Raw genomic sequence first — 56,934 nt, 5'->3', positions numbered from 1 at the left:
CCTCCAGGTCCAGTTGCCGATCGCCGTGCCCGCGATCATCGCCGGACTGCGGGTGGCCACCGTGTCCAGCATCAGCCTCGTCAGCGTCGGCACCCTCATCGGCAACCAGGGCGCCCTCGGCAACCTCCTGCACGACGCCACCATCTACAACCGTCCCGAACTCGCCTGGAACGCCGTCATCACCATGGCCGTCCTGGCGATGCTCGCCGACGCCGCGCTGGTCGGCGTACGCATCCTGCTCACCCCGTGGATGCCGAGCGGCGCCGGACGCCGCACGACGCCCGGATCCGCCGGGACCCGGCCCGTGCCGGCCGAACCCGCCATCGAGGACGCAGCCCGGTGAACGTACTCCACTTCGTCAGCGCCTTCTTCGGCGACAGCGCCCACTGGCAGGGCTACGACGGCATCCCCACCCGCCTGGGCGAGCACCTCGGATACACCCTGGAAGCGCTCTGCCTGGCCGCCCTGATCGGACTGCCGGTCGGCCTGCTCACCGGTCACTACGGCCGCGGCGGCAACGCCCTCTCCCTGATCGCCACCGCCGGACGGGCCCTGCCCACCTTCGGTCTGCTGGTGCTGATGACGATGCTGATCGGCTTCGGCATGCTGCCCGTGATGATCCCGCTGGTCGTCCTCGCCGTCCCGCCGGTGCTGGTCACCACCTACGAGGCGATGCGCTCCGTCGACCCGTCCCCGGTGGACGCCGCGCGGGGCATGGGCATGGCCGAGACCCGGATCCTGCTCCAGGTGGAGCTCCCCGTGGCCCTCCCGCTGATCCTGGGCGGCCTGCGCTCGGCCGCCATCCAGATCGTCTCCACCGCCACCATCGCCGCCTACGTCAGCCTCGGCGGCCTCGGCCGCTACATCATCGACGGCCTCTACCAGCGCGACTACGAGAAGGTCGTCGGCGGCGCCACCCTCACCGCCGGCATGGCCCTGGCCACCCTGGCGGTGTTCTGGGCGGTCGCCAGGGCGACGGTGTCACCGGGGGTGCGCAGAAGCGCGTAGCGCCCGGCCGGTTCCCGCTCCCCGGCCGGTTCCCGCTGCCCGGCCGGGGAACGGGAACCGGCCGGCCCCGGGGGCGGCCGTCACCCCTGCGACCGGGCCAGCGCCTGCTCCAGGACCACCAGCAGCGCGTCCCGCACCGAGCCGCGCTCGCGGGCGTCGAAGACCAGGACCGGGACGCCCTCGGACACGTCGAGGGCCCAGCGGACCTCGTCCAGGCCGTGCTCGACCCGACCGTCGAAGGCGTTCACCGCCACGGCGAACGGGATCTGCTTGTGCTCGAAGTAGTCGACGGCGGCGTAGCAGTCGTCGAGGCGGCGGGTGTCGACGATGACGAGACCGCCGACCGCGCCCTCCACGATGTCGTCCCACATGAAGCCGAACCGCTCCTGTCCCGGCGTGCCGAACAGGTACAGCTTCAGGGTCGGGTCGATGGTGATGCAGCCGAAGTCCATCGCGACCGTGGTGGTGGTCTTGCGCGGGGTGTGGCTGAGGTCGTCCACCCCCGCCGCCACCTCGGTGATGGCCGCCTCGGTGGTCAGCGGCTCGATCTCGGAGATCGCGCCGACGGCGGTGGTCTTGCCCACGCCGAAGCCGCCCGCGATCACCAGTTTCACCGGCAGCGGCGGCCGTACGGCGGCCTGACCGGCGAAACGGCCGACAAGCGGTTCAGTCGGAGTCACGGAGTACCCCCCGGGAGTCGGGGATGGCCCGCAGGCCATCGATAACCCTGCGCAGGACGGACGCGTCATGGGTGACGCCGGAGTCGGGCACGTGCACCGACAGCTGCCCGGCCGCGCGCAGATCCTCGGCGAGGACCCGCACCACGTTCAGGTGCAGCCGCAGCCGGGCCGCGATCTCCGCGATCGACTGCGGCTGCCTGCACGCGGCGACGATGTCGTGCTGTTCGAAGGAGAGCCGGTCGAGCTCGGCGAGCCCGGCGGCGGTGGCCACCAGCTGGGTCTCCACCGGCATCGGCCGGCCGGCCGCGGCCTCGCCCGAGCCCGCGACCCGGCCGGCGGTGACCAGGAAGGGCCGGACGGCGGACGCCGGGCCGACGGGTGCGACGCCGTCCTCGCCGGCGCCGCGCGGTGTGCGGCCGTCCGCCATCGGTGGTGGGTTTCCTCTCTGGACCGGCGGCGGACGCTCAGCGCGACCTGGTGGCGCCGACGCTGTTCTTCAGCTCCAGCACCAGCTGCGGGCTGAGCGCGGCACCGGCACGGTTGGCGAACACGGTCATCTCGTAGGCGATGTTGCCCAGCTTGGCCTCCTTGTCGGTGACCACGCCGAGCACGGCGCCGCTGCCGATCGCGGAGACCAGCACATGGCCGCCCTCCAGATCGATGATGACCTTGTTCAGGCCGCCCAGACCGTAGTTGCCGGAGGCGCCGGCGGCCAGGCTGGTGATGCCGGAGACGATCGCGGCCAGCCGCTCGGAGTCGGCGTGCTCGCGCAGCTCCGACACGGCGATCAGCAGGCCGTCGGTGGACACCGCGATGGCGTCCACGACCCCGGCCGTCTCGTTGGCGAAACGGTTGAGCAGCCAGGTGAAGTCGGCTGCGGCCGCCCGCAGGTCGGTCGGCGTGGCGTCTCCCGCGGGAGTGCCTCCTGTCGACGTGCTCACTGCTCGGCTCCTTCCGGAAGGTGGTTCTGGCGGTGCATGGTGTTCCGGTCGTCGGTGGGGCGGTCGGTCGTACGGTCGTCGCGCTCGGCGTCACCGGGCGGTGCGCAACCGTCGTCGGGGAGGGGATGCTCGCCGGTGTCGCGGTGGGCGCGTTCCACGGCCGCCTCGAACTCCTCCAGCGCGCTGCGGACGGCGTCCGCGTCGGCGGGCGGGGGCGCCGACCGCCGCGCGGCCTGCGAGGCGGCGGCCTCCGCGGTGGTCCGCAGCGTGGCCCCGCGGACCCGGCGCCGGAGGGGGCGGGCGCCGTCGTGCGCGGGATCCGCCGCCGGGCGGGGCGCGTCCTCGCCGTCGTGGGTGCGGGCCGCGGGCTCCTCGGCGCCCGGCGCGGTGTCCCCGGCACGGGGCGCCGGGCGTACGGCACCGTCGGCCGGCCCGGCGGCGGAGGGCTGGGCGACGGCGTGCGGCGCGGGCTCCGCCGTACGGTCGTGGACCGTCGGCTCCTCGGTACGGGGTTCGGGGACGAGCGGGGACCTGGCCTCCGTCTCCGCTTCTGCCTCGGTCCCGGCCGGCTCGCGCCGGGGGACCCGGCGGGGGAGCGGTGCCGGGTCCTCGCTGTCCGTCGCCGCCCAGGCCGGCACGGAGGCCGCCCGGGAGGGGCCGCCCGCAGGGACCGGCGCGGCTGGGGAGTCCGGCGTACCCGGCCGGGCGGCGGCCGTCGTACCGGGCGCCGTACCCGTCGTCCTGCCGGACGGGAGCGCCACCGTCGCGGGCGCCGCCCCCTGGAGGGCCGTGCCGATCGGTGTCAGGAGCAGACCGGAGGGGATGGCGACCTCCGCCGTCACGCCGCCGCCCGGGGTGCGGGTCAGGGTGACGTCGATCTCCCAACGGCGGGCCAGCGCGCCGACCACGAACAGGCCGAGCACCTTGGTCGGGACGAGGTCGAGGCGTTCGCGGCGCACCAGGCGGGCGTTCTCCTCGGCGAGCCGTTCGGCGCTCATGCCCAGCCCGTGGTCGGCGACGGTGATCGTCGCGCCGTCGTCGCCGGGCCGGACCCGGACCTCGACGGGGCTGCCCTCGGGGGAGAACGACACGGCGTTCTCGACGAGTTCGGCGATCATCAGGGTCAGGTCGCCGATGATGTCGGGCTCGACCATGACCTCGGTGCCGGCGTACAGCTGCACCCGCTGGAAGCCCTCGATCTGGCCGAGGGCGGCGCGGACCACGTTGGTGAGCGCGGCCGGGCCGGAGTCGAGCACGGTCTCGCGGATGCCGGCCAGCAGCATCAGGCTGTCGGCGTTGCGGCGCAGCCGGACCGCGATGTGGTCGATGGAGTAGAGGCGTTCGAGCAGCGCCGGGTCGGTCTCGCCGCGTTCCACGGCGTCGATCAGCGCGAGCTGGCGGGTCGTGAGGTTGCTGACGCGGCGTCCCACGTTGCCGAACATCTCGGCCACGTTGCGCCGGCTGAGCACCTGGCGCTCCAGCAGCGCGGCCGCGGTCTTCTGGACGTCGTTGAAGGCCTCGGCGAGCGCGCCGATCTCGTCGTCGGCGGTGACCGGCAGCTCGCGCAGCCGCGGCGGCCCGCTCTCCTCGGCGTCGTCGTCGGCCACCCGGGCCAGTTCGCGCCCGGCGACGTCGGCGACCTCCTGCGCGGCCCCGGTCAGGGCCAGCACCGGGCGGATCACGGAGCGGCGCACCAGCGCGGCCAGCGCGATCCAGGTGACGAAGCCCAGGAGCGCCAGGGTCAGCAGCAGGGCCGCGCGCCACTCGGCGGCGGCGTCGGCGTCGTCGGCGCGGTCGGCGATCTGGTCGATGAGCGAGCCGGTGATCCGCAGCCGGGTCTCGGCCTGCTCGTTGTAGCGGTGGTAGGAGTCCAGCGCCTCGCGGAACGCGACGCGGATCTCGCTCTTGGACTCGGCCTGCAACGCGCTCGGGTCGACGGCGAGTTCGGCGTAGTGCTGACCGATGACCGCCTGCGCCGAGTTGTGCTCGATGTCCCCGAGCAGCTCCGTCTGCGCCTCGGTGGCGAAGCGGGCGAAACGTTCTGCCTGGTAGGTGTACAACTCGTGGGAGCCGACCGCGCCGGTGAACTCGATGAGGGCGTTGCTGTCGCCGGTCCGCGCGGAGAACACGCCGGTCTCGTAGGCGCCGTGGGCGGCGTCGGCCCGCAGCAGCGAGTCGAGCAGGTTGCCGGTGAAGGTGGTGGCGAGGGCGGTGTTGCGGTCCAGGCCGAGGCCGTCGATGAGGCCGTCGGCGGCGCCCGAGTACGCCGGGTCGATGTTGTCGGCGGGCAGGTACCCCTGTTCGATGGTGTCCCGCAGGCCGGCCAGGCCCTCGATCTCGCGCAGCGCCTGCGCCTCGGTGTCCGGCAGCCGGTCGCCGAAGGTGTCGCGCACCGTCTGGACCTGCGCGTCGACGGCGAGCTGGGCGACCCGGTAGGCGGAGGTGGAGGGCGTGCCCCCGTCGAAGGACGCCTCGTACCGCACGGACAGCAGGACGGCCTGCTGGTGCTCGGCCTGCACGTCGGCGACCAGCTGGGCCACCTCGGCGCTGTCCCGGACCAGTTGGGCGGCCGACTCGGCGTGGTCGGACTCCTCCACCAGGTCGGTGATGACCCACGTCAGCAGCAGGGCGATCACCGCCAGCGGGACGCCGACGAGGATGTTGAGCTTGCGCTGGAAGGGCCACCGGTCGGCGAAACCCCGCAGACCCCGGCGTACGGACGAGACCGCCGGCCGTCGGGGTCCCCCCTGCCCGTGCCGCTCGTGCGAAGCCGGGCGACGGGGGGAGGACGCGTCCACCTCGGTCGTGGACACCAGGCGGCCCCCTTCATGAGGTCGTGCGCACCGCGCGACGCACGCTTCTGTCCGATTCTGATCGACGTTCCCGGCAACCCGGCCGGGCGCGTGACCGCACCACGCATGGTGCGCCACGGCACCGGAAGCGGCCCCCGCACACCGCTGTGACCGACGCCGACTTCGGCGAGACTATCGCCTCCGCGATCGATCAAGTGCGTGGCCCTACGTCAAGAATCCATTACAAAGCGCCGTCCCCAGGGTGTCGTACTGGCCTTTTCTCCTTCACGAACCATCACAACCGGTCGCGCATCGAAGCCAATCGGTGACCCGGCGGCACTTGACTCACCGAGAACGCGCTGGATTGGATCAGACGGAGCGTTCGTTCTCTCCACCAACCTCCGAGCCCGGAACGGCAGACGTGACTTCCAACGCCCACAGCAGCAGGTCCCTCAGGAACCACCCAGGCGCGGCGGCCCTCGCGCTCGCCGCGATGACGGCCCTGCTGGCGGGTTGTTCCTCCTCCGACGACACCGACCCGCTCTCCGAGGACAAGGCGGCCGGCGACACCGTCGTCGTCGGCTCCAACAACTTCGCCGAGAGCATCCTGCTGGCCGACATCTACGGCGAAGCCCTCAAGGCCAAGGACATCAAGGTGTCCTACAAGCCCAACATCGGCAGCCGTGAGACCACGTACGGCCTGCTCAAGAACGGTTCCATCACCGTTCTGCCCGAGTACAACGGCTCGCTGCTCGCCTACCTCGACGCCAAGGCCGAGCAGAAGTCGCTCGAGGCCGTCAACGCGGCGGCCAAGGCCAAGCTCGACCCCAAGCTGACCCTGCTGGAGTCCTCGCCCGCCGAGGACAAGGACTCCGTCACGGTCAACGCGGACACCGCGAAGAAGTACGACCTCACCGCGCAGTCCACCCTCGCCGACCTCAAGGACGTCGCTCCCGACCTGGTCCTCGGCGGCTCGCCCGAGTTCCAGACCCGGCAGCAGGGCATGGTCGGCCTGGAAGCGGTGTACGGACTGAAGTTCAAGTCCTTCAAGGCACTGGACGCCGGCGGTCCGCTGACCCAGGCCGCGCTGAAGAAGAACACCGTGCAGGCCGCGGACATCTTCACCACCGACCCGACCATCACCAAGGAGAAGTTCGTCGTCCTCCAGGACCCGGAGAACCTCTTCGGTTTCGCGAACGTGACCCCGCTGGTCTACAAGAGCGGGCTCTCCCAGGAGGGCGTCGACGCGCTCAACGCGGTCTCCGCCAAGCTCGACACCAAGACCCTGCTGGACCTGGACTCCCAGGTGCAGCTGGAGAGCAAGGACCCGCTGGACGTGGCGAAGGCCTGGCTGAAGTCCGTCGGCCTGGGCTGATCCGCCCGCGTTGGACACGACAGCACACCGGGTCGTCCTGGACGGCACCACCCTCACCGTCGGCGGGCTGATCGCGCTCGCCGACGGCGCGGCCGTACCCGTCCTGGCCCCCGAGGCACGCGACCGGGCCGTACGGTCCTTCCGCGCCGGCCGCCGACTGGCCGCCGCCGGGCGGCTGTACGGCCGCGGCACCGGCGTCGGCGCACACCGCGCGGTGCCCGTCGACGCGGACGACGAGACCGCGCACGGGCTGCGCCTGCTGCGCAGCCACGCGGGCGGCGCGGGCACGCTGCTGCCCGCCCGCCAGATCCGCGCGATGCTCGCGATCCGCGCCAACCAGCTCCTCGCCGGCGGCTCCGGCATCCACCCCTCCTTCATCGACGCCCTCGTCGAGGCCCTCCGTCTCGGTGTCCACCCGGCCGTCAACGAGTACGGCGCCGTCGGCACCGGGGACCTGACCGCCCTCGCCCAGACGGGCCTGACCCTCCTGGGCGAACGGCCCTGGCTGGACAGCGGGTCGGACGAGGCGCGGGAGGCGGACGGTTCGGCCCGGACGGGCGGCGCACCCGAGGGCCGCACCGGCGGCGGGGACGGGGCGACCGCCCGTGGCGGGGGCGAGGGCGTCCCCGGTGGTCCGGTGCCGGACGGTGGTCCCGTTCCCGCCGGTCCGGTGTCGGACGGCGTTCCCGTTTCCGCCGGTCCGGTGCTCGACGGTGGTTCCGCTCTCGCGCGTCCGGTGCTCGACGGTGGTTCCGTGCCCGTCGGTCCGGCGGGCTTCGGCATTCCCGCGTGGACCGGTTCCGCGTCCCGAGCCCTGCCCGCTCCCGTGGTCCTCCGTGCCGGTGACGCGCTCGCGCTGCTCAGCAGCAACGCGCTCGCGCTGGCGCAGGCCTCGCTCGGCCGCCACGAGGTGGACCGGCTGCTGCGGGCCACCCATGCCGTGGCGGCACTGTCGCTGGCCGCCGTCTCCGGTTCGGCCGAGGCCTACGCCGCGCCCGTGCACGCCCTGCGCCCCTACCCCGGCGCGGCCCGTGCGGCCGCGGAGGTGCGGCGGCTGCTCGGGCTGCCGGACCGGCCGCGGGGCGAGGGGCGCCGGGTCCAGGACCCCTACGGCTTCCGCGCCTTCCCCCAGGTCCACGGCTGTGCCCTCGACGCGGCGGAGCGACTGCGCGAGGTCGTCGAGGTCGAGATCAACTCCGCTTCCGAGAACCCCCTCCTGTCCCCCGACGGCACCGCGGCCCACCACCACGGCGGCTTCTTCGCCGCAGCCCTGGGACACGCCCTGGAAGCGGTGAACCTCACCCTGCTCCAGACCGCCCAGCTCTCGGCGGCCCGCCTGACCGCGCTCGGCGACCCCGGTCTCACCGGCCTGCCCGCCTTCCTCGCCGCCGGCCCCGCCAGCAGCTCCGGCACGATGATCCTGGAGTACACCGCCAACTCGGCCCTGGCGGAACTGCGTTCCTGCGCCGCCCCCGCCTCCGTCGGCCACGCGGTCCTCTCGCACGGCCTGGAGGAGGCCGCCAGTTTCGCCGGCCAGGCCGCCCGTCAGACGCTGCGCGCGGCGCAGGCGTACCGGACGGTCCTGGGCTGCGAACTGGTCGCCGCCGTAAGGGCGTTGCGGATGCACCCGGCGCCCCCGGCGGTCGACGCCTTCACCGTGGCGGCCGGCGCCCTGCCCGGCGGCACCGAGGACCGCCCGCTGACCGGCGATGTGACCGCGGCCACCGAACTGCTGCCCCTGCTCGCGCAATTGTGAGCGCCGGTTCCCGGACACGGCTAACCTCGGCGGACATGAACAGGCGGCGCCAGAAGAAACTGGCCACGGAGCTGGTCACCGCGGCGTTGCTGGACGAGGGCGCCCGGGTCGACGCACTGCTGCGGGCCGGTGCCGATCCGGCGGCGGCCGACCGCGACGGCACCACCGCGCTGTACGTCGCCTCCGTCCAGGGCTCGGCCGGCATCGTCCGCCGGCTCCTCGAGGCGGGCGCACCGCCCGACGCGGAGAGCGCCGGACCCGGCTCGGAGGGCACGCCGCTGTGCGCGGCTGCCTGCTGGGGGCACACCGAGACGGTCCGCACCCTGCTCGCCCACGGCGCCGATCCCGGCCTGCGCGAGGACCGGGGCACGGGCTGGACGCCGCTGGAATGGGCGCGGCGGGGGCCGCACCCCGAGACGATCGCCGTGCTGCGCGGGGCGGGGGCGGCCGCTTCCCCGCGCTGACGGGTCGGTGGCGACGCCGTCCGTCGGTGCCGACGGGAAGGGCGGGCGGCGTCGACGGGAAGGGGCCGGGGCGATCCCCGTCGACGGTGGATCGCCCCCGGCCCCTGCGGTGAGCCCGGCGGAGTTCCGCTCAGGCGGGCTCACCGGCCTGCAACGGCGGCTGACCGGCCGCCCGTGCCGCCTTGCGCCGCTGTCTGCGGACCTTGCGCGGCTCCTGGTCCGGGACCCATCCGAAGGCCAGGCAGCTGCCCACGACCCCGAGGAGCAGGCCGATGAGGAAGCCGCCCAGGTTCGAGGTGGGCCACGTCCCGAGGGACAGCAGGACGCCGATGATCGAGTAGAACAGCCGCTGGGCCGGGTTGAACAGGAGCAGCAGCCCGATCAGCACCATGAGGGTCGGCAGGAGGTAGCCGGCCAGGCCCTGCATGCCGATGTGCAGGATCACCGGAAGCGGCGCCTTCATGGTCACCAGGATCTCCGCACCGCCCAGGACGAGCAGCAGACCGCCCGGGAAGGGCCGGCGCGCGGTCCACCGTCGGAAGCCGTTCACCGCGGGCAGCCTTCGCCCCCGAACCGCATGTGCAGGTCGGGCAGCTTGAACACGGCGGCGGTGGCGGCGTAGTTGTGCTGGTACAGGTCGGTGATGACGACCTTGTCCGCCTGCTGGCCGTAGACGCCCGGCAGGCCGCGGGTGTCGACCTTGTCGAAGGTGCTGGCGTCGCGGCCGATCTCGATGTTGTTGAAGGCGGCGTTGCCGGTGATGTCGTCCGAGTCGATGGCCAGGTTCTCCACGCTCACCTTGGTGCCCTTGTCGCCGGCGGTGAGGACGAGCTGGATGCCGCCGAGGTCGACGCTCTGGCACATGCTGGTCAGCTTGCCCGACTTCACCACCGAGGTGACGACCAGGACCTGGCCGCCGGTGTCGCCCTCGTTGGGGCTGTTCTCGATCATGTGGTCCAGCGAGCCGAACTGCGCGAAACCTTCTCCCTCCAGCTTGTCGGCGGTCACCACGAACGGCATGCCGGAGATCGCGAACTGCACGCCCAGGGCTCCCTGAGCGGTGAGCACCGCGAGACCGGCGGTGACGAGGGTCGCGGGCACGGCCATCACGGCGGCCCGGCGCAGCCGGACCCGGCCGCGTCTGTCTGCGGAACCGCTTTCCGGGTTCCCGGGGGTGTTCTCGGCGGACGACGTGACGTCCGAGGACGAGGCCATGTCTGCTCCCATGGGCATAGGCATGCGGGTTGGGCTTCAGTGGCGTGTTGTCCTGGCGCGGACAGCGGCTGCCGCGTACGTCTCCTCGCAACTCCCGGAAGCCGCAAGGGCTTTCTCGTTACGCATCAGTAGCCAACCGGGAAGTTACCGATGGTTACACCACAGGGTCAAGGGAGATGTGGAAAAAGGGTGAGCGAAATGTGCCACCTGCGGGCCGGTGTGTCCGGCGCTCCCGCATATATCTGTGTAGCCATCAACTTCTGCGCGGTGTATTGACGTTGACGAAGCATCAGGTCTACAACTCTCGGTGACTCAGCCCGGATCCGTGGCGCCGGATCCGCAGCGCGGCGAGCCGCTCTCCGCGCTCCCGGACCCGGACCGGCCGTCCCTCGAAACCGACGGCCGGACCTCCCGTCAGAACGGGTACGACCGCCCGGGCAGCCAGCACGGGCCCCCTCGCGTCCCGAGTCCGATTCCCGTCCGGCGCCGCCACGACCGCTCCCCCCTGCCGGCCGTGTCCGCCGCCACCTGCGCTGCCGGCCCGTCACGTACGGAGAAGGCGTTCCGGGCCGGCACCGGTCGGGCGTCGACTCGCGTCCTCGCACCTCCCTCGAGCGCACCTCTCGGAACACCCTCTGAGAACACCCCCACCTGAGAAACGAGGCACCCGCATGCGCACTCGCCCTCTCCTCGCCCTCGCCGGCACCGTCGCCGCCCTCTCGCTGACGGCGGTCACCCCGGCCTCCGCCGCCGACCCGGCCGTCCTCACCACGGCCAACGGCGACGTCGCGGTCGGTGACGTCCTCAACGCCTCCCTCGCGAGCGGCACCAACGCCACCCTCTACTCCTCCGCCACCGGCACCAGCGGCGTCTCCTGCGCCTCGTCGGGCTTCAACGCCACCGTCACCGCCAACCCCACCGCCCCCGGCACGGCCGGCGAGTCGCTCACCGCGCACACCTTCGGCAACTGCTCCGCGAACGTCGCCGGCGTGCTCGGCGTCACCAGCATCACGGTCAACAACCTGCCGTACAACGCGGCCGTGTCCTCCGCCGGCACCCTCACCGTGACCCCGGCGGCCGGCTCCACCATCCAGACGACGGTCGTGCTGCGCACGCTCCTCGGCAGCATCAACTGCGTCTACAGGGCGCCCAGCCTGACCGGCGTCGCGAGCAACGCCGACAACAGCATCACCTTCACCGCCCAGCCCTTCGCCAAGGCGTCCGGCTCGTCGCTGTGCTTCGCGAACGGCTACTTCACCGCCAAGTACGCCCCGGTGACCGACGCGGGCGCCGTCGTCACCGTCAACTGACCACCACGGAAAGGACGAACGAACCTCCTCGGAGAACCGCTTCGGGGCGAGCTGAAGAACCGGTTCAGCGCCGTCGCAGGCGCAGGACCAGGGTGGCGCCGCCGGTGAGCACCAGCACCGCGGCGGCGCCACCCGCCAGCAGCGGCGCGGACGGCCCGGAACCGGCCCCGGAGGCGGACGCCACCGGGGTGCTCGCCGACGTGGCGGCCGCCGGCGCGCCGGAAACCGCCACCGTCCCCCGGGCGGGGGCGGCGGACGTCGTCGTACCGGTCGCCTCGCCCGCCGGGGCCGACGCGGCGGCGGACGGGGACTCCGGCGCGTCGGCGGACGTGGCCTTCGCGGACGGCGAGGGCGCGGCCGCGCCCTTCTCCGGGAACAGCACGTCCGAACACGAGTAATAGGTGTCGGGCGTGCTGCTGTTCTGCCAGACGGTGTACAGCACCTGGCGTCCGGTGCGGTCGGCGGGCAGCTTCGCCGTGAGCCGGTAGGCGCCGTCCCGCAGCGCCGGGTCCTTGACCTCGGCGAACGGCCGCTCCGGCAGATCGTCCCAGGTGAGGGGCCGCGACGGGTCGTATCCCGGTTTCGTCAGGTAGAACCTGAACGTGCCCGTGTGCGGGATCGTCGAGACGTACGTCATGCGCAGCGTCCCGCCCGGCGTCAGACGGGTCGACGGCCAGTCGGAGCGCGCGAGGTCCAGTCCACGGTAGGCGGGCAGACCGCCGCTGCACAGCTGCCCGTCGGGGATCGTGCTCCGGTCGCGTCCGCCGACGTCCGCCACCCGCAGGTTGTCCCAGGCCGTGAAGGGCGCCCCGTTGGCGGCCACGGCCGCCCGGCAGGCGGCGGACCCGGCGGCCGAACCGCCGTCGGGGGAGCAGGCGTGGACCCGGCTGACCGGGGTCGTCGGCGCACCGTGTGCCTGCGCCGGCCCCGCCGCTCCCAGCAGCACCGGCAGGATCGGGCTCAGGACGGCGGCCGCCAGGGCGGCGGCGCGGTGTGCGGTCGTGCGGCGCATCGGGACGTCTCCTCGGCCGGCGCGGGAACGGTTTCGAGGTGCAGTACGCAGCGGCGGCCCGGCGCGTTCACGCCGCCGGCGACCGGGCGTCCCCCGAGCAAACCCGGGCATCCACACACCACTTGCCGCCGGTAAGGGTGGTGTTCCGGCCGGATCGAGGGTTTCCCCCGTATCCGAACAACCTGTGCCCTGCCTATCGTTCCGACACAGCTGACCCACAGGTAACCCCTGGGGGCGGCGGTCCCGCCTGGCCGGCCTGCGCGTTGCTCCTCGATCCACCCCCCGCCGCTTCGACGACGAAGCGAATCGACCGAGGCTCCCCCTGCCCGGAGCCGGCCCCGAAAGGCACGCCCCTTGCGCACCTCTCCCGCTCTCGGACGGAAGCTGATATCCGTCGCCGCGGTCTCCGCGGCCCTCTTCACCGCCGCCACCACCGCCTCGTCCGCCGCCACCCCGGCCGGCGCACCCAGGGAGGCCGCCGTGCCGGCCGCCCAGACCGAGGCGGCGCCCGGCACCCCGGCCGAGCGCCTCATCGTCGGCTACAGGTCCGGTGCCGAGGAGGCGAAGTCGAACCAGGCCGCCGAGGCCGACGCCGCCGCCAAGGGCGAGAAGGCCGGCGAGGACGTCGACTTCGAGCGCCGCCTCGGCACCGGCGCCGCCCTGGTCGACCTGGGCTCCGGCCTCACCGGCGCGGACGTCGCCGACGTCGTCGCCGCGTACCGGTCGGACCCGCAGGTCGCCTACGTCGTACCGGACCGCCTGAACACCGCCAAGGCCGACCCCAACGACACCGAGTACGCCAAGCAGTGGGACCTGTTCGAGGCCACCGCCGGCATGAACGTGCCCGCCGCCTGGAACACCGCGACCGGCACCGGCGTGACGGTCGCCGTCATCGACACCGGTTACGTCGCCCACAGCGACCTCGCCGCGAACATCGTCGGCGGCTACGACTTCATCGCCGACACCGCCGTCTCGGTGGACGGCGACGGCCGTGACGGCAACCCGGCCGACCCCGGCGACTACTACGCGGCCGGCGAGTGCGGCGCGGGCGTCCCGGCCGGCAACTCCTCCTGGCACGGTACCCACGTGGCCGGCACCATCGCCGCCGTCACCAACAACGGCAAGGGCGTCGCGGGCGTCGCCCACGGCGCGAAGATCTCCCCGGTCCGCGTCCTCGGCAAGTGCGGCGGCTACGACTCCGACATCATCGACGCCATCACCTGGGCGTCCGGCGGCACGGTGTCCGGCGTTCCCGCCAACACCAACGTCGCCAAGGTCATCAACATGAGCCTGGGCGGCGACGGCGCCTGCACCTCGGCCACCCAGAGCGCGATCAACGCGGCCGTGAGCCGCGGCACGACCGTCGCCGTGGCCGCCGGGAACGAGAACGACAACGTCGCGAACCACTCGCCGGGCAACTGCAACAACGTGATCTCGGTCGCCGCGACGAACCGCACCGGCGCCAAGGCCTCGTACTCCAACTACGGTTCCCTCGTGGACATCTCGGCGCCCGGCGGCCAGACCAGCACCGGAACCGCCAACGGCATCCTGTCCACCCTGAACTCCGGCACCAGGACGGCGTCCACGGAGTCGTACGCCTACTACCAGGGCACCAGCATGGCCACCCCGCACATCGCGGGCCTGGTCGCGCTGATGAAGTCGGCGAACTCCACGCTGACCCCGGCGCAGATCGAGACGGCCATCAAGAGCAACGCCCGTGCCCTGCCCGGCGCCTGCTCCGGCGGCTGCGGCGCGGGTCTGGCGGACGCCGCCAGGACGGTGCAGGCGGTGAGCGGCTCCGGCGGCTCCACGGGGGGCACCACCTTCACCAGCACCACCGCGCTCGGCATCCCGGACAACGGGTCGGCCGTCGAGTCCCCGATCTCCGTCACCGGCCTCACCGGCAACGCGCCCACGGCCCTCCAGGTCGGCGTCGACATCACCCACACCTACCGCGGTGACCTGGTCATCGACCTCGTCGCCCCGGACGGTACGGCGTACCGCCTGAAGGCGTCCAGCAGCTCGGACTCCGCGGACAACGTCGTCGCCACCTACTCGGTGAACGCCTCCGGCGAGGTCGCCAACGGCACCTGGAAGCTGCGGGTCCAGGACGTGGCCGCGCAGGACACCGGGCGGCTCAACAGCTGGAAGCTGACCTTCTAGGGTCTTTCGCCAGGGCTTCACGAACGGGCGGGCCGGCCGGTGTGGATGGACACCGGCCGGCCCGCCGCACGTCCGGATCAGGAAGCCACGCGCCGCTCCGGCGAGGCCAGCACCCGCGCACCCCGGTCGGCGCGGGCGTCGAGGCCGGGGAGCAGACCGGGCACCGCGATGCTCGGCAGGATGTGCGCCCACATCACCGCCAGCCGGTCCCCGAGATCGGCGCGGTCGGTCAGCGCCCGGGACATCAACTGGATGCCCGTGAAGGTGCCCACCAGCAGCTCGACCGTCTCCGCCGGCTTCACCGTGGGCAGCAACTCGCCCCGCTGGCGGGCCGCTTCCAGCAGTTCGGTGAGGGCCTGCGCCCACTGCCGGAACGGCTCGCCGTGATCCACCCCGGACGGCGTCTCCTGGTCCACCGCCAGCCGCACGCTGCCCCGCAGCAGGGCGTTGTCCAGCAGTCGGCGCGCCACCACGAAGGTCATGTCGACGATCTCCTGCAGCTTGCACGGCTGCGGCGGGACCGTCCCGAAGGGCACCTGCTCGTTCAGGACCGCCTGGGCGAGAGCCTCTTTCGACGCGAAGTGGAAGTACAGGGCACCCTTGGTGACCTGGGCGCGCTCCAGGACCATGGCGATGGTGGTGGAGGTGTAGCCGTGCTCGTCGAACACCGCGCCCGCCGCTTCCACGATCGCCCTGCGCGTCCTGATCGCGCGCTCCTGTTTCGCCATTGCGAGCCCCTTCACGGCACCGAGCCGGGCGTCCCGCGCTCGGATGCGGGTTCGGTCCGATCATAGGATGCCGTCGACTGATCTCATTGAAAACAAACCGGTCGCCTCGTACTCTAACGCTCACCGAGCGGACGGTTCGCCCGTCCGCTCCGGGCCTTCGGGGCACCGTAGGGGGAGAGAGATGACGCGACCGCGGCAGCTTGCCGACACGCCGTCCCTGACCGCAACCGTTCCGCGCCAACTCGTCCACCGTGCCGCCGTCGCCGAGACCTTCCTCACCGGCTGGCGGCGCACCGGGGCCGACCGGTTCACGGTGTCCGCCCAGTGGCCGCGTGCGCACGCCCTGCACGTGTCGCCCGACTGGTCCGCGTACGACCCGCTGCTCGTCGTCGAAACGATTCGGCAGAGCGGCACCCTGGTCACCCACACCGAGTACGAGGTCCCGCTGGACCGGCAGTTCGTGTTGACCGAGTTCCACGTCAGCGCGGAACCCACGATGCTGACGCTCGGTCCGCTGCCTGCCGAACCCGAGGTCGAACTCGTCTTCACCGACGTCCAGTACCGGGGCGCACACCCCGCCGCCGCCCGCTACACCGCGCACGTCCTGCGCGACGGCGCCCGCGTCGCCACCGCGGACGTCGCCTTCACCTGCGTCAGCGGGCCCGTCTACCGGCGACTGCGCGGCGGCCGTACGCCGGAGACCGTGACCGCCGTCCCCGTCCCGCCCGGCGTGCCCGCCGACGCCGTCCGCCGGGCCCTGCCCACGGACGTCGTCCTCGCGCCGGCCGGCGCCGACCGGCCGGACCGTCGGCAACTGCGAGTAAATACCGCACACCCCGTTTTCTTCGACCATCCGCTCGACCACGTCCCCGGCATGCTGCTGCTGGAGGCCGCCCGCCAGGCCGCCCTGCTGGAAACACCGGGGGAACGGGTGCCGACGGCGTACCACGCCGTCTTCCACCGGTACGCGGAACTGGACGAACCCCTCTGGATCGAGGCGAAGGGCGGTCACGGAACCGACGTGCAAGTGCTCGGTGTACAGGGGAAGTCGACGGTCTTCGAGTGCCTGGTCGGTACCGCCGGATCGTGAACTGAGGTTTACTGGGGGCGAGAAACAAACGGCATGACCCGTTCTTTACGCCCAGGAGTGTCCAGTCGATGGCGAGGCAGCTACGCGCGGAGCAGACCCGTACGACGATCATCAGGGCCGCGGCCGACCTGTTCGACCGCAACGGCTACGAGTCGACCAGCCTCAGTGACATCGTCGAACACGCCCACGTCACCAAGGGCGCGCTCTACTTCCACTTCGCGGCCAAGGAGGATCTCGCCCAGGCCATCCTGGAGTTGCAGTCCCAGGCCGCGCGCCGGGTCGCCGGGGAGATCGACGAACGCGGCTACCCGGCCCTGGAGGCCCTGATGCGCCTCACCTTCGGCATGGCGCGGCTGTCGGTCGAGGGCCCCATCACCCGCGCCGGCCTGCGTCTGGCCACCGGCGGCGTCGCCGTACGGCCGCCCGTGCCCCACCCGTTCACCGAGTGGCTGGAGTTGATCTCCCGTGGGCTCGTCGGCGCGGTGCGGGAGGCCGACATCCATCCGGACGTCGACGTGGACGCGGTGGCCCACTCGCTGGTCTGTTTCTTCGTCGGCACCCGCGTGGTCGGCCGCTCCCGCGAACCCGGCGCGCGGCTGCCGCGCCGCATGGCCGAGATGTGGCACGTCCTCATCCGCGGTCTGGTCCCCGTCCCCCGCCGCCCCCGCTACCTGAGCCTCGCGGCCCGACTCGAACGGGAGGTCATGGCGGCGGTGTGAACCACCGCCCCTTCCTCCCCCGGCGGCCACGTCCGACGCGCGGCCCACGGTCCACGTGGCACGGCCACGGCGCGTGGGCCCCGCGCAGGCCGGCCGACCCTGCGGCCCGTGGTGCGCACGGCCGGTCCGGGCCCCGCGTCCCCCGTGCACGGCCGACGCCGTGCAGCGGGGCGTTCCCGGTCGGCCGCTCCTGCGGTTCGCCGGTTCGCGTCACCGGCCGCTGCCGGCCGTGGCGGCGCGTGCGCGTGGCCACGGCCGGCCCCGCCGTCCGTACGCCCGCCGCCCCACCCGCTCCGCGATACCGTGATCCGCATGCCCGACACCCCCCTCCCGCCCGTGATCCACGGCGACGAGCCCGGCTCCTTCCCGCACGGTGTCCTCGCCGAGCGGCACCCGGCGATCATCCGGCGGGTGCGGGACGCCTTCCCCTACGGACCCGAGGTCCGCGAGGCCCTGGACGCCCTGCTGACGAGCTGCGCCGAGGGTGTGATCGAGCCGCTCCCCGCCGACGCGCACGACCTCGACCGCTGGCGGGCCTGGGGTCTGGACGGGTACGCGGGCCGCTCCTGGTACGAGGTGCCCTGGCTGTGGTCGGAGAGCTATTTCTACCGGCTGCTCCTCGAGACCGTCGGCCACTTCCGGCCCGGTCCCTGGCAGGGACTCGACCCGTTCCGCCCGTTCAAGCTCGCCGAGCTGGAGGCCCCCGAGACCGACGAGGAACTCGCCGCGCTCGACGACCTCGAAGGCCGCCCGGCGCGGGAGCGGGCACAGGCCCTGCTGCACGGCTCCCTGTGGGGCAACCGCGCCGACCTCGGCTTCCGGCTCTCCGACGCGGGCGCCCGGGACCGGGCCGCCGTCCCCGCACTGGTCGCCGACGACAGCGAGAGCCTGTGGACGCTGCTGGCGCCGCCGGGGGCCGCCGACGGCACGCTGTGCCTGGTCGCCGACAACGCGGGCCGCGAGCTGATCCCCGACCTGCTCCTCGCCGCCCACCTCCTCGCCCACGGGCGGATCGGCCGCGTCGTCCTGCACGTCAAGCCGTACCCCTACTACGTCTCGGACGCCACGACGGCCGACGTCGTCGACGCGCTGCGCCGCCTGACGGCCGCTCCGGGGGCGGCCGCCGGATACGGGCGGCGGCTGTGGGCGGCGATGACGGACGGCACCCTGACGGTCCGCGCCCACCCCTTCGCCGCCGCCCCGCTGCCGTACGAGCGGATGCCGGACGACCTCCGCGCCGAGTTCGCGGCCGCGACGCTGACCGTCGTGAAGGGCGACCTCAACTACCGCCGTCTGGTGGGCGACCGGTGGTGGCCGCCGACGACCCCGTTCGGGGACGTGACCGCGTACTTCCCCGGCCCGGTCGTGGCCCTGCGCACGCTCAAGTCGGACGTGATCACCGGGCTGTCCGCCGGCACCGAGGCCGCGCTGACCGCCGCCGAGGGGCAGGACTGGCGCACCGGCGGGACCCACGCACTGATCCAGACCAGGAAGTGAGCACGGCGCGAACCCCCGTACCGGCCCGCCGCCCAGGGGCGCCCGATTCGCCGGTGTTCGCCCCGGGTTCACGCGATGGTGTGATCATGTCCCGCGCCGCGGATGAGGGTTGATGCCCCCGGGTAGGGCCCGGCCATGACGCAGCCGTTCGAACTCCCGCACTTCTACATGCCGTATCCCGCGCGGCTCAACCCGCACCTCGACGAGGCCCGCGCCCACTCGACGGGGTGGGCGCGCGAGATGGGCATGCTGGAGGGCTCCGGGATCTGGGACCAGGCCGACCTCGAGGCGCACGACTACGGCCTGCTCTGCGCCTACACCCACCCCGACTGCGACGGCCCCGCCCTGTCGTTGATCACCGACTGGTACGTGTGGGTGTTCTTCTTCGACGACCACTTCCTCGACATGTTCAAACGCACCCCCGACCGGGCGGCCGGCAAGGCCCACCTGGACCGGCTCCCGCTGTTCATGCCGCTCGACCTGTCGACCCCGGTGCCCGAGCCGCGCAACCCGGTCGAGGCGGGCCTCGCCGACCTGTGGGCGCGCACCGTGCCGGCGATGTCCGTCGACTGGCGGCGCCGTTTCGCCGTCGCCACCGAGCACCTCCTCAACGAGTCGATGTGGGAGCTGTCCAACATCGACGAGGGACGGGTCTCCAACCCCGTCGAGTACATCGAGATGCGCCGCAAGGTGGGCGGCGCTCCCTGGTCGGCGGGGCTCGTGGAGTACGCCACCGCCGAGGTCCCGGCCGCCGTGGCCGGATCGAGGCCGCTCAGGGTGCTGATGGAGACCTTCTCCGACGGCGTGCACCTGCGCAACGACCTGTTCTCCTACCAGCGCGAGGTCGAGGACGAGGGCGAGCTGAGCAACGGGGTGCTCGTCCTGGAGACCTTCTTCGGCTGCACCACCCAGCAGGCCGCCGACACCGTCAACGACATCCTCACCTCCCGCCTCCACCAGTTCGAGCACACCGCCCTGACCGAAGTGCCGGCGCTGGCCCTGGAGAAGGGCCTGCGCCCGGAGGAGGTGGCCGCCGTCGCCGCCTACACCAAAGGGCTCCAGGACTGGCAGTCCGGCGGCCACGAGTGGCACCTGCGCTCCAGCCGCTACATGAACGCGAAGGCGACCTCCTCCTCGCCCTGGGAGAGGCTGACCCACCCCGGCACCTCCGCCGCCGACGTCGGCGCCCTGCTCGCCTCGGCCGCCACGGGGACACCTCCCACGCCTTTCGGGCAGTGGGGGAGGCTGCGCCCTTACACGCACGTGCCGTTCCAGAAGGTCGGCCCGTCCCGGCTGCCCGAGTTCCCCATGCCCTTCCAGGTGGAGCTGAGCCCGCACCTGGACCGGGCCCGGCGCAACCTGGTCGAGTGGACGCGCCGGACGGGCATGTTGTCCGAAGGGGTGTGGGACGAGGACAAGCTCGCCTCGTGCGACCTGGCGTTGTGCTCGGCGGGCCTGGACCCCGACGCCACCCCCGAGGCCCTCGACCTCAGCGCCGGGTGGCTGGCGTTCGGCACCTACGGCGACGACTACTACCCGCTGGTGTACGGCCACCGCCGTGACCTGGCCGCGGCCAGGGCCACCACCGCCCGCCTCTCGGCCTGCATGCCCGTCGACGGTGAGGAGACCCCCGCCCCCCTGAACGCCATGGAACGGTCGCTGATCGACCTGTGGGCGCGCACGACCGCCGACATGACCCCCGACCAGCGGCGCACTCTGCGCGCGGCGGTCGACAGCATGACGGAGAGCTGGGTGTGGGAGCTGTCCAACCAGCTCCAGAACCGCATCCCCGACCCCGTCGACTACCTGGAGATGCGGCGCGCCACCTTCGGTTCCGACCTCACCCTGAGCCTGTGCCGCATGGGTCAGGGGCCGGCCGTCCCCCCGGAGGTGTACGCCAGCGGCCCGGTCCGCTCACTGGAGAACGCGGCCATCGACTACGCCTGCCTGCTCAACGACGTCTTCTCGTACCAGAAGGAGATCGAGTACGAGGGCGAGATCCACAACGCGATCCTCGTCGTGCAGAACTTCTTCGGCTGCGACTACCCGACCGCGCTCGGCGTCGTCCACGACCTGATGACCCAGCGCATGCAGCAGTTCGAGCACGTGGTCGCCCACGAACTGCCGGTCCTGTACGACGACTTCGGCCTGTCGGCGAAGGCCCGCGACGCCATGCGCGGGTATGTGGCGGACCTCCAGAACTGGCTGGCCGGCATCCTCAACTGGCATCGGCAGGTGGACCGTTACACATCCGCCTACCTGGCCCGCCGGTCCCATGGCTTCCTGCCCGGCCGTCCGCCGGCCGTCCCCGCGCTGCCGGTCGGCTGACGGCTGCGCCCGACGGCCCCGCGCCACCGGTCGGCCGACGGCTCACCTCGTTGCCGCCGTCGGCCGACCGCGCACCCGGACCGCCCCGCGGGGCGTGGTGCGGCGGGCCCGTCACACCGGTCGCGCCGCCGCAGGTCGTGTCGCGTGCTCGACCGCCGCCCGGGCCAGCCCCCGGACCATCGGGTGCGGGCGTGAGCCGTCGCCGTACAGCTCCGGCTGGAAGAGGGAGGCGAGGAAGAAGGGGTGCCCGGGGAGTTCCGCCATCCGCACCTGGCCCGCCGCGTCCCGGCCGGAGAAGCGCAGGCCGTGCGCGACCAGGGTGTCGAAGTGGCGGGAGAGGCCGTAACGGCAGGAATAGCGCTCGACCGTGGACTCCCTGCCGATCACCGAGTGGGCCAGCGAGCCCTGCTCCAGCAGGACGGTGTCCTCGTGGCCCTCCAGCGAGCAGGCCAGCGGTTCGAGGAGCGGGTCCGCGGCGGCGGGGTCGTTCTCGGCGTGCGCCGCGCGGGTCAGTCCGCAGGCGTTGCGGGCGAACTCCAGCAGGGCGTGCTGGAAGCCGCCGCAGGTGCCGAGGAAGGGGACGTCCTCCTCGCGGGCGGTGCGGATCGCGGCCAGGACACCGGCCTCGCTGCGGTACGGGCTGCCCGGCACCACCCAGACCGCGTCGAACCCGCGCACCGCGCCCTCGGCCTCCGCGTCGGACGAGGGGATCCAGTAGGCGTCGAGGACCAGCCGGTCCCGGGCGGCGAGGGCGTCGAGGAGGAGCGGGATCCGGGTGTGGGAGACGACGCCGGGGGAGCGGTCGCCCACCAGGGCGACCCTGGCGATGCGGGCGGTGCCTGCGGTCTGCGCGGTGCTGTCGGTCATGCCCCCATCCTCGGAGCGGCCCCGAGTTCACGTCCAACGATGATTCCTGCACTCCCGATAAGCAGAACTGATGCGACCCTGGTCGGCATGGACCCGCACCTCCTGCGCACCTACGTCACCGTGGCCCGCCTCGCCTCCTTCTCCGCGGCCGCGCGCGACCTCGGCTACACCCAGTCGGCCGTGTCCCAGCACATCGCGGCCCTCGAACAGGACCTCGGCGCACCGCTGCTCACCCGGCGCCCCGTCGCCCCCACGGCGGCCGGTGAGCGGCTCCTCGAACACGCCGGACCCCTGCTGCTGCGCCTGGACGCGGCCCGCGCGGACGTCGCCCGGATGGCCGCCGCCCCCGCCCACGGCCTGACCCTGGCCACCTCCCCGACCGCGCTCACCCCCGCGGCCCTCGCCGCGCTGCCGCCCGCCGGGGTGACGCTGCGCGTGCTGGCCCGCGACGCGGTCCCCGCCGCCGTCGCCGCGGGCACCGCGGACCTGGGCCTCGTCGACGGCCCGGCCGCCCCCAGCGACCCGCTCCCGCTGCCCGACGTGGCGCCGCTGACCACGTACGGCGTCGGGGAGGAGCCGGTCGGCGTCCTGCTGCCCACCGCCCACCCCCTGGCCCGCCGCGCCGGACTGCGCCTCGGCGACCTCGCCGACGCCCGCTGGATCGACGCCCCCGACACGGGCCTGCCGCTGCACCGGTTGCGCGCCGTGAACGGCGGTCGCGGCTTCCGGCCGGCCCTGCGCTACGAGGGCACCGACGTCCGCGTCCTGACCGCGCTCGCCGCCGCCGGTCACGGTCTCGCCCTCCTGCCCCGCTCGGCGACGGCCGGCGCCCCGGGCGCGGTGGTCGTCCCGCTCACCGCACCGCGGATCGTCCACCGGGTGGAACTCGTCCACGCCGGCACCCCGACGGGTGCCGCACGGGCCCTGGTCGAGGCGCTGTCCCCGGGCCGGTGAGTCCCGCGCCCGCACGCGTACCGCCGTCGACGGCCGGTCAGTCTCACTCGTTCGTGGCTCGTGGCGCCCCGGTGCGGCGGGTAGGGCACCAGCCGGAGGAGATCCATGGAACAGACCGCGTTGCGTCCCAAGCCCATGCCCGGCCAGGAGCCCGGCGGAAGCCCGTCCTGCGACGTACCGGCGTGCGGCCGGCCCCGCCACCCGCACGCCGCCCGCCGTCGCGGCCGGCGTTTGACGACCCTGCTGGCCGGCCTGTTCGCCGGTGCCGTCCTGGTGCTGTCCGGCGTCGGCCTCGGCACCCTGGGCGCCGCCGTGATCGGCGCGAGCGAACTGGCCGCGCTGCAACGGCAGGCGGGCGGGGGCGCGGCGTCCGCCGCGCCCCCGGCGGCCGGCCGCGGTCTCGCCGCGCCGGGCTCCCCGGCACCCGCGCCCGCCGACGCCACCCTGGGCCTAGAGATCGTGGACGGGAAGAAGGCGGGCGCCGAGATCGTCGCCGTCCACGTCCCCGGCCCCGGCTATTCGGCCGGTCTGGTGCGCGGGGACGTCGTCCTGCACTTCGGCGGGACCCGGATCGACTCCGCGGCCGATCTCGCGCGGGCGGTCGACGAGGCGAAGCCCGGCCGGGAGGCAAAGGTGACCTTGCGTCACAAGAGCGGCGCCTACCAGCAGTTGTCCGTGGTGCCGGGGATCGTCACCTGACGATCGGCCCGGACGCGCGCGTGCCGCGGGTCGTTACCCGGCGGTCCCGTCCGTGCACGCGAGTGCCCCGGGGCGGCACCCGGCGGCCCGGACCGTACGCCCGCCCGCCCGCCCGTCCGTCCGCCCGTCCGCCCGTCCGCCCGCGTCAGACGACCACGCGGAAGTGGCTCGTGAGCCGTCGCTCGTCGTCCAGGACGTGGAACGCGAGCCCGACCGGCGCCTCCCGGTCGGCGACCTCGTCGCCCTCCCAGGGCAGCCGAAGCGTCCATGTCACGCCGGGGCCCACCACCAGCGGCCGCCCGGCGAAGGTGGTGGCGGCCGGCGTGTGGGCGTGGCCCGTGATGATCCCGGCGATCTCCGGCCGCCGCCCGAGCAGCGCGGCCAGCCGGCCGGGGTCGCCCAACCGGTAGGAATCGGGCAGCGGGTGGTGCACCGCCACCGGCGGATGGTGGAAGGCGAGCAGCGCGGGCACGTCCCCGTCCAGCTCGTCGAGGGTCTCCTCGATCCAGGCGTACGTCTCGTCCGCCAGGGCCCCCTCGTCCTCGCCCGGGATGCTGGAGTCGCACATCAGGACCGCGCCGCCGTCGAACACCTGGACGCTGTTGACCGGTCCGTCGGCGGCCGGCAGACCGAGGAGGGCCTTGCGGTAGGGGGCGCGACGGTCGTGGTTGCCGGGGCAGGTGAGCACCGGCCAGGGAGTGTCGGAGCCCTGTGGCCCGAGGATGCGGGCGGCCTCCTCGTACTCGGCCTCCGCCCCGTGGTCCGCGATGTCTCCGGTGACCAGCAGCGCGTCCACCCGCCCCGGCAGGTTCCGGAGCCGGTCGCACGCCCGCTCGGCGCGCTCGGTGGCACGGGCGCTGCCGTCCAGGTGCAGATCACTGAGGTGAGCGAGTACGAGCACGGTGCCGGCCTCCCGAAGTGGATTAACGCTTGACCGAGATCCAACCATTAGATCTCGTGGCCGGGCAATCCACTTGCCCGGGGAACGACGGGCGGCATTCCCCGCGAAATCCCCGCCGATCGGGTCGCGCCGCCCCTGCCGACCGGGCAGGATGCTGCCCGTAGTCACCACGTCCTGACAGGGAGGCCCGGATGACCGGCCGTACGCCCGCGCGCTTCACCGCCGACGACTACCGGGCCCGCATGGAGCGGGCCGTGCACGCGGCCGGCGACGCGGGGCTGGCCGGGCTGCTCGTGGCACCGGGCCCGGACCTGGTCTGGCTCACCGGCTACGCGCCCCCCGCGGCCACCGAACGGCTCACCCTGCTCGTCCTCACGCCCGAGCGCGACCCCGTCCTCGTCGTCCCGGCCCTCGAGGCCCCCGACGCGGCCAAGGCGGCCGGGGCCCCCGCGCTCACCCTGCGGGACTGGACCGACGGCAAGGACCCCTACGCCGCCACCACCGCGCTCCTGGACGCCGGCGGGCGGTTCGGCGTCAGCGACAACACCTGGGCGATGCACCTGCTCAACCTGCAGAAGGCACTCCCGGACAGTTCCTACGCCTCCCTCACCGAGGCCCTGCCGATGCTGCGCGCCGTCAAGGACGCGGCCGAACTGGAGCTGATGGCCGCCGCGGGAGCCGCCGCCGACGCGACGTTCGAGGAGATCCGCGGGGTTCCCTTCGCCGGACGCAGGGAGTCGGAGGTCGGCGCCGACCTCGCCGACCTGCTCCGCCGCTTCGGCCACTCCCAGGTCGACTTCACCATCGTCGCCTCGGGCCCGAACGGCGCCAACCCGCACCACGAGGTCGGCGACCGCGTCATCGAGCAGGGCGACATGGTCGTCCTCGACTTCGGCGGCCTGAAGGACGGCTACGGCTCCGACACCTCCCGCACGGTCCACGTCGGCGAACCCACCGACGAGGAGCGCCGTGTCCACGACCTCGTGCGCGAGGCCCAGGAGGCGGGCTTCCGCGCCGTACGGCCCGGCGTCGCCTGCCAGGAGGTCGACCGGGCCGCCCGCGCCGTCATCGCCGACGCCGGGTACGGCGAGTACTTCATCCACCGCACCGGCCACGGCATCGGCGTCACCACCCACGAGCCGCCGTACATGATCGAGGGCGAGGAACAGCCCCTCGTCCCCGGCATGTGCTTCTCCGTCGAACCGGGCGTCTACCTCCCCGGCCGGTTCGGGGTGCGCATCGAGGACATCGTCACCGTCACCGCGGACGGCGGCCGCCGGCTCAACGGCACCACTCGCGAGATGGTCACAGTCGGCTGACACCCACAGGAGAGTCCCGGAACCCACCGAACGGCTACGGCGCGACCATGACCCCAGCACCCACACCCACCGCGGACACCGTCCGCCGGCTGGTCCGAACGCTCCTCGAGAACGCCGGCGACGGCGGTCCCGGCCCCGAGGTGCGGCCCGTCTCCGAGGAGGGCGGGCACGGTACCTGGTGGGTCGGCACCCGCCACGTCCTGCGGCTCGCCCCCGATCGTGAGGCGACCGTCCGCATGCGCCGTGAGCTGCGGCTGCGCGACCTCGTCCGAGCGCACGTGCCGGTCACCGTGCCGACCGCCGTCGCGCACGGCGAGTGGTCACCCGGCCTCGCCTACACCCTCGACACCAAGGTGCCCGGCGGCACCGCCGAGGACCACGACGTGTCCGCCGTCGGCGAGGCCGACCTGGCCGCGCTGCTCGGCGGACTGCGCGAGGTGCCGGCCCGGCAGGCCGAGACGATCGGCGTGCCGCGCGTCGCCCCGCGCTCCCTCGAGGCACTGCGCCGCATGGCCGTCGCCGCCGGCGAACGCCTCGCCGCCGCCGACGAGTTCGACCCCGCCCGGCTCCACCAGCTCACCCCGCCCGGCGCGGCCCAGCTCGCCGCACAGCCCGCCACCGCCGTCCTCGTCCACCACGCCCTGCGGGGCGAGCACCTCGTGGTCAGCGCCGACGGCCGGGTGCGCGGCGTCCTCGACTGGACCGGCGCGGTCGTCGGCGACCCCGCCGAGGACATCGCCGGGCTCGCCCTCGCCGTCGGCTCCGGCGCCGCCGTCCGCGCCGCCACCCTCACCGGGTACGGCGCCCGCGCCTGCCTGCGCGGCCTGTGGCTGGCCCGCTGCGACACCGTCGTACGCCTCGCCGAACGCCTGACCGGCCACGGCGCCGAGCCCCCGGCCCTGCCGCGCACCCAGCTGCGCCGGGCCTGGGAGGCGATCCTGCTGGAACGCGTGACGGAACTCAGGGAGGACGGGACGGACGACTAGCGCGTGCCCGCCCCACCCCCGTGCGGTGGCCCTCAGTCCTGCTCCAGGACCACACAGGACTCCCCGGGCAGGCGCAGCAGCCCGTCCGCGCCCGCCGTCTCCACCGGCTCCCACGCGGCCAGCACGCGCGCGGGGCGGGTGCCGAGCGGGATCTCCGCCGGTGCCGTGCCGAGGTTCACGGCCACCCGGACGTCCCCGCGGCGGAAGGCCAGCCAGCGGGCCTGCGCGTCGTGGGCGACCTTGAGGTCGGCCAGGTCGGGGTCGGTGAGGTCGGCATGGGCGTGCCGCAGGGCGATCAGCCGGCGGTACCAGGCCAGCACGCGCGCGTGGGGCTCGCGCTCCGGTTCCGACCAGTCCAGGCAGGAGCGGTCCCGGGTCGCCGGGTCCTGCGGGTCCGGCACGTCCTCCTCCGCCCAGCCGTGCTCCGCGAACTCCCGCCGCCTGCCCCGCCGCACGGCCTCCGCCAGCTCCGGGTCGGTGTGGTCGGTGAAGAACTGCCAGGGCGTGCCCGCCGCCCACTCCTCGCCCATGAACAGCATCGGGGTGTACGGCGAGGTCAGCGTCAGCGTCGCCGCGCAGGCCAGCAGGCCGGGGGAGAGGGCGGCCGCGAGCCGGTCGCCCTGGGCGCGGTTGCCCACCTGGTCGTGGGTCTGGGAGTAGCCGAGGAGCCGGTGCGCAGGCAGCCGGGTACGGTCCAGCGGCCGGCCGTGGGACCGGCCGCGGAAGCTGGACCAGGTGCCGTCGTGGAAGAACCCGCCGGTGAGGGTCTTGGCGAGCGCGGCGAACGGATCGCGCCCGAAGTCGGCGTAGTAGCCCTGGGACTCGCCGGTCAGGGCGGTGTGCAGGGCGTGGTGGAAGTCGTCGTTCCACTGCGCGTGCAGCCCCAGGCCGCCCTCCCGGCGGGGCGTGATCAGCCGCGGGTCGTTCAGGTCGGACTCGGCGATCAGGAACAGCGGCCGGCCCGTCTCCTCGGCGAGCGCGTCCACCGACTCCGACAGTTCCTCCAGGAACGGGTACGCGCGCGTGTCGGCCAGCGCGTGCACCGCGTCCAGCCGCAGCCCGTCGATCCGGTAGTCGCGCAGCCACGCCAGCGCGCTGCCCAGCAGGAACGCCCGCACCTCGTCCGAGCCGGGCGCGTCCAGATTGACGGCCGAGCCCCACGGGGTGTGGTGCGTGTCGGTGAAGTACGGCCCGAACACGGGCAGGTAGTTGCCCGAGGGGCCCAAGTGGTTGTGCACGACGTCCAGGACCACCCCCAGACCCAGCTCGTGCGCCCGGTCGACGAACCGCTTCAGCGCCTCGGGACCGCCGTACGGCTCGTGCACCGCCCACAGCGACACCCCCTCGTAGCCCCAGCCGTGCCGGCCGGGGAAGGGGCAAAGTGGCATCAACTCCACGTGGGTCACACCGAGTTCGACGAGATGGCCGAGCCGGTCGGCCGCGGCGTCCAGGGTGCCCTCGGGGGTGTACGTGCCCACGTGCAGCTCGTACAGCACCGCACCCGGCAGTGGCCGCCCCGGCCACCGCGCCCGCCACGCGTACCGGCCGTGGTCGACGACCGCGCTCAGCCCGTCGGGCCCGTCCGGCTGACGGCGCGACCGCGGATCCGGCCGCACGGGGCCGTCGTCCACCGCGAAGCCGTACCGGGTGCCGTCCCGCGCCTCCGCCTCACCGGTCCACCACCCCGGCCGCGCGGCGTCGCGCTCCAACGCGCGCGTCACGCCCTCGCACTGGAGCGTCACACGTTCGGCCTGCGGTGCCCACACCTCGAACTGCACGGACGGTTCCCCTTCGTCTGCTCACCGTGATGTAGCCCGACCCATCGTGCTCCAAACGAGGTCGATCCGCCGCACGAACACTCCCTTCGCGGCCGGTGTCGTGGCGGTCCGTTCCGGGCACGCGCGCCGCGGCGCCGTTTTCCCGTTTTCTGGACACCCGACGTCCACTGACCGACAATCACGAACGTGACGTCGTCATTCGAGTTCAACACGTACCCCGCGCGCCTGTCCGACATGGAGCGCGACAGGGCACTGAAGGTGCTCCGTGACGGTGTCGCCATGGGCCGTCTCTCCCACGACACGTTCATCCGGCGCATGGAACTGGCGCTCGCCGCCCGCCGCTCGGACGAACTGGCGGTCCTCACCGCCGACCTGCCCAGGGAGAGCCGCTTCTCGCGCGCCGTGTTCGGCACCGTCGAGGCCGTCTCCGGCTTCACCGTACGGCTGCGCAGGGCCTGGCAGGCCGAGCGGCTGCCCAAGCTGCTGCTGCCGCACCCCGGCACCGAGCGCGCGCTGCGCATCGGCCGCGACCCCGCCAGCGGCCTCCGGCTGACCCACGACAGCGTCTCGCGCGTGCACGCCGAACTCAGCCGCCAGGGCGGCATGTGGATCCTGCGCGACCTCGGTTCGACCAACGGCACGACCGTCAACGGGCGGCGTGTCATCGGCGCCGCCGTCGTCCGCGAGGGCGACCAGGTCGCGTTCGGGCGGATGGCGTTCCGCCTCTCGGTGAACTAGGGCGTGTTTCGAAAGTAGCGTCGTCTGCCCGAAGGGCAGGCCCGGCGGCGTCTGGTGCGTGCGATCGCAAGGCGGAGGGTCGCTCCGATACTGGTTGTATCGGGGCGATCCCGACAACGCGGCGAGCGTGCGTGCCAGGCGTCGCCGGGCAAACGGGACTTTCGAAACACGCCCTAGGCCTCCGCGCCGGGCCCGCGGGCCGCCCGACCCGTGCGGAGATCCCGGGCACGACCGGCAAGTCGAGCCGCCCGGGGCGGTGTTGACGTACCTTCCGGGCCATGACTCACTGTGTGCACCCGGCACTCCCGGTGAACCGAAGGCGCTCCCGACGCGGAGGTGTGTCCTGCCGGCACTTCGGCGCTACCCGACCGTGGACGAACTCGCGGCCCGCGCGGCCGCGCTCGTCGCCCGCCGGCCCCGCGACACCCGGCTGCGCCGCGTCGGCGTCTCGCGCGCGGGCACGCCCCTGTGGCTGCTCTCCGTGGGCCACGGCAGCCGGCAGGCCCTGGTCGTCGCCGGGCCGCACGCCAACGAACCCGTGGGCGGGGGCACCGTCCTGCGGCTCGCCGAACGCGTCCTCGCCGACCCCCGGCTCACCGAGGACGCCGACGCCACCTGGAACCTGCTGCTCTGCCTCGACCCCGACGGACTGCGCCGCAACGAGGGCCGGCTGTCCGGCCCGTACACCCCTCGGCCGCTACTTCCGGCACTTCTTCCGGCCCGGCTTCCTGGAACAGCCCGAGTGGCTGCCCGACGGGGCGCAGGCCGCAGCGCTGCCCGAGACCCGGGCGCTGCTCGGCCTCCAGGACGAGCTGAAACCTTTCTTCCAGGGTTCGCTGCACGGTGTCGACGTCGGCGGCGGCTTCGTCGAACTCACCCGTGACCTGCCCGGACTGCCCCAGCGCGTGGCCCGCGCCGCCCGTCTCGGCATCCCCCGCGAACTCGGCCCCTACGACACCCTGTACTGGCCGGAACTGGGGCCCGCCGTCCACCGGATCCCGCCGCCGCGCCCGCGCGACCTGGCCGCCGCCATCACCGAGGCCGCCGTCGAGTCGACCTGGTACCACCCGCACCGGCACGGCACCGTCACCGCGGTCGTCGAGGCGCCCATGTGGGGCGTCGCCGCCGTCGAGGACGGCTCACCGCCCGCCGACCGCGACGCCGTCCTCCGCGCGGTGAGCCGGACCCTGCGCCGCGGGACCCGGCTCCTGGAGCGCGTCCTCGCGCGCGTGCGGCCCCATCTCCCCGGCGCACCCGACACCGCCCGCCTGCTCGCCCCGGTCGACGACCACCTCCTCGTCTGCCCCGGCCTCGCCGACGCCTGGGTCCCCGACACCGGCGACCCCATCCGCCCGCTCCCGCCCCTGAACACCGCCCACCTGGCCGCCCTGCGCATCGCCGGCCGCCGTATCGCCGTGCGCACCGCTGGCCTGCTGCACCAGTTCGTCGCGGGGTCCGGGCGCGATCCGGCCGGCGCGCTGCCGGAGCTGGACGCGCTCATCGACGCGTGGTGCGCCGACTACCACGACGGTCTGGGGGCCCGCTGGATCCCCGTCGCCCGCCAGGTGGAGTACCGGACCAGGGTCGTCCTCGCCGCGTTCGAACTGGCCGCGCGGCCGGCCTGCTCACCCGCACGATCGGGTGAGCAGGACTGGGGAACCGGGCCCGCCGTGCCGATGCACCGGGAATGAAGCACTTCCCCGCACCCCGCCTCCTGGGCGCCCTGCCCGTCACGGCCGCCCTCCTCCTCGTCGCCGTCGCCCCCGCCCGGGCATCGGCGCCCGGTCATGTCCTGCCCGGCGACGGGCTCCGGCTCAGCGTCACCACGGGCGACTCCCGCGCCGGCGACAACCGCGGCACGCTCCTGCTGTGCGACCCGCCCCAGGGCCACTCCCGCGCCGCCGAGGCCTGCGCCGACCTCACGGCGGCGAACGGCGACATCGACGCCGTCGCGCCGCGGGAGGCCGTCTGTTCCCTCCTGTACGCGCCCGTGACCGCCCACGCGAGCGGCCGGTGGCACGGCCGCCCCGTCGAGTACACGAGGACCTTCTCCAACACCTGCGTGATGCTCGCGGAGACGGGCGCGGTGTTCGCCCTGGACGACGAGCAGCTCCCCGAACTCCCCGAACTCCCCGAACTCCCCGAACTCCCCGAACTCCCCGAACTGTCCGAGCTGTCCGGGGTGTGAGGCCGGCCGGCTCCGGGCACGCGCGCGTGTCCGGAGCCGCCCACCCCCTGCGCGACACCCCGGCGCGGTCGGCACATCACTGCCCGGCGGGGAAGTCCGTGGAGGCCGCGAGGTCGCGCTGCGCCTCGAAGTCGGCGATCCGCCTGCGCAGCACGCCGAGGGTGGAGTCCAGGGCCTGCGAGCCGAGCACCATCCGCGGGGGTGCAGGTTCGGTGTCGACGGATTCGATGATGCGCGCGGCCATGCGCTGCGGGGCGCCGACGCGGCTGATCGTGCCGCCGTCGCGGACTTGTGCGACTCGAGAGGTCCGGCTCCTCCGCAGCACCGATCCTCTCCAGGCCCGAGTCGTTCCAGGTCGGCACGGGCTTTCCTCCGGGCGGTTCAGGAGTCGAGGGTGGCGTTGCCGAGCCGGCTGGCCATGGCAGGGTCGCGGTGGTCGAAGAACAGCGACGCCCCGGTGTCCAGGGTGGCGACGGCCGCCATCTGGTCGTCGGTGAGCGCGAAGTCGAAGACGTCGAGGTTCTCCGCCATCCGGTCGGCGCGCACCGACTTCGGAATGACGACGACCCCGCGCTGGACGAGCCAGCGCAGCACGACCTGCGCCACGGACTTGCCGTGCGCGGCGGCGATCGCGCTCAGGTGCGGGTCGGTGAAGAGGTTGTTGCGCCCCTCGGCGAACGGGCCCCACGACTCGATCTGCACCCCGCGCTCGCGCATCAGGTCCTGGTCCGCGGTGCGCTGGAAGAACGGGTGGGTCTCGACCTGGTTCACCGCCGGGGTGATCTCGTTGTGGTCGATCAGGTCCACGAGCCGGTCCGGGTAGAAGTTCGACACCCCGATCGCCCGGACGAGACCCTCGCGGTGCAGGGCCTCCATGGCCCGCCAGGAGCCGTAGACGTCGCCGTAGGGCTGGTGGATCAGGTACAGGTCGAGGTGGTCCAGGCCGAGCTTGCGCAGCGAGGTGTCGAAGGCGCGCTTCGCCCTTTCCTCACCGGCGTCGGAGACCCACAGCTTGGTCGTGACGAACAGGTCCTCGCGCGGAACGCCGCTGCTGCGGATCGCGCGGCCGACGGCCTCCTCGTTCCCGTACGCCGCGGCCGTGTCCAAGGACCGGTAGCCGGCGGCGAGGGCGTCGCCGACGGCTCGCTCGGTCTCCTCCGGCGGGATCTGGTACACGCCGAAGCCGAGGATCGGCATGTCGACGCCGTTGTTCAGGGTGACGGTCTGCATGGAAGCTCCTGGGAGTGGTGCGGTCACGGGGGTTCTCGGCGTCCGGCATCCGCCGGGCGCCTTCCGGGTGGGTCTCTCCGGGGGCCGGGGCAGGCCGGAGAGCCTGTCGAGCACCGCGGGGGTGAGCCGGATGCCGTCGGCGGTGTTCTCCTCGATCCGGGACCCGCGCTCGGTTCCGGGGGCGGGGCGATGTCCCCACCCTGGGCCGACAGCCAGGCGATGGCCACCTGGGGCGGGTGGCGCCGGCCTCGGCGGTGACGGAGCGGACGGCGTGGGCGCGGCGAACGGGGTCCGGCGCGATCCGGGAGACCTCCGGTTCCCCCGGCCCGACGTGCCGCATCGCGTACCGCCTCTCGTCGTTCCTCTTGTCGTTCCTCGCGCCGGACGCTTGCCGCGGCCCGGGCCGCCCGTGCAGCAGTACCCCTGTGCACGGCGACCCCCTCGACGCCGGTGCTCCGTGCGGGCACGCCGCGACGTCGTCCACCCTGCCTCCGGCAGCCGGTGACAGGCAGGCCGAGATGTGCGGGGGCCGGTCAGCGGAGGGGGGTGCGACAGGGCCCCCTGTCCCGGCGTGCCACCGCACGGCCGGAGAGGAACCGGCGTCACGGCACCCGAGCAGCACAGCAGCGGCGACGAACCGGGGCGCTTCCTGCGTGCCCGCCGCACCCGGACCGGTCCCCGGGCCGTCGGCCCGACCCCCGGGCCCGGTACACGCCGCACCCCCGGCCTGCGGCGCGAGGAGCCGGCCACGCTCGCCGGAGTCGGCGTCGGCGGGATCACCCTCGGTTCCCGGGGCAGGAGCCTCGAAGGCGCTCCCGGCCGGCGCATGGGCGTCTGCACCGCCGAACCGGGAACACCCGATCACGACGCCGTGCTCCTGCCCGGCACGACCGCCGCGCCTGCCGGACCGAGGCCGTCCACGTCCAGGGGATGACAGGCCGACAGCGGGGCCCGGTGTTCCGCACCGGCCCCGGCCTCTACGGCTGCCGCGGTGCCCCCTCGCGCGCGTGCAGGGCCGCCGCGACGACCGTGCGGGACTGGTGCTCGACCTGGTGCTCCAACGGCACCCAGCGGGCCCGGAACCGCTCGGCGAACGCGTCGCTCCACCCCGCCACGAGACGCTCCAGACGGGGCGCCGCCCGGTCGTTGCGCTCCCGCAGCACCCGCCACAGCATCGCCGCCGCCCGCAACGGCAGCCGACGGGCGAAGGCGTCCACACTGCCGACGTACGCCACCGTGGTGTCGGCCGGGGACGTGTGCGTCCAGTCGGCGGCCAGCCCCGGCACCAGCTCCAACGCCCAGCGGGCCGCCCGCAGCAGCGGCCCGTCGACGCCCTCCAGCCGCGGCGAGGCCTCCGCCAGCACCCGCTCCACCTCCCGCGCGTCCCGCAGCAGCCGCCCCGCCAGCCGCCGGATCGCCTCCGCGGGATCCGGGTGCGGCGCCGGGTCGTCGACCATGTCGCTCGCCCACATCGGCACCTCCACGACCGCGGTCAGGCCGCCGTGGCGGTGGGCGTGGTACCAGGTGCTGTGCCGCGCGTCGTCCGGCATGCTCGGATACGCCGTCCCCGCCCCGGGCTCCGGCATCACATGCACCCCGGGCCCGGACGCCGGCCAGCCCGCCGCGTCGCAGGCGCCCGTCTCCACCGGGATGTGCAACTGCGCCGCCGACTTGGCGAACGGCTCGGTCAGGCCCGGTACGTCCCTCGTCAGCTGCACCCAGCTGCCGCCCAGGTCGGTGCCGTGCAGCGTCACCTGGAGGTAGGGCCGCAGCTCGTCGATGACGCCGGTCAGCGCGCGGGTCTCGGGCGGCAGCCGGTCCGCCGGCAGCAGTGCCGGGGACCACTCGGGCTGCTCCGGGCCCGCCGGCCGGAAGAAGCCCCGGTGGTACTCGAGCAGGCTGCGCGGCGCGGGCGTCACGTGCAGGTTCGCCCCGTCGGGATCCGCGCACAGCAGGAGGTGCCAGGACGTGCCGTCCCGCAACTCCCTCTCGTGCAGGACCCGTTCGGCCAGGGCGAGCAGTGCGGGACCGCCGGCGGGTTCATTCGCGTGGGCCCCCGCGACGACCAGCACGGCCCGACGCGCGTGCCCCACCGACAGCAGGTGCAGCGGCCGTCCCGCGCGGGAGAGCCCCACCTTCCGCAGCCTGCACAGCCCGGGTCGGAGCGCGGCCAGCGTCCTGGCGGACGAGGTCAGTTCCGTCACCGTGGGGTAGCGCAGCTCCGGCAGGAGACTCACCCCCGTCACGTCCGCCCGGCCTTCGCATCCGCAGTACCCCACGGACTCGGTGACCTGTCAAGAACGCGCCACGGATGCTTTCGGGGGGCGCCCGGAAGCACTCCGCGAGCGGCCCCGGCGGCCCCCGGCGACTGCCGCAGCGTCCGGGGCCGCCGCCTCGCCGCCGCCGCGGCCGGCCCCGCGCCACGTGTCACCCCACCCTCTCCAGCAGCGCCACCGGCAGCCGCCCGAACAGTTCCGCCACGCGCGCGTGCCCCGTGAACTCCCGGCCGGGGTCCAGGGCGTCCACCCACCTGCCCGGAGGGAGCGTGAGCCGGGTGTCCCCCCAGCCGCCCGCCTCCGCCAGGCGCAGGGACAGCCGGGTGGCGGCCGTGACGACCCGGCCGGAGCGGGCGAAGGCCAGGCAGTGGTCCGCGGCCGGTCCCTCGGCGGGCAGCGGCTCGTACGTCGCCGCCGGACCGAAGGCGTCCGGACGCCTTCGGCGCAGCCGCAGCGCCGCCGCCGTCACGGCCTCCTTGGCGCCGGCGCCCTCGGTGCCGACGCCTTCGGTGCCGACGTCCGCCGGCGGGAAACGGACGGGGCGCCGGTTGTCGGGGTCGACCAGCGCCAGGTACTCGCCCTCCGTGCCCTGGTAGACGTCCGGCACCCCCGGCATCGTCAGCTGCACCAGCGCCGCGCCCAGCACGTTCGCCCGGACGTGCGGCGCGAGCGCCTCCCGCAGGGCGGCCACCCGCTCACCCGGCACCCCGCACGGACCCACCGTGACGAACGCCGCCACGGCCTCCTCGTACGGCGGCTCCTGCTCCGTCCAGCTCGTGTACATGCCCGCCTCGCGCACATGCTTGAGCAGGGCCTCCCTGACGCGCTCCGGGGCGGCCGGCCCGAGCCCGAACGCGGTCTGCCAGGCCGCCCACGCCAGCTGCCCGTCCGGCACGCCCTCCCCGGTGTGCGTCACCTGCTCCAGGACCTCCGCCCAGCGTTCCGGGCACTCGGTGAGCACGGCCAGCGCCGCCCGGACGTCGGCGCTGCGCTTGGTGTCGTGCGTGGACAGGACCGTCCCGGTCAGCGGCCAGTCGCGCTGCACGCGCGCGCAGTACGCGTGGAAACCGGCGGGGGAGACGCCCTGCCGGCCGGGGTCGCCGCCGACCTCGTTCGCCGAGAGCAGCGGCACGTACCGGTAGAACGCCGTGTCCTCGACCGACTTGGCCCGCAGCGCGGACGCCGTCTGCGCGAACCGGGTGCGGAACTCCACCGCCTCCGGACCCTCCCCGCCGCCCAGCACCAGGCCGCGCACCACGTCCACGGCGCCCGCCTCCTCGGGGACGACGAAGGCGAGCCGGGCCTCCTCGGCGGCCTCCTCGGTGACGACGGCGGCCGCGTCGCCCGAGACGTACGGCCGGTAGACCTCCATGCGCACCAGCAGCTCCTCCAGCGCGGTGCGCAGCGCCCAGGGTGCCCGGTCACGCAGCGCCGGGTCCGGCGACGCCGCGCACGCGCGCGCGGCCGCCCGCGTCAACCGGTCCAGCTCGGTCGCCAGCTCGTGCCTGAGGACCGCGTACGCCGCCCGCCGCACCGTCGCCGCCCAGTCCCCGCCCCGGTCCGTCTGCGGGGCCGCGAACCGCCGGTACAGCTCCAGCAGCTCCCCGGCGCCCGCGGGGTCCGTGAACAGGCCGTCGACGTGGCGCAGGGCGTCGTAGCCGGTGGTGCCCGCGACCGGCCAGGCGTCCGGCAGCCGTTCGCCGTCGGCGAGGATCTTCTCCACGACCGTCCAGCGGCCCCCGCTCGCCCCGTGCAGCCGTGCCAGATAGGCGTCGGGGTCGGCGAGCCCGTCCGGGTGGTCCACGCGCAGCCCGTCCACCACGCCCTCGTGCAACAGCTGGAGGATCTTGCCGTGCGTGGCGTCGAACACCTCCGGGTCCTCCACCCGCACCCCGATCAGCTCCGAGATGCTGAAGAACCGCCGGTAGTTCAGTTCCGTGCGGGCCAGCCGCCACCACGCCGGCCGGTACCACTGGGCGTCCAGCAGCTCGGGCAGCGGCAGGTCCGCGGTCCCCTCGCGCAGCGGGAACGCGTGGTCGTAGTAGCGCAGGACGTCCCCGTCGACGCGCAGCTCGTCGAGCACCTCGCCCACCGGACCGCCGAGGACGGGCAGCAGCACCCGGCCGCCCTGCGCCTCCCAGTCGATGTCGAACCAGCGCGCGTACGGCGACCGCGGGCCCTCCCGCAGCACCTCCCACAGGGCGCGGTTGTGCCGCGGGGCCATGGCCATGTGGTTGGGCACGATGTCCACGACCAGTCCGAGTCCGTGCTCGCGCGCCGTGCGCGACAGGGCCCGCAGCCCCTCCTCGCCGCCCAGCTCCGCCCGCACGCGCGTGTGGTCGACCACGTCGTAGCCGTGCGGGGAGCCGGGCACGGCCTCCAGCACGGGCGACAGGTGCAGATGCGACACGCCGAGCGAGGCCAGGTACGGCACGGCCGCCGCCGCGGCCCCGAACGGGAACCCGGGCTGGAGCTGGAGCCGGTAGGTGGCCGTGGGCACGACGGGGACAGGGCGCTCAGAGGTCATGCAGACCTACGTACCCGCCCTGCCCCCTTTCGTGTCATCCCGGCCACCGGGTAGTGCCCACCGCCGGGTGGCGGCCACCGCCGGGTGGTGGCCTACGCGGGCCGCTGGAGGACGGTCATGCTCCGGTCGACCAGGGTCAGCCGGTCACCGGCCGCGACCTTCACGGGCGTCTCCCCCCGCACGGACTCCGGGTTCGCCGTGTCCACGACCACCTGCCACTGCCGCCCGTGGTCGACCGGCACCACGAACTCCAGGGTCTTCGGGGAGGCGTTGAACATCAGCAGGAAGGAGTCGTCGGTGATCCGTTCCCCGCGCGAGCCCGGTTCGGAGATCGCGTTGCCGTTGAGGAACACCGTCAGCGTCGAGGCCTGCGCCGAGTTCCAGTCCCGCTGGGCCATCTCCTTGCCCTCCGGGGTGAACCACGCGATGTCCGACAGGTCGTCGTGCGTCCCCTCCACGGGCCGTCCGTGGAAGAAGCGGCGGCGGCGGAACACGGGGTGCTCCTTGCGCAGCCGCACGATCGCCCGCGTGAAGTCGAGCATCCGGTCGCCCTCCCCCTCGGGGTCGGGCCACTCCACCCACGACAGCTCGCTGTCCTGGCAGTAGGCGTTGTTGTTGCCGCGCTGGGTGCGCGCCACCTCGTCGCCGTGGCTGATCATGGGCACGCCCTGCGACAGCATCAGCGTCGCCATGAAGTTCCGCATCTGCCGGGACCGCAGCTCCCGCACGTCCGGGTCGTCGGTGTCGCCCTCGACGCCGCAGTTCCAGGACCGGTTGTGGCTCTCGCCGTCCCGGTTGTCCTCGCCGTTGGCCTCGTTGTGCTTCTCGTTGTACGACACCAGGTCGCTCAGCGTGAACCCGTCGTGGCAGGTCACGAAGTTGATCGAGGCCAGCGGCCGGCGCCCGTCGTCCTGGTACAGGTCGGAGGAGCCGGTCAGCCGGGAGGCGAACTCGGCGAGCGCGCGCTGCTCGCCCCGCCACACGTCCCGCACGGTGTCGCGGTACTTGCCGTTCCACTCGGTCCACAGCGGCGGGAAGTTCCCCACCTGGTAGCCGCCCTCGCCCACGTCCCACGGTTCGGCGATCAGCTTCACCTGGGAGACGACCGGGTCCTGCTGCACCAGGTCGAAGAACGACGACAGCCGGTCCACCTCGTGGAACTGGCGGGCCAGGGTCGCCGCGAGGTCGAAGCGGAACCCGTCGACGTGCATCTCGGTGACCCAGTACCGCAACGAGTCCATGATCATCTGGAGCACGTGCGGGGACCGCATGAGCAGCGAGTTCCCGGTCCCGGTGGTGTCCATGTAGTACCGCGGGTCGTCCGCCAGCCGGTAGTACTGCGCGTTGTCGATGCCCCGGAAGGACAGCGTCGGGCCCAGGTGGTTGCCCTCGGCGGTGTGGTTGTAGACCACGTCGAGGATCACCTCGATGCCCGCCTCGTGCAGCGCCCGCACCGCCGACTTGAACTCCAGGACCTGCTGCCCGCGGTCGCCCCAGGAGGCGTAGGCGTTGTGTGGGGCGAAGAAGCCGATCGTGTTGTAGCCCCAGTAGTTGTTGAGGCCCATGTCGACCAGGCGGTGATCGTTGACGAACTGGTGTACGGGCATCAGCTCCAGCGCCGTGACGCCCAGCTCGGTGAGGTGTTCGATGATCGCCGGGTGCGCCAGGGCGGCGTAGGTGCCGCGCAGCTCCTCCGGCAGCTCCGGATGGAGCATCGTGAGGCCCTTGACGTGCGCCTCGTAGATCACCGTGTGGTGGTACTCGGTGCGGGGGCGCCGGTCGTCGCCCCAGTCGAAGTAGGGATTGACCACCACGGACGTCATCGTGTGGGGCGCCGAGTCGAGGTCGTTGCGCTTGTCGGGGGCCCCGAAGTGGTAGCCGTACACCTCCTCGCCCCACTGCACCGAACCGCTGATCGCCTTCGCGTACGGGTCGAGCAGCAGCTTCGCCGAGTTGCAGCGCGACCCGCGCTCGGGCGCGTACGGCCCGTGCACCCGGAAGCCGTAGCGCTGCCCCGGCATGATGCCCGGCACGTATGCGTGCCGGACGAAGGCGTCGCTCTCGCGAAGTTCCACCGCCGTCTCCGAGCCGTCGTCGTGCAGCAGACACAGCTCTACTCGGTCCGCGGCCTCCGTGAAGACCGCGAAGTTCGTACCGGCGCCGTCGTACGTGGCGCCGAGGGGATATGCCTCTCCAGGCCAGACCTGCATGGACACGACTCTTCCAGGTGTGCTGCTCCGCCGGGACCGCCTTCGCACCGAGTCTCCAGGAAAGTGAGGGAACCACCTGTGACTTACGTCCCTCTTACCGGGCGACCAGTGCATACGCCCCATTCGGCGTACGCCGAACCAGTGGGGCCTACAACGTACTCCCGGGGCACAGGGGGAGTAGGGGGAAGATGTGCGCACGACAGTGCGCCGCCACCTGGGCAAGGTGGTGGCAGGTGCGGCCGTCGCGGTGGCCGCGACAGCCGCGATGATCGCGATCACCCTGCCGGGCACGGCGGGGGCGGAAGGAACCGGAGGGGGATCGGCCGGCCGGGTGGCGGCCGGCGGGCAGGACGCCGCACAGGACGGTGCGGGACAGCAGGACGGCGCGGCTGCGGTGGCGCCCGGGGTCGTCGAGCGGGCGCCCGCCGAGGGCGAGCGCGGCACGGGGCGCGACCCGCTGACCGACGACGAGATCGCCCGCGTCGAGCGCATCGCGCTCAACCGGCAGCTGCTCGACGCGAGCCGGGACGTCGACGGCGACCGCGGCCCGCAGCACCTCGGCGTGGACCTCGCCGAACCCGGGGCGGACGAGATCGACGACCCCTCGGCGCCCCGCCGCGCCGAGGTGACGTTCTACGACTACGAGGACGACACGCTCGTCACCCGGACCGTCAACCTGGACACCGGCAAGGTCGAGGCCACCGACAGCGGACGGGGCGTCCAGCCGCCGCTCAGCCGCGCCGAGAACACCGAGGCGGCCGCGCTGCTGATCGCCGACCCGCTCGGCGCGGGCCTGCGCGCCGACTACAAGGACGCCACCGGCAAGGAGCTCACCTCACCGGAGCAGCTGCAGCTCTCCAGCATGGTGTACCGCGCGGTACCGGGCGCCCAGCCCGCCGCCTTCGACCAGTGCGGGATCCACCGTTGCGCCCGGCTGCTGCTGAAGGTGAAGAACGGCCCGTGGATCGACACCCGGTCCCTGGTGATCGACCTCAGCACCCGCAAGGTGGCCGCGCTCACCCGCTGAGCGCCCCCTTCCGTCCACTTTTCCGACCCGCACCTCCCGCGCGGCCGCGCTGCCTGCCCCGGGAGGGTGACGCACAGGGAGTCATGTCCGCATGCGCCTGAACCACCCGAACGACGGCCACCGGCCGCCCGCGATCAGCCGTGCCCGCAGGGGCGCGGCCCTCGGCCTGTCCGTGGCCGCGCTGGCCGCCGGAGTGTCCGCGACCGGCACCGCCCCGGCCGCCGCCCGGCCCAAGGCGGCCCCCGCGGCCGCCGCCGACTGCAGCGCCGCCTACCGCATCCAGCAGAAACTCTCCAACGGCACGACCTGGAGCATGTGCTGGCGCTTCGAATCCAAGTCCGGGCTCGTCCTGGAGAAGGTCTCCTACCAGCCGCGCGGCGAGGCCCGCCCGATCAGAGTCCTCAACAGCGCCAAACTCGCCCAGATCCACGTGCCGTACGACGACGGCTCCAACGAGTACAACGACATCACCGACTACAACTTCGGCTCGGGCCTGGTCAACATGAGCCCCGCCGAGTGCCCCGGCGGTACCATCAAGACGGTGAAGGTCCCCGACGCCTACAACTCCGAGAACCCCAACGTGAAGGGCCTGTGCACCACCACGCGGGCCCGCGGCCACGCCTACCGGATGCAGACCGACTCCGGGAAGGTCTACCAGGCGCAGGGCAAGGACCTGCTCGTCTACACCGTCAACAAGGTGAGCTGGTACGAGTACATCACCGAGTGGCGCTTCTCCGACGACGGCACCGTCTCCATGAACGTCGGCGCCACCGGCAGCCTCTCGCCCTTCGACTACGACGCGGGCGACGGCCGCGGCTGGCCCATAGGCAAGGGCGCCAAGGCCTACGCCACCAGCCACAACCACAACGTGTTCTGGCGGCTCGACTTCGGCCTCGACGGATCGAAGAACAAGGTCGAGCAGTACGACTCGGTGGTCAAGCCGCCCGCCGCCGGCGCCCAGGCCCCCACCAACAAGACCACCCGCACCACCGTCACCAAGGAACTCGCGGGCGACGCCAAGAACATGCGCTGGTGGCGCGTGGTCAGCACCACCGGCAAGAACAAGGACGGCCACCCGCGGTCGTACGAGATCGTCCCCGGCGTCAGCAGCAAGTACCCGGGCCGCGCCTTCACCCGGCACGACATCTACTTCACGCAGTACGACAAGTGCGAGCGGTACGCCAACAACAACGTCCGGCTGTGCGCCTCCGGGCACCCCACGACCGTCGACAAGTGGGTGAACGGACAGGCCCTCACCCACCCCGTGGCCTGGGTGAACGTGGGCTTCCACCACGTCGCGCGGGACGAGGACCAGCAGCCCATGCCGGTGCACTGGCAGGGATTCTCCATCGCCCCCAGGGACGTCACCGCTATGAGCCCGCTCACTCCGCCCGCCCTCGTCGGCGAGAACGGCCGTCCGCGCACCGGAAGTTGAGAAACGACCCTGCCCATCCGGCTGCACCGCCGACCGCTCCCGGAGTACCCTTCCTTGATCGTTGGGACGGGGATGCTCGGGGGAGCGGAAGGCGGTGCGCGGGTGGGCTCGGGAGGGCTGGAGCTGCCCCCTGGTGACGACAGTCGCGAGGGGGGCTCCACAGACGTCCCGCCCGGCACGGTGTCCCTGGCCCGGCCGATGGAGGGCGCCATCGGGCCGGAGCTGGACTGGGACGCCGAGGCCTGGCGCGAGGTGCGCACCCGCGCCCAGCGGGCCGGCCGGGCCTACATCTGGCTGAACCTCGTCGAACAGCGGCTGCGCGCCGTGGTGGCCGCCGTGCTGCGGCCCATCTACGAACCCGTCCACGGCGACGAATGGGCGGTCGCCGCGGCCGGGCCCGCCGGCCAGGAGTGGGTGCAGCGCGCCGTCGCCGTCCGCGAAGTCAGCCGCCGCAAGGGCTACCTGCTCGATCCGGCCGACGACAACGTGATCTCCTTCCTCACCCTGCCGCAGCTGCGCGAACTGATGGTGCAGCACTGGCCCTGCTTCGAGCCGTACATCGACGACCGCCGGGACGTCGAACTCGCCCTGGACGAGCTGGAGGTGACCCGCAACGTCGTCTCCCGCAACCGGGCGCTGTCCGAAGCCGTCCTGAACCAGGCCGAACGCGCCTCCGCGCGCCTGCTGGAGATGCTCGGCACCGGCGGCGACGTCCCCTCCGCGCGCCGGCTGCCCGTGGACGCCGTCGAGGACCTCGTCGGCGACCGGTACGCGGACGTGGTCGCCGTCCACTCCGACCGGGTGCGGCTGCTGCGCCAGTTCCCCGCCGAGGACATCTTCGACGGGGCCCGCCGGCTCGACGCGATCGGCATCGGCCTCAACCTGCTCGTGCAGAACTTCTCCGGCCGGCGGCTCGTCCGGCTGGCGGAGGCGGGCGCCCGGGTGCGGCTGCTGTTCCTCAACCCGGCCTCCAGCGCGGTGAAGCGCCGCGAGCGCGAACTCGGCATGAAGCGGGGCGAGCTGAGCCGGTCCGTGGAGATGAACATCCTGCACATGCGCCGGGTCCGCTCCCGGCTGCGCGACCCCGGAGCCTTCCAGATCCAGGTCTACGACGAGACGCCCCGCTTCGCCGCCTACCTGGTCGACGGCGACGGCACCGACGGGATCGCGGTCGTGCAGTCCTATCTGCGGCGCATGCGCGGCATGGAGGCGCCGGTGCTGGTGCTGCGCAACGGCAACCGGGTGGTCAAGTCGGGCGAGGTCGACGAAGGCGGACTTTTCGCCTCCTACCGCGAGGAGTTCGAGCTGACCTGGGCGGACTCACGGCCGGTGTCCTGACCGTTCGCGGGCGGTCTGTCACTGGCGTCCTGGCCGTTCGCCGACGGCCTGCGGCCGGTGCCCTGACCGTTCGCTGATGATCTGAGGCGGTTGTCCCGATTGTTCGCGGACGGTCTGCGGCAGTTGTCCGGAACGTCCCGGGGTAAGCGGAACGCGCTCCTCTGATTGTCAGTGGCGCATGCGAAGGTGGAGACCACTGGGGGAAGCACCACCGAGAAGGGGGGCCACCATGGCCTGGCACCGCGAGCTGCTCATCGGCTTCGACCTGGAGACGACCGGGACCGACCCGCGCGAGGCGCGCATCGTCACGGGCGCCGTGATCGAGGTCAGGGACGGGCAGGTCCTCGGGAGCCGGGAATGGCTGGCCGACCCGGGCGTGGAGATCCCGGCGGAGGCGGTGGCGGTCCACGGCATCAGCAACGAACGGGCGAACTCCGAGGGCCGTCCGGCCGACGAGGTCGCGGACGCCATCGCCGGCGTCCTCACCTCCTACTGGCGCACCGGCGTCCCCGTCGTCGCCTACAACGCGGCCTTCGACCTGACCCTGCTCTCCGCCGAACTGCGCAGACACAGCCTGCCCTCCCTGCGCGACCGCCTGGGCGGCCTCGACCCCGCCCCGGTCGTCGACCCGTACACCATCGACCGCTGGGCCGACCGCTACCGCCGCGGCAAGCGCAACCTCGAAGCGGTCTGCGCCGAGTACGGCGTCACCCTCGACGCGGCGCACGACGCCCGCGCCGACGCCCTCGCCGCCGCCCGCCTGGCCCGCGCGATAGCCGAGCGCCACCCCAAGGTCGCCTCCCTCGGCCCGGCGGAGCTGCACCGCCGCCAGATCGAGTGGTACGCGGCCTGGGCGGCGGACTTCCAGGACTTCCTGCGCCGCAAGGGCGACGCGGACGCGGTCGTCGACGGTGTCTGGCCGGTGCGGGAGCCGGCGGACAGCCACACCCTCTGAGCCCGGCCCGCGGCCGTCCGGCGGTGCCGGGCAGGCGCCGGAGCCGGCCCGGCAGGGCTCACCGGGGACGTCCGGGCGCGGCTCAGAAGGGGTGCCAGCGCACCGACTCGTCCCCGTCGCGCAGCGACGCCACCCGGCGCCCGAACTCGGCCAGCGCCTTGGGGTTGGCCGGCGCGTGCTGGGCCACCCAGGCGCAGCTCGCCGTCTCACGGGCGCCCCGCAGCACCGCGCAGCCCTCCCACTCCCGCACGTCCCAGCCGTAGGCGGCGGTGAAGGAGTCGTAGGCCTCGGCGGGCAGGCCGTAGCGGTCGCGGGAGAGAGCGAGGACGACCAGGTCGTGCTCGCGCAGGTCGGCGGAGAAGGTCTCCAGGTCGACCAGGACCGGCCCGTCCGGGCCGATGTGGACATTGCGGGGGAGCGCGTCGCCGTGGATCGGGCCTGGCGCCAGATGGGGCGTGAGCGCGGCGGCGGCCGTCGCGAAGCCGTCCCGTCGCTCGCGCAGGTACGCCGCGTCCGCCGGGTCGACCGCGTCGCCGGCCAGTCGCAGCCAGCGCTCCACGCCGGCCAGCAGATCGCGCGGCGGCAGTGTGAAGGAGGGGGAGGGCAGCGCGTGCACGAGACGCAGGAGCTCGGCCAGGTCCCGGGGCCCGGCGGGCCGCAGCGGGTCCGGCAGCCGGTGCCACACCGTCACCGGGTGTCCCTCGACCAGCAGGGGCTTCGCCTCGGCCGCCCGCACCGCCGGGACGCCCGCATCCGCCAGCCAGGCCGCGACGTCCAGCTCGCGCCGGGCCCGCTCCAGCAGCTCGGCGTCCCGGCCGACCTTCACCACCAGGTCACCGGCGGCGAACACCGCGTTCTCGCCCAGGGCGAGCAGCCGCGCCTCGCCGGCCGGCAGCCCCGCCGCGGCCAGTACGTCCCTCGCGCGTGCCTCGTCCATCGTCCGCCTCCCTGTCGTGACCGTCTGCTCCTGCCGGGACGGCGTCGGGAACCGGCCGTCCGGCGCCCAGTCTCGCATTCGCACAGGTCGGGCCGTGTGCGCGGTGCCTTGACGGCGTACCCCCGCTTGGCAACCGGGGCGGAACCGCCCCCTTGCGGTCCGCCTTGCCCCGGGCGGCCGGACGCCGCCCACCGGTACGACGGCGCTCGCCGACCCGGCGCTGCACGCCACCGAGCACGACCGGGCCGCCGGCCCCGCCCTCGCCGCCCGCCTGCGCCCCGCCCCGCACAGCCGGTGCGCTGCTACCCGAGTGGAAGGACGAGGAAGGGCAAGGTGGCCGCCCCGGCCTTCCAGGAGTACTCCAACGGCGCGATCGGCCCGGACGAGCTGCGCGACCGGGTGGAGGGCGACGGGAACCTGCTGCCGGCCCGTTACCGGCGCTGACGGCGCCGGCACCTTATTGCATTGCACGAGACGTCTCGTCTCGCCTACCGTCGGGCACATGACCGCACCCGCGCACATCGCCATGTTCTCCATCGCCGCCCACGGCCATGTGAACCCCAGCCTGGAGGTGATCCGCGAACTCGTCGCCCGCGGGCACCGGGTCACCTACGCCGTCCCGCCCGCCCTCGCCGACAAGGTCGCCGAGACCGGCGCCGAGGTGAGGTCCTGGCACTCCACCCTGCCCTCGCCCGACGCCGACCCGTCGGCCTGGGGCTCCACCCTCCTCGACAACGTGGAGCCCTTCCTCGCCGACGCCGTCCAGGCGCTGCCCCAGCTGATCGAGGCCTACGAGGGCGACGAGCCCGACCTCGTCCTGCACGACATCGCCTCCTACCCGGCCCGCGTCCTCGCCCACCGCTGGGGCGTGCCCGCGATCTCCCTCTCACCGGCCCTCGTCGCCTGGGAGGGCTACGAGCAGGAGGTCGCCGAACCGATGTGGGCCGAGCCCAGGAGGACCGCGCGCGGCCGGGCCTACTACGCCCGCTTCCACGCCTGGCTGGAGGAGAACGGCATCACCGCCCACCCCGACGACTTCGCCGGCCGGCCCGCCCGCTCCCTGGTGCTCATCCCGAAGGCGCTCCAGCCGAACGCCGACCGGGTCGACGAGAGCGTGTACACCTTCGTCGGCGCCTGCCAGGGCGACCGCACCGCGGAGGGCGACTGGACCCGGCCGGCCGGCGCCGAGAAGGTCGTGCTCGTCTCCCTGGGCTCCGCCTTCACCAAGCGGCCGGACTTCTACCGCGCCTGCGTCCAGGCCTTCGCCGGCCTGCCCGGCTGGCACCTCGTGCTCCAGATCGGCAGGCACGTCGACCCCGCCGAGCTGGGCGACGTCCCCGCGAACGTCGAAGTGCGTTCCTGGGTGCCGCAGTTGGCCGTGCTGCGGCAGGCCGACCTGTTCGTCACCCACGCCGGCGCCGGGGGCAGCCAGGAGGGGATGGCGACGGCGACGCCGATGATCGCCGTACCGCAGGCCGCCGACCAGTTCGGCAACGCGGACGTGCTCCAGGCGCTCGGGGTCGCCCGCCACGTCCCCGCCGAGGAGGCCACCGCCGGGACACTGCGCGCCGCCGCCCTGGCCCTGGTCGACGACCCCGAGGTGGCCCGGCGCCTGAAGGCGATCCGGGCCGACATGGCCGAGGAGGGCGGCACCCGCCGGGCGGCCGACCTCATCGAGGCCGAACTGCACGCCCGGTAGCCGCCCCCGGCCCTCACCCGTGTCCCGCTGGACACGGGTGAGGGCCCGCCGACTCCCCGGTGATCGACGGGCCCTCGGCCGACGGGACCTCCGGCTCCCCGGCTCCAGGGCTCCGGAGGCGTGCGGTTCGGGTCAGCGGGTCACACCCGCACCGGCTCGCCCTCGTCGTCCCTCGTCGTCGGCTCGAAGGCCTCGGCCGACTCGTCGTGCGTCAGGTCGGGCAGCCGGTGCAGCCACGTCGGCAGGTACCAGTTGCGTTCGCCGAGCAGCGCCATCACCGCCGGGAGCAGGACGCCCCGGATGACCGTCGCGTCGATCAGGACCGCGGCGGCCAGGCCGACGCCCATCTGCTTCATGGACTGCATGGACAGCGTGCCGAAGATCGCGAAGACGGCGACCATGATGACGGCGGCGCTGGTCACGACCCCGGCCGTGGTGACGACACCGTGGGCGATGGCGTCCCGCGTGGTCCGGCCGCGCAGCCGCGCCTCGCGGATCCGGGAGACCACGAACACGTGGTAGTCCATCGACAGGCCGAACAGGATCACGAAGAGGAACAGCGGCAGCCAGGTGACGATGGCGCCGACGCCCTCCGCGCCCACCAGGGAAGCGCCCCAGCCGTGCTGGAAGACCCCCACGAGGATGCCGTAGGCGGCGCCCACGGACAGCAGGTTGAGGACGATCGAGGTGATCGCGATCGTCAGCGAGCGGAACGAGAGCAGCATCAGCGCGAAGGCGAAGACGACGACGAACGCGAAGACCGGGACGACGGCTCCGGCCAGCTGGTCGTTGAAGTCCTTGGAACCGGCCACCTGCCCGGTGATCGGCGCCTCGACGCCGTCCACCTTCCCGAGCGTCGCGGGCCGTACGTCGTCGCGCAGCTTGTCCAGGCTCGCGCCCGCCTTGTCCAGGTCGGAACCGCCGACCAGCGGGACGTACACGAAGGCGATGTTCTGCGCGTCGTGCAGCTTGATCTCGACGGGGCCGCGGGAGGCGCCCGAACTGATCGCCCGCTCGCGGAAGTCGGCGAGCGCCGACTTCACCTCGGGGGCGTTGATGTCCTTCGCCCGGACGACCACCTCGGCCGGGTCGGAGCCGCCTGGGAAGGCCTCGTTGACCCGGTTGTAGGTCTGCACGATGGGCAGCGAGTCGCCGAACTCCTGGTCCAGGGTGAGGTTCTGGGTCTTCATGCCGAGCGCGGGGGCAGCGATGGCCAGCAGCGCGCCGGCCGCGACGAGCACGGAGACCAGGGGCCGGGCCAGGACGCCCTTGAGGACGGCCGACCAGAACCGGCTCTCGCCACCGCCCTTGCGGTTGCGGGCACGGCGCCGCAGGAAGGGGATGCGGCCCTTCTCGACCCGCTCGCCCAGCAGCGACAGGAGCGCGGGCAGCACGGTCACGGAGCCGACCATGGCCACGGCCACCACCATCAGCGAGGCCAGGCCCATCGCCTCGAACTCGGCGAGCCCGGTGAACAGCATGCCCGCCATCGCCACGCACACGGTGACGCCGGAGACGATGATCGCCCGGCCGCTGGTCGCGGCGGCGATCCGCAGCGCGGTCTGCCCGTCCCGGCCCGCCTCGCGCTCCTCGCGCTCGCGGCGCAGGTAGAACAGGCAGTAGTCGACGCCGACGGCCAGGCCGACCAGCAGCATCACGGAGTTGGCGGTGTCGCTCATCGGCATGACGTGGCTGACGACGCCCATCAGACCCATCGTCGCCATGATCGCGGTGACCGCGAGCAGCACCGGGAGCAGGGCGGCCACCAGGGCGCCGAACGCGATGAGCAGAATGCCGAGGGCCACCGGCACCGCGGAGTACTCGGCCTTCTGGAAGTCGTCGCCGAACGCGTCGTCGAACGTCTTCATCATGCTGGCGCCGCCGATCTCCTCGATCCGCAGTGCCTCGTGGTCCTCCTGCACGCCCTCGACGGCCTTCAGGACCGGCTCGATCCGCTCGCCGGCGGTGTCGGAGTCGCCGCGCACGTCGAACTGCACCAGCGCGCTGCGGCCGTCCTTCGAGATGGTCCGCGAGTCGTACGGCGAGGTGACCTCGGTGACCTCGCCGGTGCCCTCGACGGCCGTGACGACCGCCTCGACGGCCTCGCGGAACGCGGCGTCGGTGGCCTTCAGCTTCGTGTCCTTGGCCTGGACGAGGACCGTCTCGCTGGCGGGCTCCTCGATCCCGGCGTCCTCGATGATCTTGGCGGCGGTGTGCGTCTCCCCCTTGAGCTGGTCGCTGTCCTTGACGTCGACCCGGCCGGCCGCCGAACCCAGCGCCATGGCCAGGAACACGAACAGCACCCAGATCCCGACGGCCGTCCAGCGGTGCCGGGCACTCCAGCCGCCGGCCCGCGCGGCGATGCCCCGCACCCGTGAATCTCCGTTCCGCATGACGGGCTTTCCCCCTCGAGGTGCGGTGGCGGCCCCCTGCCGCCACCTCTCCCTTCGAAGGTAGGGGGCGTATAAAGCCATCTCGTCGTGCTGTTCGACGAGGTGCGGGCCGCCCGGCTCCTCCCCTCGGACCCCGCCGTCTCACCGCTGGGGAGGACAGCGGCCCCCTACATCTATCGCCGGCTCTCGGGGACGATGATCAGGGTCACGCCCCGCTGTCCGGTCTGCCGCGCCGATCCCCCTGTGGGGTTGCGCAACCTTCTTGAACAAGTCACAGGTGCGCGAAGCGGTTGATCCGGCCCCCGCCGATCGACGAAAGTTTCGCCCAGCCCGTTCCGCCGGACCGGACCACCGCGGCCCGTTCACCGGACCGGACCGGCCCCCGCGGCCGTCGCGCCCCCCCCACGGGGCACGACGGCCGCATAGTCTGTCCGGATGACGACGACGTACGCCGCACTGTTGCGCGGCATCAACGTGGGCGGCAGCAGGAAGGTCCCGATGGTGGCCCTGCGGACGCTGATCGAGGACCTCGGCCACGGCGACGTCCGCACGTACCTCCAGAGTGGCCAGGCCGTCTTCTCCAGCGGCCACGGCGACGAGGACGGTCTCGCGCGGGAGCTGGCGCGGGCGATCGAGAAGCAGTTCGGCTTCGCCGTCGACGTGATCGTGCGCGACCACGCGTACCTGAGGGCGATCGCCGACGGCTGTCCCTTCCCGGCCGCCGACCTGGAGTCCAAGCAGCTCCACGTCACGTACTTCTCCGCCGCCGTCGACGCCGACCGCTTCGCGGGGATCGACACGGCCGCGTTCCTGCCGGAGGAGTTCCGCCTCGGCGACCGCGCCCTGTACCTGTACGCCCCCGAGGGCCTCGGCCGCTCCCGGCTCGCCGAGCGGCTCTCCCGGCCCCGCACGACCGAGGGGCTGATCGCGACCACCCGCAACTGGAACACCGTGGTCAAGCTGGTCGAGATGACCCGGTCCTGAATCCGGTCGCGTTCGTCCGGGAGGACCCCGCGCCCCGTCCCCGGCGTGAGGGACATGACCTACGACGAGACGCACCGGCACACGTCCGAATGTGCCGGCGGGGCGGCGCGCGTCGCGCGCGGTGTCCCGACCGCCCGCCCGGTCCTCGGCGTCGTCGAACGCCACGGCGGCCGCTACCGCCGGTACGACGGCTTCGCCGATCCGGTGCCGGTCCCGGACGACGCGCCGCCCTTCGAACGGGCACCGGCGGCGAGCGGACGCACCCCGCGGCAGGACGCCCGGGTGGACCACCGAAGACGCTCCCGATTGGGCCACGGCACAGGCCCACCGGCGGACTACCGTCGCCGGCATGACCCACACGCCCGCCCCCGCCCGCCCCCGCGTCGACCTCTGGTTCGACCCCGCCTGCCCGTTCGCCTGGATCACCTCCCGCTGGCTGCTGGAGGTCGAACGGCAGCGCCCGCTCGACCTCCGGTTCCGGGTCATGAGCCTGTACCTGCACAACGAGGGCAACGAACTGCCGGACTGGTACCGCGCGTTGGTCGACAGCTCGATCGGCCCGGTCCGGGTCGCCGTCGCGGCGGCCCGGCAGCACGGCGACGCGATCCTGCGGGACCTCTACACCGCGCTCGGCACCCGCATCCACGTGCACGGGGTCAAGGACTTCGACGCCGTGATCGCCGAGGCCCTCGCCGAACTGGGCCTGCCCGCCGGCCTGTCCGGGGCCGCCCACGACCCCTCGTACGACGACGCCGTCCGCCGCACCCACGCGGCGGGGGCCGAGCCGGACTCCGGCGGTTACGTCGGCACACCGACGATCCACGTGGACGGGACGGTGTGGTTCGGGCCCGTGCTGCGCGCCGTCCCGCGCGGGGAGCGGGCGGCGGAACTCTTCGACGCCTTCCGCGTGCTGGCGGCCGAACCCGACTTCTTCGAGCTGAAGCGGACCCGGGTGGGCGGCCTGTCCTTCGCGTGACCGTCCCGACCGCCCGGCCCGTTCCCGCGCGCGGGTAGGACCCTCAGGCCCCGACCGCCGCCGGCATCGGGATGCGGGCCGCGTCGTACCGCTCCAGCAGGACGCGGGCCACCTCGGGGGACGGGCCCAGCACCTCGGCGAGGACGTCCGCCTGCGCCGCGCCCCGGGCGATGCGGTCGGGGAGGAAGCCGGGGGCCAGGACGTACGGGGCGACCGCCACCGTGGAGCAGCCCAGCTCGCGCAGTTCGCGCACCGCGTCCTCGGTGCGCGGCAGTGACGCGGAGGCGAACGCGGGTCGCACGGCGCACCAACCGGTGTGCCACCACTCCCGCGCGATGTCTGCGATCACCGCGATCGCCTCCGGGTCCGTGGACCCCGCCGAGGCCAGCACGACCCCGGTCGAGGACTTGTCGGCGGGCGTCAGCCCCGCCTCGTACAGCCGCCGTTCCAGAGCGGAGAGCAGCAGCGGGGAGGGGCCGAGCACCTCCGCCTGGTGGATCCGCAGCCGGCGCGGAGCGTCCCGCAGGACGGCCGGGATGTCCGCCTTGGCGTGGAACGCGCGCGTCAGCAGCAGCGGGAGCGCCACCACGTCGCGCACGCCCTCCGCCGCCAGCGACTCCAGCACCCCTTGCACGGACGGGACGTTGAAGTCCAGGAAACCGGTCTCCACCCGCAGCCCGGGCCGCAGCGACCGCACCCGCCGCACGAGGGCGTGGACGGTCGCCGCGTGCCGCGGATCGCGGCTGCCGTGGGCGATGACGAGGAGGACCGGTTCCCGGCGCACGAGGGTCAGCCCTTCACCAGCAGTCCGCGCCCGCGCAGCACCCGTCGCTCCAGCGGGCTGAAGATCAGCAGGTCGATGGCGATGCCGACGAACAAGATCAGGAGGATCGCCTCGAACACCATCGCCATGGAGCTGGCGTTGCGGCCGTTCTCCAGCAGCGCGCCCAGGCCGATGCCCAGGTCGGGGGAGGAGGCGATGATCTCCGCCGCCATCAGCGACCGCCAGGAGAAGGCCCAGCCCTGCTTCAGGCCGCTCAGGTAACCGGGCAGTGAGGCCGGCAGCACGATGTGCCAGGCGCCCTTCAGCCCGGTCGCGCCCATCGTGCGGCCCGCCCGCAGGAACAGCGGCGGCACCTGGTCGATGCCGGAGACCAGGCCGTTGGCGATGGAGGGGACCGCGCCGAGCAGGATCACCGCGTACATCATCGAGTTGTCCAGGCCCAGCCAGATCACCGCGGGCGGCACCCACGCCACCGACGGCAGCGACTGCAGACCGGACAGGATCGGGCCGATCGCGGCGCGCACGAACTTCACCCGGGCCACCAGCAGACCCAGCGGGGTGCCGATGGCGAGCGCCAGCAGGAAGCCCAGCAGACCGCGCGAGACGCTGGTCCAGATGTACCCGAGGAGCTTGCCCTCCAGCCACGCGTTCTTGAACTCGGCGCCCACGTCGGACGGGGACGGCAGCTTCGCCGGGTCGTCGACGATCCCGAAGGTGATCAGCGCCTGCCAGACCACCAGGACCACCGCGACCGCGACGATCGGCGGCAGGATCTTGTTGACGAAGGTCTGGCGGAAGGTCGTACCGGCCGCCGTCGACGTCTCGAGGGCGTCGAGGCCCGCCTCCACCCCCGCGATGCCGTTGTCGCGGACCGGGGCCTTCGCGGTCGGGTCGCTGGTCTCAGTGCTGGCCATGACGGCGGATCTCCCCACGCAGGACTTCGGTGATCTCCAGGGACAGCTCGGCGACGGGAGCGTCCTCGATGCGGCGCGGCTGCGGAATGCCGACCGTCCACTCGCGCGCCACCCGGCCCGGCCGGGAGGACAGGAGCACGACGCGCTGCGCGAGCCGCACCGCCTCCCGCACGTTGTGCGTGACGAACAGCACCGAGAGACCCGTCTCCGCCCAGATCCGGGTGAGTTCGTCGTGCAGCACGTCCCGCGTGATCGCGTCGAGTGCCGCGAACGGCTCGTCCATCAGCAGCAGCCGCGCGTCCTGGGCGAGCGCCCGCGCCAGCGCCACCCGCTGGCGCATACCGCCGGACAGCTCGTGCACCCGCTTGCCGTACGACCCCTTCAGCCGGACCAGTTCGAGCAGCTCCTCGGCGCGGTCGCGCCGGTCGTTCTTGGCAACTCCCCCCAGTTTCAGGGCGAGTTCGATGTTCTTGCCCGCGGTGAGCCACGGGAACAGGGCGTGCTCCTGGAACATCAGGGCCGGCCGCCCGTCGGTGCTGATCTCGCCGGCGGTCGGGGCGTCGAGCCCCGCCACCAGGTTCAGCAGCGTCGACTTGCCGCAGCCGGAGGCCCCCAGGAGGGTGACGAACTCGCCCGGCGCGACATCGAGGGTGATGTCGTCCAGGACGAGCTGCGGCCCGGCGGGGCCGGTGAAGGACTTCGAGACGTGCTCGATGCGGGCGGCGTGGGCCACCGACTCGGTGCCGTCGGCGGCCTTGGCCAGGGTGGTTGCCATGGTCGTCACCTCCTGGGAACTCTCGTGGGTGCGTGGTTACTCGACGCCGAGACCGGCGTCGTCGACGGTGGGCTCACCTGCGGCCTGAAGGACCTTGTTCAGGGGCGCGAGGTCGTAGATGCCGTCCAGCAGCGGGTCCTCCAGCAGGCCGGCCTCGATGGCGTGCCGGGCCTCGCTGTTCAGCGTGGCCGCCAGCGGGTCGTCGGTGAACCAGATGGACTTCCACGCCGGGTCCAGCACCTGTGCGGGCAGCGCCTTGCCGGAGTCCGCCTTCAGCTGCGCGTTCGCCGCCGCCTTCGCCTCGTCCGGGTGGGCGTTGATGTACTTGTTGACGTCGGCCGACGCCTTCAGGACCGCCGCGACGGCCTTCGGGTGCTGCTCGAGGAACGTCTGCGACACGATGATGTTCGTGATCACGAACTTCTTGTCGGGCCACAGGTCGGACTCGTCCAGCAGCACCTTCGCGCCTTCGGCGACCAGCTTGGACGCGGTCGGCTCGGGCACCCAGGCGCCGTCGATGGAGCCGGACCTGTAGGCGTCCGGGGTGACCTTGTTGTCGGTGCGGACGACGGAGACGTCGCCCTTGCCGCTCTGGGCGTCGACCTTCCAGCCCCGCTCGGAGATCCAGTTCAGCAGCGCCACGTCCTGCGTGTTGCCGAGCTGCGGGGTCGCGATCTTCTTGCCCTTGACGTCCTTCAGGGACTTGATCTTCTTCGGGTCGACGACGAGCTTCACGCCGCCGGAGGCGGAACCGCCGATGATGCGCAGGTTCTTGCCGTTCGACTTGGTGTAGCCGTTGATGGCGGGGGAGGGGCCGATCCAGCCGATGTCGATGGAGCCGGAGTTGAGCGCCTCGATCTCGGACGGGCCGGCGTTGAAGACCTGGTACGACGCCTCGGTGGCGCCGAGGGCCTTCTGGAAGTAGCCCTTGTTCACGCCGACGAGGGCGGTCCCGTGAGTGAGGTTGCCGAAGTAGCCGATCCTGACGGAGTCGAGACCGTCGACCTTCTCCGCCCCGGCGGCGACCTTCTGCTGGGCCGGCTCGTCCTCGGCCTCGGAGCCGTAACCACAGGCGGCGAGGGTCAGGAGGGGAAGCACGGCCATGACGGCGAGGCCGCGGCGAAGCAGGCGACGGGGGCTGCCCCCGTCCGGACGGGGCCGGGGGAGGGAGAGGTTGGCAGGCACGGGAGGTCTTCCTCTCGTCGGCCCGGCGGTCACGGTCTCTCAGGTCGTGGCCGGGGGGTCGGCAGGTTTTCGTCTACGGCGGCGGGGGGTGCGGGCGCGCTGGCAGTGCGCGTACGTCAGCGCACACATCGCGCCACTCCGCCCTGTCCGCTGCCCCGGGCACCGCTGCCGACGCGGCCGCCCTCCTTCGCGAACGTGGAGTAGTAGTCGGTGGAGTTCACGTCAGAAGTCCCACCCGTCGTCCTCGGCCGGGTCCTTGACCGGCTCGGGGGAGGCGAACGACTCGCCGACCATGCCCGCGGTGAGCGTGGTGCCGTCGCTCGGGTCGATCAGGATGAACGAGCCCGTGCGGCGCGAGTCGGCGTAGGAGTCCACCGGCAGCGGCTCGGCGGTGCGGATCTTCACCCGGCCGATGTCGTTGGCGACGAGCTGCCCCGGGTGCGGGTGCAGGGACAGGTCGTCGAGGGTGAGACGGGACGGGATGTCCTTGACGATCGCCTTGACGGTGCGGGTGCCGTGCCTGAGCAGCACCCGGTGGCCGACGGTCAGCGGCGCGTCGGCGACGTGGCAGACGGTCGCCTCGACGTCCTGCGTGGTCGGCGGGGCGTCCTTGCTGGGCACGATCAGGTCACCGCGCGAGACGTCGATGTCGTCCTCCAGCAGGACGGTCACCGACTGCGTCGTCCAGGCCACGTCGACCGGCGTGCCGAGCAGGTCGATGCCCGCGATCCTCGTGGACCGGCCGGACGGCAGCACCGTGACCTGCTCGCCCACCCGGAACGTGCCGGCGGCGATCTGGCCCGCGTAACCGCGGTAGTCGGGATGCTCGGCCGTCTGCGGGCGGATGACGTACTGCACGGGCAGCCGCGCGTGGCAGTGCGCCAGGTCGTGGCTCACCGGAACCGTCTCCAGGTGCTCCAGGAAGGTCGGCCCGCCGTACCAGTCCATGTTCGCCGACGGCTCCACCACGTTGTCGCCGGCGAGCGCGGAGATCGGGATCGCGGTGACCTCGGGAACGCCCAGCTCGCCCGCGTAGGCGGTGAACTCCTCGGCGATCGCCGCGAAGACGGACTCGTCGTACCCGACGAGGTCCATCTTGTTGACGGCGAGCACCACGTGCGGGACGCGCAGCAGGGCGGCGATCGCGGCGTGGCGGCGGGTCTGCTCGACGACGCCGTTGCGGGCGTCGACCAGGATCACCGTCAGTTCGGCCGTGGAGGCGCCGGTGACCATGTTGCGGGTGTACTGCACGTGGCCGGGGGTGTCGGCGAGGATGAAGCGGCGCCGCGCCGTGGCGAAGTAGCGGTAGGCCACGTCGATGGTGATGCCCTGCTCCCGTTCGGCGCGCAGGCCGTCCGTGAGCAGCGCGAGGTCGGGGCCCTCCTGGCCGCGGCTCGCCGAGGCGCGCTCCACGGCCTCCAGCTGGTCCGTGAGGATCGACTTGGAGTCGTGCAGCAGCCGTCCGACGAGCGTGGACTTGCCGTCGTCGACGGAGCCGGCGGTGGCGAACCGCAGCAGGGTGGTGGCCGCGAGTTCCTCAGTCGTGATCGTGCTCATGCTTAGAAGTACCCCTCGCGCTTGCGGTCTTCCATCGCGGCCTCGGACATCTTGTCGTCGGCGCGGGTGGCGCCGCGTTCGGTCAGCCGGGAGGCGGCGATCTCGGCGATGACCTGTTCCAGCGTCAGCGCGTCGGAGTCGACGGCGCCGGTGCAGGACATGTCGCCGACGGTGCGGTAGCGCACCTGGCGCTTCTCGATCCTCTCGCCGTCGCGGGGGCCGCC

Annotated in this window: 46 protein-coding genes and 6 pseudogenes (1 of these 52 only partly in view); 28 read left to right on the top strand and 24 right to left on the bottom strand. The window is 73.3% G+C overall.

The features are described from left to right. Together AB0N31_RS23960 and AB0N31_RS23955 are read left to right on the top strand one after the other, a co-directional pair. A protein-coding gene (locus tag AB0N31_RS23960; protein ID WP_366060443.1) for an ABC transporter permease subunit crosses the window boundary here: on the top strand, positions 1-343 show its 3' portion. Its footprint begins 377 nt before the window's first position; only the last 343 of its 720 coding nucleotides appear in the window; the start codon falls outside the window, past its left edge; it ends in the stop codon at positions 341-343. Beyond that, positions 340-1,008: an ABC transporter permease gene (locus AB0N31_RS23955; protein WP_366060442.1), complete on the top strand. Its 669-nt coding sequence runs from the start codon at positions 340-342 to the stop codon at positions 1,006-1,008. Before AB0N31_RS23960 ends, AB0N31_RS23955 begins: the two co-directional genes overlap by 4 nt. A gap of 80 nt (positions 1,009-1,088) precedes the next feature. Here AB0N31_RS23955 and AB0N31_RS23950 read toward each other — a convergent pair whose 3' ends face one another. Genes AB0N31_RS23950 through AB0N31_RS23935 form a run of 4 tightly spaced genes read right to left on the bottom strand, consistent with a single transcriptional unit; the run spans position 1,089 to position 5,442 of the window. After that, positions 1,089-1,688 (bottom strand): ATP/GTP-binding protein, encoded by a 600-nt coding sequence (locus AB0N31_RS23950; RefSeq protein WP_366060441.1) that lies wholly within the window; start codon positions 1,686-1,688, stop codon positions 1,089-1,091. Continuing rightward, the gene (locus tag AB0N31_RS23945) at positions 1,675-2,115 is read right to left on the bottom strand and encodes a DUF742 domain-containing protein (RefSeq protein ID WP_366060440.1); all 441 of its coding nucleotides are present in this window, start codon (positions 2,113-2,115) and stop codon (positions 1,675-1,677) included. The genes AB0N31_RS23950 and AB0N31_RS23945 overlap by 14 nt, the downstream gene beginning before the upstream one ends. A 37-nt stretch (positions 2,116-2,152) precedes the next feature. Beyond that, positions 2,153-2,629, bottom strand: coding sequence for a roadblock/LC7 domain-containing protein (locus tag AB0N31_RS23940; protein WP_363090448.1), 477 nt, complete (start codon positions 2,627-2,629; stop codon positions 2,153-2,155). Next, positions 2,626-5,442, bottom strand: coding sequence for an ATP-binding protein (locus tag AB0N31_RS23935; RefSeq protein ID WP_366060439.1), 2,817 nt, complete (start codon positions 5,440-5,442; stop codon positions 2,626-2,628). Before AB0N31_RS23935 ends, AB0N31_RS23940 begins: the two co-directional genes overlap by 4 nt. A 400-nt stretch (positions 5,443-5,842) precedes the next feature. On the opposite strand from AB0N31_RS23935, the gene AB0N31_RS23930 reads away from it, so the two are divergent. From AB0N31_RS23930 to AB0N31_RS23920, 3 genes are read left to right on the top strand one after another with little or no spacing between them, the layout of a single operon-like run. Continuing rightward, a complete protein-coding gene (locus AB0N31_RS23930) occupies positions 5,843-6,796 on the top strand; it encodes an ABC transporter substrate-binding protein (RefSeq protein WP_366060438.1) in 954 nt (317 codons plus the stop codon). Between the two features lie 10 nt (positions 6,797-6,806). Beyond that, on the top strand, positions 6,807-8,552 hold the full coding sequence (locus tag AB0N31_RS23925; RefSeq protein WP_366060437.1) for an aromatic amino acid ammonia-lyase: 1,746 nt from the start codon (positions 6,807-6,809) through the stop codon (positions 8,550-8,552). A 35-nt stretch (positions 8,553-8,587) separates the two neighbouring features. Continuing rightward, entirely contained in the window at positions 8,588-9,016 is a 429-nt protein-coding gene (locus tag AB0N31_RS23920; RefSeq protein ID WP_366060436.1) for an ankyrin repeat domain-containing protein, read from the top strand. A 130-nt stretch (positions 9,017-9,146) separates the two neighbouring features. Here the strand turns inward: AB0N31_RS23920 and AB0N31_RS23915 are convergent, their stop codons facing one another. Together AB0N31_RS23915 and AB0N31_RS23910 are read right to left on the bottom strand one after the other, a co-directional pair. Next, positions 9,147-9,566: a DUF6114 domain-containing protein gene (locus AB0N31_RS23915; RefSeq protein ID WP_366060435.1), complete on the bottom strand. Its 420-nt coding sequence runs from the start codon at positions 9,564-9,566 to the stop codon at positions 9,147-9,149. Next, positions 9,563-10,231 (bottom strand): DUF6230 family protein, encoded by a 669-nt coding sequence (locus AB0N31_RS23910; RefSeq protein ID WP_366060434.1) that lies wholly within the window; start codon positions 10,229-10,231, stop codon positions 9,563-9,565. The genes AB0N31_RS23915 and AB0N31_RS23910 overlap by 4 nt, the downstream gene beginning before the upstream one ends. 671 nt (positions 10,232-10,902) lie before the next feature. Between AB0N31_RS23910 and AB0N31_RS23905 the strand changes: the two genes are divergently transcribed. After that, positions 10,903-11,541: a Tat pathway signal sequence domain protein gene (locus AB0N31_RS23905; protein WP_366060433.1), complete on the top strand. Its 639-nt coding sequence runs from the start codon at positions 10,903-10,905 to the stop codon at positions 11,539-11,541. Positions 11,542-11,605: 64 nt separating this feature from the next. Here AB0N31_RS23905 and AB0N31_RS23900 read toward each other — a convergent pair whose 3' ends face one another. After that, the gene (locus AB0N31_RS23900) at positions 11,606-12,553 is read right to left on the bottom strand and encodes a lytic polysaccharide monooxygenase (protein WP_366060432.1); all 948 of its coding nucleotides are present in this window, start codon (positions 12,551-12,553) and stop codon (positions 11,606-11,608) included. Between the two features lie 354 nt (positions 12,554-12,907). On the opposite strand from AB0N31_RS23900, the gene AB0N31_RS23895 reads away from it, so the two are divergent. Continuing rightward, positions 12,908-14,716 (top strand): S8 family serine peptidase, encoded by a 1,809-nt coding sequence (locus tag AB0N31_RS23895; RefSeq protein WP_366060431.1) that lies wholly within the window; start codon positions 12,908-12,910, stop codon positions 14,714-14,716. Between the two features lie 77 nt (positions 14,717-14,793). Here AB0N31_RS23895 and AB0N31_RS23890 read toward each other — a convergent pair whose 3' ends face one another. Continuing rightward, positions 14,794-15,444 (bottom strand): ScbR family autoregulator-binding transcription factor, encoded by a 651-nt coding sequence (locus tag AB0N31_RS23890; protein WP_366060430.1) that lies wholly within the window; start codon positions 15,442-15,444, stop codon positions 14,794-14,796. Positions 15,445-15,625: 181 nt separating this feature from the next. Here AB0N31_RS23890 and AB0N31_RS23885 point away from each other — a divergent pair, with 181 nt between their 5' ends. The 4 genes from AB0N31_RS23885 to cyc2 all read left to right on the top strand — a co-directional run bounded on the left by AB0N31_RS23885 (position 15,626) and on the right by cyc2 (position 21,078). Beyond that, on the top strand, positions 15,626-16,534 hold the full coding sequence (locus tag AB0N31_RS23885; RefSeq protein ID WP_366060429.1) for a ScbA/BarX family gamma-butyrolactone biosynthesis protein: 909 nt from the start codon (positions 15,626-15,628) through the stop codon (positions 16,532-16,534). A 68-nt stretch (positions 16,535-16,602) separates the two neighbouring features. Beyond that, a complete protein-coding gene (locus AB0N31_RS23880) occupies positions 16,603-17,253 on the top strand; it encodes a ScbR family autoregulator-binding transcription factor (RefSeq protein ID WP_366060427.1) in 651 nt (216 codons plus the stop codon). Between the two features lie 312 nt (positions 17,254-17,565). Further along, on the top strand, positions 17,566-18,750 hold the full coding sequence (locus tag AB0N31_RS23875; RefSeq protein WP_366060426.1) for a damage-control phosphatase ARMT1 family protein: 1,185 nt from the start codon (positions 17,566-17,568) through the stop codon (positions 18,748-18,750). A gap of 135 nt (positions 18,751-18,885) precedes the next feature. Then, the gene (cyc2, locus tag AB0N31_RS23870; protein WP_366060425.1) at positions 18,886-21,078 is read left to right on the top strand and encodes a germacradienol/geosmin synthase Cyc2; all 2,193 of its coding nucleotides are present in this window, start codon (positions 18,886-18,888) and stop codon (positions 21,076-21,078) included. Between the two features lie 111 nt (positions 21,079-21,189). Here the strand turns inward: cyc2 and AB0N31_RS23865 are convergent, their stop codons facing one another. Next, positions 21,190-21,945 carry a hypothetical protein gene (locus AB0N31_RS23865; protein ID WP_366060424.1) on the bottom strand — a complete coding sequence of 252 codons (756 nt, stop codon included), beginning with the start codon at positions 21,943-21,945 and terminating at the stop codon, positions 21,190-21,192. Positions 21,946-22,032: 87 nt separating this feature from the next. Between AB0N31_RS23865 and AB0N31_RS23860 the strand changes: the two genes are divergently transcribed. Both AB0N31_RS23860 and AB0N31_RS23855 read left to right on the top strand, forming a co-directional pair. Continuing rightward, positions 22,033-22,899 carry a LysR family transcriptional regulator gene (locus tag AB0N31_RS23860; protein WP_366060423.1) on the top strand — a complete coding sequence of 289 codons (867 nt, stop codon included), beginning with the start codon at positions 22,033-22,035 and terminating at the stop codon, positions 22,897-22,899. Positions 22,900-23,004: 105 nt separating this feature from the next. Beyond that, the gene (locus tag AB0N31_RS23855; RefSeq protein ID WP_366060422.1) at positions 23,005-23,598 is read left to right on the top strand and encodes a PDZ domain-containing protein; all 594 of its coding nucleotides are present in this window, start codon (positions 23,005-23,007) and stop codon (positions 23,596-23,598) included. A 145-nt stretch (positions 23,599-23,743) separates the two neighbouring features. Here AB0N31_RS23855 and AB0N31_RS23850 read toward each other — a convergent pair whose 3' ends face one another. Beyond that, positions 23,744-24,499 (bottom strand): metallophosphoesterase, encoded by a 756-nt coding sequence (locus tag AB0N31_RS23850; protein ID WP_366060421.1) that lies wholly within the window; start codon positions 24,497-24,499, stop codon positions 23,744-23,746. 191 nt (positions 24,500-24,690) lie between these two features. Here AB0N31_RS23850 and AB0N31_RS23845 point away from each other — a divergent pair, with 191 nt between their 5' ends. Both AB0N31_RS23845 and AB0N31_RS23840 read left to right on the top strand, forming a co-directional pair. Continuing rightward, positions 24,691-25,818 carry an aminopeptidase P family protein gene (locus tag AB0N31_RS23845; RefSeq protein WP_366060420.1) on the top strand — a complete coding sequence of 376 codons (1,128 nt, stop codon included), beginning with the start codon at positions 24,691-24,693 and terminating at the stop codon, positions 25,816-25,818. A 47-nt stretch (positions 25,819-25,865) separates the two neighbouring features. Then, a complete protein-coding gene (locus AB0N31_RS23840; RefSeq protein WP_366060419.1) occupies positions 25,866-26,804 on the top strand; it encodes an aminoglycoside phosphotransferase family protein in 939 nt (312 codons plus the stop codon). Positions 26,805-26,836: 32 nt separating this feature from the next. Here the strand turns inward: AB0N31_RS23840 and treZ are convergent, their stop codons facing one another. Beyond that, a complete protein-coding gene (gene treZ / locus AB0N31_RS23835) occupies positions 26,837-28,582 on the bottom strand; it encodes a malto-oligosyltrehalose trehalohydrolase (protein WP_366060418.1) in 1,746 nt (581 codons plus the stop codon). A 186-nt stretch (positions 28,583-28,768) separates the two neighbouring features. Here treZ and AB0N31_RS23830 point away from each other — a divergent pair, with 186 nt between their 5' ends. The 3 genes and pseudogenes from AB0N31_RS23830 to AB0N31_RS23820 all read left to right on the top strand — a co-directional run bounded on the left by AB0N31_RS23830 (position 28,769) and on the right by AB0N31_RS23820 (position 31,508). Beyond that, entirely contained in the window at positions 28,769-29,320 is a 552-nt protein-coding gene (locus tag AB0N31_RS23830) for a DUF1707 and FHA domain-containing protein (protein WP_366060417.1), read from the top strand. A gap of 370 nt (positions 29,321-29,690) precedes the next feature. Then, positions 29,691-31,011: pseudogene (locus tag AB0N31_RS23825) on the top strand (M14 family zinc carboxypeptidase). Continuing rightward, positions 31,008-31,508, top strand: a complete 501-nt coding sequence (locus tag AB0N31_RS23820) for an SSI family serine proteinase inhibitor (RefSeq protein WP_366060416.1) — start codon at positions 31,008-31,010, stop codon at positions 31,506-31,508. The pseudogene AB0N31_RS23825 and the gene AB0N31_RS23820 overlap by 4 nt, the downstream one beginning before the upstream one ends. A 76-nt stretch (positions 31,509-31,584) precedes the next feature. Here the strand turns inward: AB0N31_RS23820 and AB0N31_RS23815 are convergent, their stop codons facing one another. Both AB0N31_RS23815 and AB0N31_RS23810 read right to left on the bottom strand, forming a co-directional pair. After that, the gene (locus AB0N31_RS23815; RefSeq protein ID WP_366060415.1) at positions 31,585-31,752 is read right to left on the bottom strand and encodes a hypothetical protein; all 168 of its coding nucleotides are present in this window, start codon (positions 31,750-31,752) and stop codon (positions 31,585-31,587) included. Positions 31,753-31,889: 137 nt separating this feature from the next. Then, on the bottom strand, positions 31,890-32,738 hold the full coding sequence (locus tag AB0N31_RS23810; protein ID WP_366060414.1) for an aldo/keto reductase: 849 nt from the start codon (positions 32,736-32,738) through the stop codon (positions 31,890-31,892). Between the two features lie 649 nt (positions 32,739-33,387). Between AB0N31_RS23810 and AB0N31_RS23805 the strand changes: the two are divergent. Beyond that, positions 33,388-33,507: pseudogene (locus AB0N31_RS23805) on the top strand (transcriptional regulator); the annotation flags it as partial. Between the two features lie 208 nt (positions 33,508-33,715). Here the strand turns inward: AB0N31_RS23805 and AB0N31_RS23800 are convergent. The 3 genes from AB0N31_RS23800 to glgX form a co-directional block, all read right to left on the bottom strand. Beyond that, positions 33,716-34,975 (bottom strand): M14 family zinc carboxypeptidase, encoded by a 1,260-nt coding sequence (locus AB0N31_RS23800; protein WP_366060413.1) that lies wholly within the window; start codon positions 34,973-34,975, stop codon positions 33,716-33,718. Positions 34,976-35,165: 190 nt separating this feature from the next. After that, positions 35,166-37,541, bottom strand: a complete 2,376-nt coding sequence (gene treY, locus AB0N31_RS23795; RefSeq protein WP_366060412.1) for a malto-oligosyltrehalose synthase — start codon at positions 37,539-37,541, stop codon at positions 35,166-35,168. Positions 37,542-37,633: 92 nt separating this feature from the next. Next, entirely contained in the window at positions 37,634-39,751 is a 2,118-nt protein-coding gene (glgX, locus tag AB0N31_RS23790; RefSeq protein WP_366060411.1) for a glycogen debranching protein GlgX, read from the bottom strand. Positions 39,752-39,941: 190 nt separating this feature from the next. Here glgX and AB0N31_RS23785 point away from each other — a divergent pair, with 190 nt between their 5' ends. The 4 genes from AB0N31_RS23785 to AB0N31_RS23770 all read left to right on the top strand — a co-directional run bounded on the left by AB0N31_RS23785 (position 39,942) and on the right by AB0N31_RS23770 (position 44,506). Then, positions 39,942-40,778, top strand: coding sequence for a Tat pathway signal sequence domain protein (locus AB0N31_RS23785; RefSeq protein WP_366060410.1), 837 nt, complete (start codon positions 39,942-39,944; stop codon positions 40,776-40,778). Positions 40,779-40,869: 91 nt separating this feature from the next. Beyond that, positions 40,870-42,213, top strand: a complete 1,344-nt coding sequence (locus AB0N31_RS23780) for a copper amine oxidase (protein WP_366060409.1) — start codon at positions 40,870-40,872, stop codon at positions 42,211-42,213. A 72-nt stretch (positions 42,214-42,285) separates the two neighbouring features. Next, positions 42,286-43,551: an SAV2148 family HEPN domain-containing protein gene (locus AB0N31_RS23775; protein ID WP_366060475.1), complete on the top strand. Its 1,266-nt coding sequence runs from the start codon at positions 42,286-42,288 to the stop codon at positions 43,549-43,551. Between the two features lie 229 nt (positions 43,552-43,780). Then, on the top strand, positions 43,781-44,506 hold the full coding sequence (locus AB0N31_RS23770) for a 3'-5' exonuclease (protein ID WP_366060408.1): 726 nt from the start codon (positions 43,781-43,783) through the stop codon (positions 44,504-44,506). An 82-nt stretch (positions 44,507-44,588) separates the two neighbouring features. Here AB0N31_RS23770 and AB0N31_RS23765 read toward each other — a convergent pair whose 3' ends face one another. Beyond that, complete coding sequence (locus AB0N31_RS23765) at positions 44,589-45,443, bottom strand: aminoglycoside phosphotransferase family protein (RefSeq protein ID WP_366060407.1); 855 nt, start codon at positions 45,441-45,443, stop codon at positions 44,589-44,591. Positions 45,444-45,600: 157 nt separating this feature from the next. Here AB0N31_RS23765 and AB0N31_RS23760 point away from each other — a divergent pair. Further along, positions 45,601-45,887 (top strand): annotated as a pseudogene (locus tag AB0N31_RS23760) (sugar ABC transporter substrate-binding protein); the annotation flags it as partial. 15 nt (positions 45,888-45,902) lie between these two features. Then, a pseudogene (gene mgt / locus AB0N31_RS23755) lies at positions 45,903-47,142 on the top strand (macrolide-inactivating glycosyltransferase). 140 nt (positions 47,143-47,282) lie between these two features. Here mgt and AB0N31_RS23750 read toward each other — a convergent pair. Then, complete coding sequence (locus AB0N31_RS23750; RefSeq protein ID WP_366060406.1) at positions 47,283-49,535, bottom strand: MMPL family transporter; 2,253 nt, start codon at positions 49,533-49,535, stop codon at positions 47,283-47,285. Positions 49,536-49,970: 435 nt separating this feature from the next. Here AB0N31_RS23750 and AB0N31_RS23745 point away from each other — a divergent pair, with 435 nt between their 5' ends. From AB0N31_RS23745 to AB0N31_RS23735, 3 genes and pseudogenes are all read left to right on the top strand, one after another. Continuing rightward, positions 49,971-50,519 carry a DUF1697 domain-containing protein gene (locus tag AB0N31_RS23745; RefSeq protein ID WP_366060405.1) on the top strand — a complete coding sequence of 183 codons (549 nt, stop codon included), beginning with the start codon at positions 49,971-49,973 and terminating at the stop codon, positions 50,517-50,519. 132 nt (positions 50,520-50,651) lie between these two features. Further along, positions 50,652-50,798 (top strand): annotated as a pseudogene (locus AB0N31_RS23740) (TIGR03086 family protein); the annotation flags it as partial. Positions 50,799-50,868: 70 nt separating this feature from the next. Further along, on the top strand, positions 50,869-51,495 hold the full coding sequence (locus AB0N31_RS23735) for a DsbA family protein (protein WP_366060404.1): 627 nt from the start codon (positions 50,869-50,871) through the stop codon (positions 51,493-51,495). A 43-nt stretch (positions 51,496-51,538) separates the two neighbouring features. Here AB0N31_RS23735 and AB0N31_RS23730 read toward each other — a convergent pair whose 3' ends face one another. The 6 genes and pseudogenes from AB0N31_RS23730 to AB0N31_RS23705 all read right to left on the bottom strand — a co-directional run. After that, positions 51,539-52,279 carry a sirohydrochlorin chelatase gene (locus tag AB0N31_RS23730; RefSeq protein WP_366060403.1) on the bottom strand — a complete coding sequence of 247 codons (741 nt, stop codon included), beginning with the start codon at positions 52,277-52,279 and terminating at the stop codon, positions 51,539-51,541. A 5-nt stretch (positions 52,280-52,284) separates the two neighbouring features. Further along, positions 52,285-53,193 (bottom strand): ABC transporter permease, encoded by a 909-nt coding sequence (locus AB0N31_RS23725; protein ID WP_366060402.1) that lies wholly within the window; start codon positions 53,191-53,193, stop codon positions 52,285-52,287. Further along, positions 53,180-53,968, bottom strand: a complete 789-nt coding sequence (locus AB0N31_RS23720) for an ABC transporter ATP-binding protein (protein WP_366060401.1) — start codon at positions 53,966-53,968, stop codon at positions 53,180-53,182. The genes AB0N31_RS23725 and AB0N31_RS23720 overlap by 14 nt, the downstream gene beginning before the upstream one ends. Positions 53,969-54,004: 36 nt before the next feature. Continuing rightward, positions 54,005-55,072 (bottom strand): aliphatic sulfonate ABC transporter substrate-binding protein, encoded by a 1,068-nt coding sequence (locus AB0N31_RS23715; RefSeq protein ID WP_366060400.1) that lies wholly within the window; start codon positions 55,070-55,072, stop codon positions 54,005-54,007. A gap of 303 nt (positions 55,073-55,375) precedes the next feature. After that, the gene (locus AB0N31_RS23710) at positions 55,376-56,710 is read right to left on the bottom strand and encodes a GTP-binding protein (protein WP_366060399.1); all 1,335 of its coding nucleotides are present in this window, start codon (positions 56,708-56,710) and stop codon (positions 55,376-55,378) included. A gap of 2 nt (positions 56,711-56,712) precedes the next feature. Beyond that, a pseudogene (locus AB0N31_RS23705) lies at positions 56,713-56,934 on the bottom strand (sulfate adenylyltransferase small subunit); the annotation flags it as partial.

The sequence above is a fragment of the Streptomyces sp. NPDC051051 genome, from assembly GCF_040682975.1.
GTDB lineage: Bacteria > Actinomycetota > Actinomycetes > Streptomycetales > Streptomycetaceae > Streptomyces.
This window is presented reverse-complemented; position numbering and strand designations above follow the sequence as displayed.

Coding starts and splice junctions, on each gene's coding strand:
- AB0N31_RS23920 (WP_366060436.1), top strand. CDS start 8,588: ATGAACAGGCGGCGCCAGAAGAAACTGGCCACGGAGCTGGTCACCGCG.
- AB0N31_RS23905 (WP_366060433.1), top strand. CDS start 10,903: ATGCGCACTCGCCCTCTCCTCGCCCTCGCCGGCACCGTCGCCGCCCTC.
- AB0N31_RS23880 (WP_366060427.1), top strand. CDS start 16,603: ATGGCGAGGCAGCTACGCGCGGAGCAGACCCGTACGACGATCATCAGG.
- AB0N31_RS23855 (WP_366060422.1), top strand. CDS start 23,005: ATGGAACAGACCGCGTTGCGTCCCAAGCCCATGCCCGGCCAGGAGCCC.
- AB0N31_RS23890 (WP_366060430.1), bottom strand. CDS start 15,444: ATGGCGAAACAGGAGCGCGCGATCAGGACGCGCAGGGCGATCGTGGAA.
- AB0N31_RS23735 (WP_366060404.1), top strand. CDS start 50,869: ATGACCCACACGCCCGCCCCCGCCCGCCCCCGCGTCGACCTCTGGTTC.
- AB0N31_RS23720 (WP_366060401.1), bottom strand. CDS start 53,968: ATGGCAACCACCCTGGCCAAGGCCGCCGACGGCACCGAGTCGGTGGCC.
- AB0N31_RS23715 (WP_366060400.1), bottom strand. CDS start 55,072: ATGGCCGTGCTTCCCCTCCTGACCCTCGCCGCCTGTGGTTACGGCTCC.
- treY (WP_366060412.1), bottom strand. CDS start 37,541: ATGACCTCTGAGCGCCCTGTCCCCGTCGTGCCCACGGCCACCTACCGG.
- AB0N31_RS23885 (WP_366060429.1), top strand. CDS start 15,626: ATGACGCGACCGCGGCAGCTTGCCGACACGCCGTCCCTGACCGCAACC.
- AB0N31_RS23820 (WP_366060416.1), top strand. CDS start 31,008: ATGAAGCACTTCCCCGCACCCCGCCTCCTGGGCGCCCTGCCCGTCACG.
- AB0N31_RS23875 (WP_366060426.1), top strand. CDS start 17,566: ATGCCCGACACCCCCCTCCCGCCCGTGATCCACGGCGACGAGCCCGGC.
- cyc2 (WP_366060425.1), top strand. CDS start 18,886: ATGACGCAGCCGTTCGAACTCCCGCACTTCTACATGCCGTATCCCGCG.
- AB0N31_RS23765 (WP_366060407.1), bottom strand. CDS start 45,443: ATGGACGAGGCACGCGCGAGGGACGTACTGGCCGCGGCGGGGCTGCCG.
- glgX (WP_366060411.1), bottom strand. CDS start 39,751: ATGCAGGTCTGGCCTGGAGAGGCATATCCCCTCGGCGCCACGTACGAC.
- AB0N31_RS23750 (WP_366060406.1), bottom strand. CDS start 49,535: ATGCGGAACGGAGATTCACGGGTGCGGGGCATCGCCGCGCGGGCCGGC.
- AB0N31_RS23845 (WP_366060420.1), top strand. CDS start 24,691: ATGACCGGCCGTACGCCCGCGCGCTTCACCGCCGACGACTACCGGGCC.
- AB0N31_RS23815 (WP_366060415.1), bottom strand. CDS start 31,752: ATGGCCGCGCGCATCATCGAATCCGTCGACACCGAACCTGCACCCCCG.
- AB0N31_RS23840 (WP_366060419.1), top strand. CDS start 25,866: ATGACCCCAGCACCCACACCCACCGCGGACACCGTCCGCCGGCTGGTC.
- AB0N31_RS23860 (WP_366060423.1), top strand. CDS start 22,033: ATGGACCCGCACCTCCTGCGCACCTACGTCACCGTGGCCCGCCTCGCC.
- AB0N31_RS23810 (WP_366060414.1), bottom strand. CDS start 32,738: ATGCAGACCGTCACCCTGAACAACGGCGTCGACATGCCGATCCTCGGC.
- AB0N31_RS23900 (WP_366060432.1), bottom strand. CDS start 12,553: ATGCGCCGCACGACCGCACACCGCGCCGCCGCCCTGGCGGCCGCCGTC.
- AB0N31_RS23775 (WP_366060475.1), top strand. CDS start 42,286: ATGCTCGGGGGAGCGGAAGGCGGTGCGCGGGTGGGCTCGGGAGGGCTG.
- AB0N31_RS23780 (WP_366060409.1), top strand. CDS start 40,870: ATGCGCCTGAACCACCCGAACGACGGCCACCGGCCGCCCGCGATCAGC.
- AB0N31_RS23865 (WP_366060424.1), bottom strand. CDS start 21,945: ATGACCGACAGCACCGCGCAGACCGCAGGCACCGCCCGCATCGCCAGG.
- AB0N31_RS23910 (WP_366060434.1), bottom strand. CDS start 10,231: ATGGCCTCGTCCTCGGACGTCACGTCGTCCGCCGAGAACACCCCCGGG.
- AB0N31_RS23745 (WP_366060405.1), top strand. CDS start 49,971: ATGACGACGACGTACGCCGCACTGTTGCGCGGCATCAACGTGGGCGGC.
- AB0N31_RS23770 (WP_366060408.1), top strand. CDS start 43,781: ATGGCCTGGCACCGCGAGCTGCTCATCGGCTTCGACCTGGAGACGACC.
- AB0N31_RS23710 (WP_366060399.1), bottom strand. CDS start 56,710: ATGAGCACGATCACGACTGAGGAACTCGCGGCCACCACCCTGCTGCGG.
- AB0N31_RS23725 (WP_366060402.1), bottom strand. CDS start 53,193: ATGGCCAGCACTGAGACCAGCGACCCGACCGCGAAGGCCCCGGTCCGC.
- AB0N31_RS23945 (WP_366060440.1), bottom strand. CDS start 2,115: ATGGCGGACGGCCGCACACCGCGCGGCGCCGGCGAGGACGGCGTCGCA.